Annotated in this window: 46 protein-coding genes and 1 pseudogene; 30 read left to right on the top strand and 17 right to left on the bottom strand. The window is 46.5% G+C overall.

The genetic code is table 11. The annotated features are described in order from the left end of the window. Positions 1-101 precede the first annotated feature (101 nt). The 7 genes from HUX64_RS06165 to bioB all read right to left on the bottom strand — a co-directional run bounded on the left by HUX64_RS06165 (position 102) and on the right by bioB (position 8,272). Positions 102-287: a hypothetical protein gene (locus tag HUX64_RS06165; protein WP_174625361.1), complete on the bottom strand. Its 186-nt coding sequence runs from the start codon at positions 285-287 to the stop codon at positions 102-104. A 1,469-nt stretch (positions 288-1,756) separates the two neighbouring features. Further along, positions 1,757-3,649 carry a hypothetical protein gene (locus HUX64_RS06170; protein ID WP_174625362.1) on the bottom strand — a complete coding sequence of 631 codons (1,893 nt, stop codon included), beginning with the start codon at positions 3,647-3,649 and terminating at the stop codon, positions 1,757-1,759. Between the two features lie 221 nt (positions 3,650-3,870). After that, positions 3,871-4,542: a dethiobiotin synthase gene (gene bioD / locus HUX64_RS06175; protein ID WP_174625363.1), complete on the bottom strand. Its 672-nt coding sequence runs from the start codon at positions 4,540-4,542 to the stop codon at positions 3,871-3,873. Positions 4,543-4,548: 6 nt separating this feature from the next. Beyond that, a complete protein-coding gene (gene bioC, locus HUX64_RS06180) occupies positions 4,549-5,352 on the bottom strand; it encodes a malonyl-ACP O-methyltransferase BioC (protein ID WP_174625364.1) in 804 nt (267 codons plus the stop codon). A 3-nt stretch (positions 5,353-5,355) separates the two neighbouring features. Beyond that, positions 5,356-6,120 (bottom strand): pimeloyl-ACP methyl ester esterase BioH, encoded by a 765-nt coding sequence (gene bioH / locus HUX64_RS06185; RefSeq protein WP_174625365.1) that lies wholly within the window; start codon positions 6,118-6,120, stop codon positions 5,356-5,358. Next, a complete protein-coding gene (bioF, locus tag HUX64_RS06190; protein ID WP_174625366.1) occupies positions 6,114-7,277 on the bottom strand; it encodes an 8-amino-7-oxononanoate synthase in 1,164 nt (387 codons plus the stop codon). The genes bioH and bioF overlap by 7 nt, the downstream gene beginning before the upstream one ends. Continuing rightward, positions 7,277-8,272, bottom strand: coding sequence for a biotin synthase BioB (gene bioB / locus HUX64_RS06195; RefSeq protein ID WP_174625367.1), 996 nt, complete (start codon positions 8,270-8,272; stop codon positions 7,277-7,279). The genes bioF and bioB overlap by 1 nt, the downstream gene beginning before the upstream one ends. Positions 8,273-8,344: 72 nt before the next feature. On the opposite strand from bioB, the gene HUX64_RS06200 reads away from it, so the two are divergent. Beyond that, positions 8,345-9,046 carry a ComF family protein gene (locus tag HUX64_RS06200; RefSeq protein ID WP_174625368.1) on the top strand — a complete coding sequence of 234 codons (702 nt, stop codon included), beginning with the start codon at positions 8,345-8,347 and terminating at the stop codon, positions 9,044-9,046. A gap of 258 nt (positions 9,047-9,304) precedes the next feature. Then, a complete protein-coding gene (gene rpoH, locus HUX64_RS06205) occupies positions 9,305-10,162 on the top strand; it encodes an RNA polymerase sigma factor RpoH (protein WP_174625369.1) in 858 nt (285 codons plus the stop codon). 220 nt (positions 10,163-10,382) lie between these two features. Here the strand turns inward: rpoH and HUX64_RS06210 are convergent, their stop codons facing one another. Then, the gene (locus tag HUX64_RS06210; protein WP_174625370.1) at positions 10,383-10,619 is read right to left on the bottom strand and encodes a TIGR02647 family protein; all 237 of its coding nucleotides are present in this window, start codon (positions 10,617-10,619) and stop codon (positions 10,383-10,385) included. A gap of 317 nt (positions 10,620-10,936) precedes the next feature. On the opposite strand from HUX64_RS06210, the gene HUX64_RS06215 reads away from it, so the two are divergent. Beyond that, on the top strand, positions 10,937-12,667 hold the full coding sequence (locus HUX64_RS06215; RefSeq protein ID WP_174625371.1) for a PQQ-binding-like beta-propeller repeat protein: 1,731 nt from the start codon (positions 10,937-10,939) through the stop codon (positions 12,665-12,667). A 639-nt stretch (positions 12,668-13,306) separates the two neighbouring features. Here the strand turns inward: HUX64_RS06215 and HUX64_RS06220 are convergent. The 4 genes from HUX64_RS06220 to HUX64_RS06235 form a co-directional block, all read right to left on the bottom strand. Next, on the bottom strand, positions 13,307-14,653 hold the full coding sequence (locus tag HUX64_RS06220) for a L,D-transpeptidase family protein (RefSeq protein WP_174625372.1): 1,347 nt from the start codon (positions 14,651-14,653) through the stop codon (positions 13,307-13,309). 159 nt (positions 14,654-14,812) lie between these two features. Then, positions 14,813-15,364 (bottom strand): 16S rRNA (guanine(966)-N(2))-methyltransferase RsmD, encoded by a 552-nt coding sequence (rsmD, locus tag HUX64_RS06225; protein WP_174625373.1) that lies wholly within the window; start codon positions 15,362-15,364, stop codon positions 14,813-14,815. Next, entirely contained in the window at positions 15,354-16,667 is a 1,314-nt protein-coding gene (locus tag HUX64_RS06230; RefSeq protein ID WP_174625374.1) for a M16 family metallopeptidase, read from the bottom strand. The genes rsmD and HUX64_RS06230 overlap by 11 nt, the downstream gene beginning before the upstream one ends. A 12-nt stretch (positions 16,668-16,679) precedes the next feature. Then, the gene (locus HUX64_RS06235; protein WP_174625375.1) at positions 16,680-18,026 is read right to left on the bottom strand and encodes a M16 family metallopeptidase; all 1,347 of its coding nucleotides are present in this window, start codon (positions 18,024-18,026) and stop codon (positions 16,680-16,682) included. Between the two features lie 100 nt (positions 18,027-18,126). Between HUX64_RS06235 and cyoE the strand changes: the two genes are divergently transcribed. Genes cyoE through HUX64_RS06250 form a run of 3 tightly spaced genes read left to right on the top strand, consistent with a single transcriptional unit; the run spans position 18,127 to position 20,873 of the window. Continuing rightward, the gene (cyoE, locus tag HUX64_RS06240) at positions 18,127-19,014 is read left to right on the top strand and encodes a heme o synthase (protein WP_174625376.1); all 888 of its coding nucleotides are present in this window, start codon (positions 18,127-18,129) and stop codon (positions 19,012-19,014) included. Beyond that, positions 19,011-20,039, top strand: a complete 1,029-nt coding sequence (locus HUX64_RS06245) for a glycosyl transferase family protein (protein ID WP_174625377.1) — start codon at positions 19,011-19,013, stop codon at positions 20,037-20,039. The genes cyoE and HUX64_RS06245 overlap by 4 nt, the downstream gene beginning before the upstream one ends. A 30-nt stretch (positions 20,040-20,069) precedes the next feature. Then, positions 20,070-20,873 carry an alpha/beta hydrolase gene (locus HUX64_RS06250; RefSeq protein WP_246246927.1) on the top strand — a complete coding sequence of 268 codons (804 nt, stop codon included), beginning with the start codon at positions 20,070-20,072 and terminating at the stop codon, positions 20,871-20,873. Here HUX64_RS06250 and HUX64_RS06255 read toward each other — a convergent pair. After that, positions 20,833-21,402 carry a PilZ domain-containing protein gene (locus tag HUX64_RS06255; protein WP_246246928.1) on the bottom strand — a complete coding sequence of 190 codons (570 nt, stop codon included), beginning with the start codon at positions 21,400-21,402 and terminating at the stop codon, positions 20,833-20,835. The two genes, HUX64_RS06250 and HUX64_RS06255, sit on opposite strands and share 41 nt — an antisense overlap. A gap of 514 nt (positions 21,403-21,916) precedes the next feature. On the opposite strand from HUX64_RS06255, the gene bamJ reads away from it, so the two are divergent. The 3 genes from bamJ (at position 21,917) to HUX64_RS06270 (ending at position 24,943) form a co-directional block, all read left to right on the top strand. Next, positions 21,917-22,399 (top strand): BamJ family beta-barrel-assembly machinery protein, encoded by a 483-nt coding sequence (bamJ, locus tag HUX64_RS06260; RefSeq protein ID WP_174625380.1) that lies wholly within the window; start codon positions 21,917-21,919, stop codon positions 22,397-22,399. Positions 22,400-22,469: 70 nt separating this feature from the next. Further along, positions 22,470-24,671 (top strand): bifunctional 23S rRNA (guanine(2069)-N(7))-methyltransferase RlmK/23S rRNA (guanine(2445)-N(2))-methyltransferase RlmL, encoded by a 2,202-nt coding sequence (rlmKL, locus tag HUX64_RS06265; protein WP_174625405.1) that lies wholly within the window; start codon positions 22,470-22,472, stop codon positions 24,669-24,671. Further along, a complete protein-coding gene (locus HUX64_RS06270; RefSeq protein ID WP_174625381.1) occupies positions 24,671-24,943 on the top strand; it encodes an acylphosphatase in 273 nt (90 codons plus the stop codon). Before rlmKL ends, HUX64_RS06270 begins: the two co-directional genes overlap by 1 nt. Positions 24,944-25,281: 338 nt before the next feature. On the opposite strand, the gene HUX64_RS06275 is transcribed toward HUX64_RS06270, so the two are convergent. Both HUX64_RS06275 and HUX64_RS06280 read right to left on the bottom strand, forming a co-directional pair. Then, positions 25,282-25,548: an RNA recognition motif domain-containing protein gene (locus HUX64_RS06275; protein WP_174625382.1), complete on the bottom strand. Its 267-nt coding sequence runs from the start codon at positions 25,546-25,548 to the stop codon at positions 25,282-25,284. 107 nt (positions 25,549-25,655) lie between these two features. Next, positions 25,656-25,862: a cold-shock protein gene (locus HUX64_RS06280; RefSeq protein WP_174625383.1), complete on the bottom strand. Its 207-nt coding sequence runs from the start codon at positions 25,860-25,862 to the stop codon at positions 25,656-25,658. A gap of 341 nt (positions 25,863-26,203) precedes the next feature. On the opposite strand from HUX64_RS06280, the gene HUX64_RS06285 reads away from it, so the two are divergent. From HUX64_RS06285 to HUX64_RS06300, 4 genes are read left to right on the top strand one after another with little or no spacing between them, the layout of a single operon-like run. Further along, entirely contained in the window at positions 26,204-27,082 is an 879-nt protein-coding gene (locus HUX64_RS06285; protein ID WP_174625384.1) for a phosphate ABC transporter substrate-binding protein, read from the top strand. Next, a complete protein-coding gene (pstC, locus tag HUX64_RS06290; protein WP_174625406.1) occupies positions 27,063-27,935 on the top strand; it encodes a phosphate ABC transporter permease subunit PstC in 873 nt (290 codons plus the stop codon). Before HUX64_RS06285 ends, pstC begins: the two co-directional genes overlap by 20 nt. Continuing rightward, on the top strand, positions 27,928-28,782 hold the full coding sequence (pstA, locus tag HUX64_RS06295) for a phosphate ABC transporter permease PstA (protein WP_174625385.1): 855 nt from the start codon (positions 27,928-27,930) through the stop codon (positions 28,780-28,782). The genes pstC and pstA overlap by 8 nt, the downstream gene beginning before the upstream one ends. Beyond that, a complete protein-coding gene (locus HUX64_RS06300) occupies positions 28,782-29,588 on the top strand; it encodes a phosphate ABC transporter ATP-binding protein (RefSeq protein ID WP_174625386.1) in 807 nt (268 codons plus the stop codon). Before pstA ends, HUX64_RS06300 begins: the two co-directional genes overlap by 1 nt. A 17-nt stretch (positions 29,589-29,605) precedes the next feature. Here HUX64_RS06300 and HUX64_RS06305 read toward each other — a convergent pair whose 3' ends face one another. Then, positions 29,606-29,812, bottom strand: coding sequence for a hypothetical protein (locus HUX64_RS06305; RefSeq protein WP_174625387.1), 207 nt, complete (start codon positions 29,810-29,812; stop codon positions 29,606-29,608). 634 nt (positions 29,813-30,446) lie between these two features. Between HUX64_RS06305 and HUX64_RS06310 the strand changes: the two genes are divergently transcribed. From HUX64_RS06310 to HUX64_RS06365, 12 genes are all read left to right on the top strand, one after another. Continuing rightward, positions 30,447-32,132, top strand: a complete 1,686-nt coding sequence (locus HUX64_RS06310) for a SulP family inorganic anion transporter (RefSeq protein ID WP_174625388.1) — start codon at positions 30,447-30,449, stop codon at positions 32,130-32,132. A 291-nt stretch (positions 32,133-32,423) separates the two neighbouring features. Further along, positions 32,424-34,022 (top strand): SulP family inorganic anion transporter, encoded by a 1,599-nt coding sequence (locus HUX64_RS06315; RefSeq protein WP_174625389.1) that lies wholly within the window; start codon positions 32,424-32,426, stop codon positions 34,020-34,022. A gap of 155 nt (positions 34,023-34,177) precedes the next feature. Continuing rightward, positions 34,178-36,304 carry a hydrogenase 4 subunit B gene (hyfB, locus tag HUX64_RS06320; RefSeq protein WP_174625390.1) on the top strand — a complete coding sequence of 709 codons (2,127 nt, stop codon included), beginning with the start codon at positions 34,178-34,180 and terminating at the stop codon, positions 36,302-36,304. Further along, positions 36,304-37,248: a respiratory chain complex I subunit 1 family protein gene (locus HUX64_RS06325; protein ID WP_174625391.1), complete on the top strand. Its 945-nt coding sequence runs from the start codon at positions 36,304-36,306 to the stop codon at positions 37,246-37,248. Before hyfB ends, HUX64_RS06325 begins: the two co-directional genes overlap by 1 nt. 140 nt (positions 37,249-37,388) lie before the next feature. Continuing rightward, positions 37,389-38,066 carry a formate hydrogenlyase gene (locus HUX64_RS06330; RefSeq protein ID WP_174625392.1) on the top strand — a complete coding sequence of 226 codons (678 nt, stop codon included), beginning with the start codon at positions 37,389-37,391 and terminating at the stop codon, positions 38,064-38,066. After that, positions 38,063-39,526, top strand: a complete 1,464-nt coding sequence (locus tag HUX64_RS06335; RefSeq protein ID WP_174625393.1) for a hydrogenase 4 subunit F — start codon at positions 38,063-38,065, stop codon at positions 39,524-39,526. Before HUX64_RS06330 ends, HUX64_RS06335 begins: the two co-directional genes overlap by 4 nt. Further along, complete coding sequence (locus HUX64_RS06340) at positions 39,523-41,100, top strand: hydrogenase large subunit (RefSeq protein WP_174625394.1); 1,578 nt, start codon at positions 39,523-39,525, stop codon at positions 41,098-41,100. Before HUX64_RS06335 ends, HUX64_RS06340 begins: the two co-directional genes overlap by 4 nt. Positions 41,101-41,109: 9 nt before the next feature. After that, the gene (locus HUX64_RS06345; RefSeq protein WP_174625395.1) at positions 41,110-41,616 is read left to right on the top strand and encodes an NADH-quinone oxidoreductase subunit B family protein; all 507 of its coding nucleotides are present in this window, start codon (positions 41,110-41,112) and stop codon (positions 41,614-41,616) included. 134 nt (positions 41,617-41,750) lie between these two features. Next, positions 41,751-42,443: a DUF2490 domain-containing protein gene (locus HUX64_RS06350; RefSeq protein WP_174625396.1), complete on the top strand. Its 693-nt coding sequence runs from the start codon at positions 41,751-41,753 to the stop codon at positions 42,441-42,443. Positions 42,444-42,594: 151 nt separating this feature from the next. Continuing rightward, the gene (locus tag HUX64_RS06355) at positions 42,595-44,040 is read left to right on the top strand and encodes a sensor histidine kinase (protein ID WP_174625397.1); all 1,446 of its coding nucleotides are present in this window, start codon (positions 42,595-42,597) and stop codon (positions 44,038-44,040) included. 3 nt (positions 44,041-44,043) lie between these two features. Continuing rightward, a complete protein-coding gene (locus HUX64_RS06360) occupies positions 44,044-45,432 on the top strand; it encodes a sigma-54-dependent transcriptional regulator (protein WP_174625398.1) in 1,389 nt (462 codons plus the stop codon). A 299-nt stretch (positions 45,433-45,731) separates the two neighbouring features. After that, positions 45,732-45,986 (top strand): hypothetical protein, encoded by a 255-nt coding sequence (locus tag HUX64_RS06365; RefSeq protein ID WP_174625399.1) that lies wholly within the window; start codon positions 45,732-45,734, stop codon positions 45,984-45,986. Positions 45,987-46,275: 289 nt separating this feature from the next. Here the strand turns inward: HUX64_RS06365 and HUX64_RS06370 are convergent, their stop codons facing one another. Next, positions 46,276-46,611, bottom strand: a complete 336-nt coding sequence (locus HUX64_RS06370; protein WP_174625400.1) for a phage holin family protein — start codon at positions 46,609-46,611, stop codon at positions 46,276-46,278. Positions 46,612-46,717: 106 nt separating this feature from the next. Here HUX64_RS06370 and HUX64_RS20375 point away from each other — a divergent pair. The 5 genes and pseudogenes from HUX64_RS20375 to HUX64_RS06390 form a co-directional block, all read left to right on the top strand. Next, positions 46,718-46,982 (top strand): annotated as a pseudogene (locus HUX64_RS20375) (IS982 family transposase); the annotation flags it as partial. Positions 46,983-47,428: 446 nt separating this feature from the next. Then, on the top strand, positions 47,429-47,557 hold the full coding sequence (locus HUX64_RS20095; RefSeq protein ID WP_281355256.1) for a hypothetical protein: 129 nt from the start codon (positions 47,429-47,431) through the stop codon (positions 47,555-47,557). Positions 47,558-48,174: 617 nt separating this feature from the next. Continuing rightward, a complete protein-coding gene (locus HUX64_RS06380) occupies positions 48,175-49,713 on the top strand; it encodes a class I adenylate-forming enzyme family protein (protein ID WP_174625402.1) in 1,539 nt (512 codons plus the stop codon). A 295-nt stretch (positions 49,714-50,008) separates the two neighbouring features. Further along, complete coding sequence (locus HUX64_RS06385) at positions 50,009-50,971, top strand: hypothetical protein (RefSeq protein WP_174625403.1); 963 nt, start codon at positions 50,009-50,011, stop codon at positions 50,969-50,971. Positions 50,972-51,420: 449 nt separating this feature from the next. Then, the gene (locus HUX64_RS06390) at positions 51,421-51,807 is read left to right on the top strand and encodes a winged helix-turn-helix domain-containing protein (protein WP_174625404.1); all 387 of its coding nucleotides are present in this window, start codon (positions 51,421-51,423) and stop codon (positions 51,805-51,807) included. Positions 51,808-53,785 lie beyond the last annotated feature (1,978 nt).

Raw genomic sequence — 53,785 nt, forward strand, 5'->3', positions numbered from 1 at the left:
GCTTTTTAGCGGCTCGTCTTTGATAGTCAGGTAAGATTGAAATACCTTGATCTTATCAAACCTTTAATGTGGTTTTGGCGCTTTTAAAATACGTTCTAAGATTATTGAGTCAGCGACGCCTGACCAGCTCGCTCTTCCTGAACATCTTGCCCCAGTTCTTCGGTAGCCATAGTCCCCAGATGGTTTTCTTTATTATGATGAAATCGATGTAGGCGCGGAGATTCGGTTGTTATTTGCCAGTGACCGCTGGTAATGCCGGGTTCGGTGTAAAATTTTACATTGGCCAAGCCCTTGAAAGATACAACCCATCCCCTAATTAAATAATTAAAGTTGGGACATAGTAGTGGTTCATTTTCACTATTTCTTATTAGAACTGATCTTTAAATTGCCTGTTAGCATTAGGAAAAAAAGGCAGTATGTTTTGTGAGAATACTGCTACATTAAATCTCTTAACGCTGGAGGTGGGAGAGGTTATTATTTTTAATATGAATAGGGTACTTTGAGAACCAAGCCATCCTTCTCAAAAATGGCAGTGTGAGGTCTGCCGGAAACCGGTCGCCCCGCGTTTCGGCCAATTGTCAACGGATCGCAGTGGACTGGTGAGAGCGATACCCAGTCCTCCTGTTACCTCATCTCGGATAATGGTATTGTATTGCAAGGAACCATCGTGGTTGATTTTTGCAAGGTATTTTTTCTATCCCCACCCGAACAACCGGTTCCTAACAGGCCCATATCGTTCAGATCGACGAAACAGTCTCGATAAATAGCATATTTCCCCATGTCCGAATTAGACTCACCGGCACGATCAACGCCAGTGAAGTTCACGACGTCATGTCAGGGGCGACATAATTTCCAGGAAAGTTATTGAGGAGCTGATTTACAACTAAGTGAGAATAATCCCTTCCCTAATGATGGATGAGATCGTTAGAGGAAGGAAAATCGTCATCGATGATGCCTTTACTTTTGTTCAGCAAAGTTTGAATGCCGACCGATAGAACTCTGCGCTCGTGTTTACCAATGTAGTCTCTTTCATAGAAAGAGTTGTAGGGGCTGTTCTGTCTGCAATGCCAAGATACCGGTATTTGTCGCCATCGCTGAGGATGAAGTTGGAGACGCCCATGCAAGCTGCTACGTCGCAGATCCTTTCCATTCGGGGCACTGGCCATGACTATCCGGCCCTTACTGAAACTGATGGGAGCCTCTTTTAATGCATGGGGCTGCTAGACAAGCACCGTGATGATAACGTGATGATAAAATGCCGCCGGCTGGTCGAATTGGTGGGCAAGGATTGGTAAGCGAGGTTTCGTTAAACAGATGGGCATTCTCATCTCCTGCCTTAGTACAAACAGTTGGTGTAGTCGGAAGTGACTATATAATTGTTGTCATAGGTTAGAGGAAGCCACGAGAGACCTCCGACGCCAAAGACCTTTTCGTATCGGGGCAAATTCGATAACCGTGCCGAGCCCGTAATAGCCTACTTCCTCCTCCATGTAAGTGATTGCGCTTTGACCATGGGGCAGCACGAAAAAATCGTCGGTTAGTGAGAACTTAAGTAATTCTGTGCCGCAAATTGCTATTTTCTCTCAACGAATACGGCAAAAAATCTGTAATATCGTAACGCAAGACGTTGCCGCCGAATCAGTATCCTAAGTTATCCGGTAAATTAGTAGATATGCATTTCCTTATCCAGAAACTACTCTTCATAAGAGGGTTTCTGTGTCTTTTTAAGAGAAAGATAGGATAGAAATAATCCATTTTAGTGTAATTTCGTCAAAAAAGACGGATCAATTCGACAGCCGCCGGTCTCCGGATGATCCAGTACATCCTGTTCAAAGTCTCGGTGTGAAGGAAGCTGGAAAGAAATGCGGCTGATTTTTCCACCGGAAAATTCAAACTCCATCGCGCCGCCTTTAACTCGTGATCTGTTTTCTTGCAGGGTGAATAACAAAATTCCTACATTATTTGCAGCTTTTCCCAACTGATCAGGAGCCGGACGCGCGCAGCTCAGCTCACTTACAGACAAAGCGGCAAAAACTTGCGCCAACTGCTGCGCATCCACAATAATCCCTTCCCCGGGAATCATTGCAACAGGAGAGGCAGGTGTTGAAGGACCGGTACCGGTAACAACAGCAGTAGTTGCAGCAGAGACGGCAGGCGCTGACGCAGCAATTGCCGGCTTCAACAGTGTTTCCAGGCCGAAGTCGCCCAAATGATTTTGCAGCAGCACCGTACCATCACCGCGTTTTCCTGTGATTAACAAAGGATAGAGCTGGCGTTCCATTTCGGTGATATTGGGGTTTTTCAGCACGGAAATCAGCTGCCGCTCTATGGATTTAAGGGGAGTAAAAAATTGCTCCTTTTTCTGGCCTGATTCGCTAATCTGATTCCAATCCGAAGGAGTATTAACGGCTAATCCCATCGCTTTCATTACCGCATAATCATCACTTGCAAGGCACTGACTAAAATCTTTACTGCGATAAGCGGCCATTATTTTAGGGCGAATGTCATCACTCATCGCTTTCTGCGGAGAGATATTGTAGTTTTTCCAGTCATTGTTTTTGGTCAGGAAGTAATAAATAACGGCATTGCGATCAAACTTATTAAATCCCAGGTCTTTCATAAGCACTTTCAGTTTTCGGCAATTACTCTCCATTTCTTCGTAGTTATTCCAGTCCGGTTTTAAATTTGGCTTGGCCGGATGTTTTGCTTGTTCAATCAGCTGCTGCAGATTTATTTCTCCGCTAGCGGATTTTATTGGCGAATAGCCTATTTCTTCCATTGATAAGTCACGCGCATCGGGCAGGCCATCTGCATTGGTCTTAAGCAATAAAGACGGAAGAATTTCGGGATAAATTTTTAGTTCACCCAACGGCTGGGTATTTGAACTAAACAGGTTGGCTCCGCCTTCGGCTACTTCATATACCTTAAACACGATCTGGTTAAGGGTTCCTGTTTTGCCTGAGAAAGAAGCTGCCGCAGGCAGTGAATGGGATTCCGAGCTATGTTTAACCGATGGCTGCTTGGCTGGCTCAGCAGGAGCAGCAGAAGCAGAAGCTGTCGCTGTTTGCTGGTTGTTTTTTACCCATTGCCCGGCAACCTGACCCATGATGGCAACGCCCATGCCTACTCCCGTGAGGGCCAGTAGATTGCTTGCGGCATTTATATCGCCAACCAATCCTGCTACATCAAGATCACTGTTGGCATTGGTGTAAAAATTATAATCGACCATGGTTTGTTTACCCGAGTTCAGTCGTATCCACGGAGTCAGGTAAACTTTCTTAGCATCGAATTTGAAGTTGCATTTTCCTGCGCCGGCCTGATATAAAAAACCGGGGGCTTCACTGTTAAATTTGAGGATATCGTTACGAACGCTATAAATCAGGGCCGCGGATAACTCGCTTTTCTCATAAGACGGGGTCATATTAGTGCATCCGCTCTTTAATACACTGTTCCCTTTAAAATCGAACTCAGAAATCAGTCGCAAATAATAATCATCGCCATCAATGACTTGAAAACCCGGCAGAGGCTGGAATGGGCTGGCTTGAATGGCTGGATGATCAATGGCAATTTGCCGGGAAGTGGCGCATCCTGACAATAATGCGGCAGTAAATAAAACAAATCTTGATGACAAGATATTACGAATGCGCATGTATTAACCTTGTGCCGTAAGCTAAACGGCAAATAATCCGGAAAAGGTAAAAATAATGAGTGGAGTTACCGGGAGTCATTATCATATTCTGGTTTGTCAAGCTGTTTTTATGGATAGAATGTTGAGACTCCTGAGTGAGATCTTCTGGATAGTAATAGTTGAGATTGCGGCATAATTCAATCCGGAGGATTTAATCATCAATATTTTGGCACAAGGTAGGCTTAATAAGGCTTAGGAAACTGTAACTGTTTCCCTAAAAAGTTGAAATCGGCAACTTTCATGTAGGGCAGCACGCCCACTAAAGGCACATCCAGAGAGCTTTGTAAGGTCTGAATATTTTCTTTTAGGTTCAATAGCTTAGGATCAGTGCACGCGGCCATCCAGCCTGCGTATTTTATGCCTGAATAACGGATTGCTTCATGCGTCAATATAGCATGATTGATGCAGCCTAGCCTGATAGCAACAACCATAATAACTGGCAAACCCAGTAATTTTGCCAAATCGCTGATTCTTTCCCGCTCGTTTAATGGGGTATACCAGCCGCCGGCGCCTTCGACTAAGACTATTTCCGTTAATTCTTTCAGAGCATTAAACGCTGCAACAACTTTTTTCAAATTAACCGGATTTTTTGTTCCCGCAATATGAGGCGAGGCTGCAAGCTCATAGGCATAAAAATTGATGAGATCATAGCTGATTCTTAATGAGGCATTCTCCTGTATCAGCAATGCATCTTCATTTTTCAACTTCCCTTCCTGGAACGAACAACCGGAGGCGACAGGTTTCATACCTGCGACAGATTTTCCCTGGGCCTTAAAGTAGCGCATTAAAGCAACCGTAGCCCAGGTTTTGCCTGCGTTGGTATCGGTGCCGGTTATAAAGAAGCCTTTTCCCATGACGGTTTACACCTCCGCCGTGGCTATAATGACTTCAAAGGTCGCCGGAATAAGCTCACCCGATCTGTGTTTTTCATAAGCGGTAATCATGCCTTGCATATGTGTCCGGGTGGTGATTTTTTTATTGCGTCCGATGAGGGCGTTGTGTGCCCCCAACTGTTTCAGCTCTCGCATTAATTCCCATACCGAATAGTAATTTGATATATAAGTTTTAGTTTTAATCCGTATATCCTTAAACCCTGCCAATTGCAGGAAGTGTTTCAGCTGTGCAGCACTGTAAAATTCATTAACATGACTGTAGTCATCGACTTCTGCCCAGGCTCCCTTTAATTCCTTTAGCGTTTGCGGACCAAATGTCGAAAAAACCAGCTGTTTACGGGATTTCAGGATTCGCTGAATATCGGCAAAAACAGCTTCAAGATTTCTGCACCATTGCAAGGCAAGACTGGAGAATACCAAATCTACGGATTTTTCAATGATCGGCAATAACTCTGCATCAGCACATACATAGCCAATATTGCTATGATTTATCAGCTTGTTGCGGCTTGTATGCAGCATAGGCCAGGCAATATCTAGCGCAATAATCTGCTGCAGGCTGGCGCGAGGTACAGTTCTCAACAATTCCCCCGTTAAAACGCCGGTGCCACAGCCTAAGTCGAGGATTGTACCGGCGGGATTTGCAATGTTGATAGAGTCCAGTAAGTCGCTGCCAACTCTGCGTTGTAATGCCGCAACTTTGTCATAAGTTGCCGAGGCTAGTGAAAAGGAGTGTTTAATCCTGTTTTTATCCAGGTTAAAAGCGGCGCTCACTCTTTACTCCATAAAGCGGGAGATAATGGACAGCACCTCCTGCTGATGAGATAAAAACGGCACATGCCCGGCCTTGTCAATAATATTTAATTCCATTGCAGGCAATAGTTGCTGCATTTTTTGACCTACAGCTACAGGAACCAAAATATCTTTATTGCCAAATATGCTGGCAACAGGAATGGCTATTTTGGATAAAACCGGCCTCAAGTCAGATTGCTTTAGAATTTTCAGGCCATCCTGCAAAGTTTGACTGTCAGGAATGTCACATTCATTTATTGCCGCTTCCAGCTCTTTCAACAGGACTTTATAACCGGGCAAATTATTAACCTGCAGGGTCAAAAAACGGAGAAGGGCAGTTCTGCAGTTTTTATTCAAATTATCTGCAAAGATATCCAGTAACTTGTCATCCATGCCAGGCCACTGTTGTTTTTGAGTAAAACAGGGATTGCCCGTCAGCAGGATCAGGGATCTGCAGCGGTCAGGGAACCAGTTGGCTATATCAAGCACCACAGTAGCTCCCAGCGACCAGCCTAGCCAGCAGATCGGCTCATCAGAAACCACATTAACCAGTGCTGTGCTGATTTGCTCCAAGGTAAAAGGCTCAATTTTTTCGCTTCGCCCATGCCCCGGCAAATCGATGCAGGTTACTTTATAATGCTGTGCCAGCTGGCCGATAAAACTCCGCCAGATGCCGCTGTGCATTGCCCAGCCATGAACCATGACAATAGGCTTGCCTTTGCCGAAGGTTTCCCGGTAAATTTTCAGCATGTCATTGATTTAGCCAACGCATCCAGCAACTGGTCGATTTGTTGCTCTTCATGCATGGCGGAAAAAGTCACGCGCAACCTTGCACTGCCTTGAGGCACGGTAGGCGGGCGAATTGCGCTTATCAAAAATCCGGCATTCAGCAAGCCATTACTGATCTCCACTGCTCTTTTACTGTCTCCGATGACAATAGGCTGGATTGGCGAAGATGACGCCATCACTTGCAATCCGAGTTGCTGCGCGCCGGACCTGAAGCGTGCAGTCAGTTTTTCAAGCTTGTCCCGGCGCCAGTTTTCCGCAATGACCAGTTTTAAGCTTGCCCGCGTTGCTTCTGCTATTGCTGCCGGTAAGGCGGTCGTATAAATATAAGTACGGGCTTTCTGGATCAGGGTTTCGATCAGTACTTCGGAGCCGGCCACGAACGCGCCAAACGTTCCGAAGCCTTTACCGAGAGTTCCCATCAATACTGCCACCTCATCTTGTTTAAGGCCATAATATTCCAGAAGCCCGCCGCCGTGCGCGCCGATAATGCCCAGTCCATGCGCATCGTCAACCATCAGCCAGGCATTATGGTTTTTTGCGACTAGCGATAATTCCTTCAGCGGTGCAAAATCGCCATCCATACTGAATATTCCATCAGTGACAATCAGTTTATTGCCCGCTGCTTTTTGAAGACTTGTGCCGAGATGGTCAATATCGGCATGCGCATAACGTTTGAATCTTGCTCCCGACAACAATCCGCCATCCAGTAAAGAGGCATGGTTTAAGCGATCTTCAAACACCGTATCAGCGCGGCCCAATAATGAGGAGATAACCCCCATATTAGCCATATAACCGGTGGAAAATAACAAGGCACGGTCACGTCCGGTGAATGCCGCCAGTTCCTCTTCCAAAGCATGATGGGCAAAACTATGTCCGCAGATCAAATGCGCTGAACCGCTGCCGACCCCGTATTGATTGGCGGCAGTCTTAAAAGCTTTCACCACATCCGGGTGATTGGCCATTCCCAAATAATCATTACTGCAAAAATTCAGTAGTTTTCTGCCGTCCAGTTGCAGATTGACGCCTTGAGGGGATTCGGTTACCCGTCGTGATCGATACAGATTCTGCCGGGCAATATTTTCCAGATTGTCCGCTAACTGTGCAAACGCCGGAGTCATTACCCGTAACTTGAACCGCCGGAATGCACGCCTAAACGATCAAATAAATCCAGGTCATGATTGGTCACTGGATTATCGGTGGTTAACAGCTTGTCGCCGTAAAAAATAGAATTGGCGCCTGCCAGAAAACACAACGCCTGCATTTCATCGCTCATTTTGCTGCGGCCTGCAGACAGCCGCACCCGCGACTTGGGCATCATGATTCTGGCAACCGCTATGGTTCTGATGAAGATAATGGGATCAAGCGCCGGCGTCCCCATTAAGGGTGTTCCTTCAACCTGCACCAGCATATTGACCGGCACACTTTCAGGATGCCGGGGCATATTGGCCAGCTCAATCAAAAGCCTGGAGCGATCCATATCGCTTTCACCCATGCCAATGATGCCGCCGCAGCATACATTAATCCCCGCATCCCTGACGCGCGCCAAGGTTTCCAGGCGATCCTGATAAGTACGCGTAGTGATGACCTCGGAATAATACTCTTCCGAGGTATCCAGGTTGTGATTGTAGTAATCCAGACCGCCTTCCTTTAGCCTGAGCGTTTGCTGATCAGTCAGCATTCCCAGGGTGACGCACGTTTCCAGGCCGAGTGCTTTAACACCTTGAACCATTTCTATTACCCGCTCAATATCCCGGTCTTTCGGTCTGCGCCAGGCCGCGCCCATGCAAAAGCGCGAGGCTCCCTGATCTTTGGCTTTTTGGGCGGCTTTCAAAACTGCATCAACCGGCATTAGTGCTTCAAATGTAACACCGGCATCATAGCGCGCACTTTGCGGACAATAGCCGCAATCTTCGGAACACGACCCGGTTTTGATACTCAACAAACTGCTCACCTGAATTTCATTGGGATCGAAGTTTTCTCTATGGAGGCTTTGCGCTTTATAGATCAAGTCGCTAAAAGGCAACGCAAACAGGTCTTGAACTTCGTCCAGTTGCCAGTTGTGACGAATTGACGGCGAAATTTGAATAGGGCTAATTGCAGGGTTTGCAGACATTCTGTTAATCTCCAGCTACAGTATTACTAGGAAAGACAATCAAAGCTCACATGTCAACCTGTTTGAATTAAAATGGTATCCAACTGGATCGATATTATACAGAATTACTTGCTTCCGCCTACCTGCATATTATGCGGCAGCCCCGGATTCAATTCCCGCGATATCTGTCATTCGTGTTACCGGCACTTGCCAGGAAATAATCAATGCTGTTATCAATGTGCTGAAGTTCTTGAAATACCTTCAGCCATTCCCATTCTTTGCGGTCGCTGCCTGAGTCTGCGCCCAGCTTTTGATGAAACCTTTGCTCCGTTTATTCATCAGGGAGCAATAAGGTATTTGATTACCTCATTAAAGTTTAACGCCGATTACAAGAATGCGCGCTTGCTTGGAATGTTATTGGCAGAGCGCCTGGACAAAAGAGCTAAAAGACCGGATTGTATTTTGCCGGTTCCGCTGCATAAAGCTCGCTACCGTCAACGCGGATTCAATCAGGCCATTGAAATCGCCAGAACTGTTTCCAGGGAATTACAGATTCCGTTAGACCTTGTTTCATGTCATAGACATCGCAATACCCCGCATCAAACAGCATTATCGGCAAAAAAACGCAGAAAGAACCTTAAAAATGCTTTTTCCATAATCAAACCCCTCTATGCGCAACATATTGCCATCCTTGATGATGTGATGACTACAGGTTCAACCGTCCATGAACTGGCTGCGGTGTTAAAAAATGCCGGGGTTGGCAAGGTTGATGTTTGGGTGTGCGCGAGGGCTTGAGCTATACCTGAAGCACAAGCTAAAGTTAACGCATTGCAGGCCAACTTAAATCACTGACAGCCAAACCTGATATTGAACAGGAAAGTCATGTGCAAAGAGGCTGAAGTTAATACAAGGTGGTTAAATACACGGGGCCGCTGGTTAATTAAGCTCTACGCAGTGTTGATCCGGCCCGAGCCTGAACTTGAACTTCAAAAATGATTAGCACTCTGAGATGGGGAGTGCTAGAATTTATACAGATTTTAAAGAGGTCACATTATGAGCAGCGCCTTAGCTTTACCCATTAATTTGTCAGTCGGCACATTTGATACCTATTTAAATGTGGTCCGGCAAATGCCTAAATTGACTTGGGATCAGGAGCGCGAGTTAACGTTAAGATTTAGAGATCACGGCGATTTGGACGCAGCCCGTGAACTGGTCATGACAAATCTGCGCTTCGTAGTCCATGTCGCCAGAGGCTACAGCGGTTATGGTTTGCCGATGCCGGATATTATTCAGGAAGGTAATATAGGGCTGATGAAAGCCGTAAAGCGCTTTGATCCTGATATGGGAGTACGCCTGGTTTCTTTCGCGGTGCACTGGATTAGGGCCGAAATCCATGAGTATGTGATTAAAAACTGGAGTATTGTGAAAGTGGCCACCACAAAGGCGCAACGGAAGCTGTTTTTTAATCTGCGTAAATCCAAGCAGAATTTAGGCTGGTTAACCAATGATGAAGCGGTGGCCATTGCTAAAGACCTTGATGTTGAGCTTAGTACTGTTTATGAAATGGAGAAGCGCCTGGACAGCAGGGATATGTCATTCGATATGCCTGTTGACGAATCGGCGGAAGAAAGTTATGCGGCGCCGGTTAATTACCTTCAGCAGCATGGCGCTGATCCGGCTGAATTGCTTGAAAATGCCGATTGGCGAGGCCATGAACAAAATTTATTGACCGAAGCATTGTCAGGACTGGATGAAAGGAGCCTGGATATTCTTTCAAGCCGCTGGCTGGCGGACGAAAAAGCTACTTTACATGAACTGGCGGAGCGCTATAGCGTATCTGCCGAGCGCATCAGGCAGCTCGAACAGAATGCCATGAAAAAATTAAGGGAAACGGTTGTATTTGAAGCCTGATGGCTAAAACTTTTTAATAACAGGGCTTAGCGGCTTTATCGGTAAGCCCTGTTATTAATAGAGCTAATGTCGTAGCACGTTATTTGCTGTAAATTGACACATTATGATGAGTATTACGGCAAAAATGATTCATCCGGTAGGGTTGAGTTATTATTATAGCTTATAGAGTAAGCCGGATATTTAACTATTAATGTTTTTGAAATCAGCCAAGCCGACCGATCTAACCGGGTTTGAGTATGTCCAGCACCGCTTGTGCCTGTTCGGCTGTTTTACGGCCCAGATGAGTCAGGTAGCCGCCATCTGCTTGTGATAGCAGGCCTTTATCATATAAACGATGGGTAGCTGCAATGATGCTGGGCTCAGCTGTTTTATGAACCTTGATGCCTTCCAGCGTAGTAGTCAGGTTATAACGAACCAGAATATTCAGTTCTTCTACAATTTCCTGTGTATAGGGCATAATAAATCCTCATGATTCAGGCGTTAAAGCAATAAAATGGTGTTTTGTGGCTCGTCTTTTCATTCACCTATACCCTCTTATACCCTCCCGAGGAGCGGTCAAGCTTCAAACTATCCATGCAGACCGGGATGACGGATTTTTAGAAAATATGTATATAAAAAACGAGGTTTTATAGTTACAGGGCGCGAACCTTTTCTGGAACTAGCTCCGTAAGTAGTGATCTTCTTTTTCCTACAGTATAATTGCTATTGTTATTTTTATCTAAAATTCCGCACGCATATTCCTCTTCGTCATTCCTTATCTTAAAGCAAATACCCATGAAATTCGCAGTGCGTTATATCTCTACTGCTTTCGCTATTATAGCGGGCATTACATTAATAAGTTGCAATACGCTCTACCATGCCGGATTAAACAAGCCGGAATTGTTTAAACTGGAGGGAATATTTCCTTCTCCAGTCAATCACTCCGTTACCTTTGATCAGAGTATTGTTGCCTCGCCCCTGCTTGTTGGATCACAGGGTAAACCGCTGTTGATTGTACCAGCTTCCAATGGCGTTATTGCAGCTCTGGATACTAAAACGGGTACGGTAAACTGGCAATACCAGCTGCCTTCACCCGCAGGACAGGAAGTTTATCTTGCTTCAACCCCGGCTTTGATAGGAAATAAGCTGGTTGTCGTTTATCAATGCCTCCAAAAAGGAGAACGAACCAGTCATCGTTTAGTGGTTATTGATCTGATAAAAAAGCAAATTGACAAAACTTTTCCTGCCCTGGTTTTATCAGCGGAAAAACCGGCAGCGAACGGACATTCAACAGTAAAGTTCAATCCATCCACAGCTTTTTCTCATTCGGCAGTGAAGCATGCAAGCAAGCCGGAATCGCAGTGGGGTTATGTGTATGTATCTTTTGGCAGTTCAGGGGACACTCAACCTTATCATGGCTGGATTTTTGAAATTGATATGGAAGCCTGGAAGAAAAAGGGAGCAGGAAAGGCTGTAAGGAATGTGCTGGTAACAACGCCCGAAGCTGAATGTCCGGTGACAATGTCATACGGGACGCAGGAAATGATCTGCGGAGGCGGTGTCTGGACGCCCCCAGGCTTACAGATCTATGAGGCAAAAAATGATTTTGAATTATTTGTGCCTACCGGTAATGGGCAAATTAATCCGGCCCGGCATGATTATGCCAATTCCGTCATGCGAGTTAAACCGGGTCTTGAATTTGATTCCGGTTGTGATGCCCTGAAATGCGCAAATTTTAATCCCGCCAATCCTGATGTAAAATGTCTGGAATCCTGCAAAAATCTTTTTATTCCGCGTCTGGCGGCGGGTAATGCGCCTATAAAGCCTGCTAACAGGGAATGCGATAATAAAACCTTCTGGGAGTGTCTGGCCTGGATGGATTATGATTTGGGCGGTAGCGCTCCCGTTAAAGTCAACATGAGCAATGGCCGTTCGGTTATTGTTCAAGCCGGCAAGGACGGCGGTGTTTACTTGATTGATGCAGACCATCTGGGAATTCAACATGATCGTTTGCAAATTGTCGAGGTATGCGGGGCTCCGGCTGATCCTTGCAAGCTGGGATGGGCCGGAATGATAGTTACGCAACCTGTGCTGTCTTATATTGACGGCGTGCCTGTCGTGGTAATCCCTACATTTAGCCCGGATAAGACTCATCCTGCGGGCTTGGTCGCTTTAAAGATTGTGCTTGAAAACGGTCTGCCAAAATTTAAACGCTTCTGGCAGTTTCCTGACCCCGCCAATCCCGAATCATTGCAGTCTTTCAGGACCCAGCCTTCGCTCCCGGTAATTGCAACTCCGGGTAAACAGGGCGATCTCTCGGTTTGGGTCGTGGATATCGGCAAGCAGGGCACAATTTACGGCGTGCGCATAAAAGATGGCGCTTTGATTGCCAAAGCGGCAATGCAAGGGACTGGCCGTCCACTTTCCAGGCCGGTTATTTATGATAATTATCTCTATCTGGCATCCCTTATGCCAAGCACAAATAAAGCCATGATTGAAGCCTATCGGATTGAATTAAGGGATTAGTTTTTTTATTAATTTAGCTTTTAGATTCATAAAAGCTTGATCAAATCGCCGCGTCGGTTTTGGACCTCGCCCTATCATGAGCTCCATTCCCGACGAGATATTTCCTAGTGGCTTTTTCAACTTGAGCAAGTTAATCGGGTATTTGGAGCAAGTGGCTTATCATCGCAAGTCGTGTTGAGCCGTCCGCTAATTTGGCAGAAGCGAGTCGACTATTTCATTATCCTAAAGCAAAAAAAAGCGCCTTAAACCCATAAGGAATAAAGCGCCAGGCCTTAACATCATCATCACGAGAGCTCCATAACGCTGACTTTAGCGTTTGCAATTTAACAAGCAGCTACTATGCCAATTTTTTTTGGTAAAGGCCAAATGGCCGAAATATCAAGATATTAGACCGCTGATGCTCCTGTCAGCAATTAATAAATCAAACAGAGACTGTTTTTATTAATCTGATTCTGCCCCATAGAAGAGAAGATTTAGGGTTTTAATGCTCCATACTTGTGCAAAATCATAAAAGACCGGTAATGCAGATTACTTATTGATTATTATTAAATTTAGTTCTGAGCAATAATAAGGAGTAAAAAAACACAAATATGTGAAGTTTATTTATTTAAGCCTCTAAAACTAGTCTAAGCGCAGTTATTATTCATTCTTTGAAATTAAATGAGGCTTCAGGGTCTTAACATTTATTTCAAAGTCCAGACGTATGCGTTGTGCTGCGGCTTTTGCTTCCTTTTTATTCTTATAAGGGCCTGCTATAACCTGATAGGACTCATCTTTTTGTATTTTACGGGCAGGTATGGGCGGTCCCTGATGATTGAGCATTGCAGCAAGTTGTTGTGCTTTTGTTTCATTATCGAAAGTCGCAACCAGCATACTCCAATCATTGGCTTTTAAATCTTCAATAACAGGTTGTTCATATAATTGCCGGGGATGCGCCAGCTGCAGGGCATTTTGGGATATTTCAGCTATGTCCGGACTTTGCTTGAGTATGGGAGTGGGAATTCCATCGGAGCGCTGGAGCACGCGTTTTACTTTAGACCAATCGACAGAGGCCTTCGCTTTGGCGCTGATTTGCTTTAAATGCTTCAATAATTGCTTTTGAAACCGGTGTTTGTCCCTGGCCCACTTTGGCAGCGGTTCGTGGGCTTCCAGGAAAAGCATGTTCTTGTCCCAAGCAGCAAGATAAGGTTGATGAACAATTCGCACCTGCATCCCGATCGAGGCTTTTTTGAATAATTCTTCAATGTCCTCCGGATAAAGCTGCACGCAGCCATGACTGATTTGCATGCCGATGCCATAGGGTTTATTCGTGCCGTGGATCAAGTAACCCGGAATGGACAGAGGCATGGCATAGCGTCCTAACGGATTATCAGGGCCGGCCGCTACTACTTTGGGCAATGCCGCACCTTTTTCTGCATGCTCGCGGTGTATGGAATCGGGCACATACCAATTCGGATTTGCTTTTTTATTGGCAATGCGGGTAAGTCCCATAGGTGTATTCCAGCCTTGGCGGCCTATCCCGACCGGATAAGTGAATACTTCCAGGGGCTGCTGTTGCCGGGTATAGTAAAAAAGCCGCATATTTGCCAGATTGAGGACAATTCCTTTATGGGGCGCATCCGGAAGAATAAAGTGCAAGGGCAGAAGAACCCGACTGTCCGATGCGGGTGTCCAGGGAGGAATAGCCGGGTTGGCAAGCGTGATATCGTTATAACCCAGCCCGAAGTGCCGCGCAATATCCGGCAAGGTATCCTTTGTCCGCGTATGGATGGCTGCAAGGTCACCTACTATGTTTTGACCGTCAGCCAGCTGAAATTGATGGGTTGGAACCGTTTCGATTTGCGGCTGAACCTCAGTAGCATTAATACTTTCAGGTTCGGAGGAAAAAAATACAGGCAGATTTTGACAGCCGCCGAGTAGCCCGCTTAATACTATTATTTCCGGTAGCAGGATGATCGAAAAAATGGATTTTTTTGATTTTGACATGCCAATTGATTTTAAGACTTGAGAAATAATTGTGAGAAACCTTATTAGCTATTTAGCTATCGATTATAAAATAACAAAAATTAACTCATGATTAAACCGGCTGTGTTTACTTTTGCCATGACGATGTTTTGTTTATATGAAGTAAATGTTCAGCGGCGTCTAAACATGTTTAAACAGATGATAGCCAACATCGCCTGCCGTTTTACTTTTAAGTTGGTGCCAGGTTTCAGGCAGGCCTTCAAGCTCAAGTCTGCTTTCCGCTTCAACATAACACAAACCTTCTTTACGCAGCCATCCTTTATTTTCAAGCCAGTGACAAGTTTGCACGGCCCTATTCATGGCGAAAGGCGGATCCAAAAATACGATGTTATAAGGCTCGGCATCACCAGCCAGATAGCGAAATACATCCATTTGCACAATGTTTATTTGATCGGCAGCCAATACGATTGCATTGTTTTTTAAAGCTCGACAGGCTTGGGCGTTATTTTCCACCAGCGTGACGGACTTTGCGCCTCTGGAAGCTGCTTCAAATCCCAAAGCGCCGCTGCCTGCATATAAATCCAGGCAACGGCTGCCGATAATGTCGTTTTGCAACCAGTTGAACACTGTTTCCCGAACTCTTGCGGGCGTGGGTCTTAAGCCAGGTATATCGACAAAGCTTACTTGCCGGCTGCGCCATTGACCGCCAATAATTCTGAGCCTATTTCTCACTTTTCCTTTCTGTTTTGCCCACTGTTATGGTTTGCAGTAACTGTAAATTAACTCGATGTTTAAACGCCTCGGTAATAGAAGCTGCCGTTACTTGCTCAATTTTTTTCTGGAAATTATCCAGGTAGTCCAATGGCAGATCATAAAAACCAATCATCGCAACATAGCCGGCTAATTCCTTGTTGGTATCAAAACGCATTGCAAAACCGCCGGTAATATTTTTCTTTGCGGCGTTAAGCTCTGCTTCCGTCGGCCCGTTCGTTACGAAATCGGCCAAGGTCTGATTCAATACCTGCAAGGCTTGCGGAGTTTGATCATTGCGGGTTTGTAAACTCACTATGAAAGGGCCGGGGCGCAGCATCGGTATGAATGCACTGCTTGCGCTGTAGGCCAGCCCCCGTTTTTCCCGCACTTCTTTAAAGAGTTTGGAAACCAGTCCGCTGCCGCCCAGTATATGATTACCCACATACAGGTTAAAATAATCAGGATCCTTACGATAAGTTCCAGGCAGCCCGACCAGAACATGGGTTTGGGTGGACGGAAACTCAATATGCTGCTGCCTGGCTTTTAAAGGCATGGCTACTTCCGGCAATATCTCCGCTTTTTGACTGACAGGCAATCTTGCCAGTAAACGGGTAGCCGCTTGTTCAGCCTGTTTTCTGGACAGATTTCCGACCATTACTACCACAGCATTTGCGGCAACATAATATTTCTTATAAAAATTGCGCAGGTCATCCGCCTTAAAACTTGCCACAGTTTCCTGCATGCCTGACTCGGGATGGGCATACGGATGATTGCCATAGAGTGCTTTATAAAAAGCAATGCTTGCCAGCTCGGCCGGCGATTCTTCCCTTTGTTTTATAGCCGCTAAGGTTCTGTTTTTTTCCCGTTGAAAATCTGCCTCGTTAAAGTTTGGCTTGGTCAAGATGACCTGCATGGTTTCAAGGGCTTTGTCGAACAAGGGTTTAGCCGTTAAGGTTCGCAGCGATAGAGTAGCCATATCATGGGAAACACCCGTGCTGAATCTTGCCCCTACGCTTTCAAAGCGTTGGGCAATTTCATCGGCGTTCCACTTTCCAGCGCCGGTATCCAGCAATGCCGACGTTAATGCAGAAATACCGTACTGTTGCTCATCGCGCGCACTGCCGGCATCAAAAGCAATCTGTATATCCACCATAGGCAGATCTTCGGTATGTACATAAAAAACCCCGCTTCCCTGTGGCGTTTGCCAATGTTCAATTTTTGCAGCAGACCAGACCGACTGACTAACCATCAATAAAATAAAACCCGACAGAATTTTACGCATTATTAATCTTCCTTACTGTGTTTTGCCGGCGGCATTTGTTGTTTGAGGTTCCAGATAAGCAATGCTCAGGTGATCTTTAACCAGATATTTACGCGCTACATCACGAACCTGTTCTGCTGTAACCTGGTTGACTTTGTCTACGTATTCATCAACTTTTTGCCAGCCCAACCCTACTGTTTCCAAGATACCCAACTGCATGGCCTGGTAAAAATTTGAATCCCGCTCATAAACGTCGTTGGCTAAAACCTGCGCCTTAATGCGCTGTAGCTCATCGCTGCTTATTAATTTCTGTTGCAGTTTAGCTATTTCATCTTTTAATGCGGCTTCCATATCCCATACGGTTTTTCCTTCTGCTGGTGTGGCTTCCAGCTCAAACACATTCGAGAGTCTGGATGTTAATCCATAACCTGCTCCGGCCGAAACTGCGATTTGTTTGCCGCGCACCAGATCCGAGCTTAATCTGGCGCTATTGCCGCCGTCCAGCACACCGGCCAGAACTTCTAAGGCATAGGCTTCCCATTCATGTTCTGCCGTTTTCAATACCGGAACTTTATAGCCCATGATGATGTAAGGCAGTTTGGCAGGCACTTTTACAGTCATTTTTCGGATGCCGAGCTGTTCGATCTCGGTTTGTGGTTTCAAGCCTTTTATATCGCTGGGCTTAAGCGCGGCAAAGTACTTTTCGGCCTGCGTAAAAACAGCTTTCGGCTGTACATCGCCAACCACGACTAATGTGGCGTTATTAGGAGCGTACCAGCGTTGATACCATGCTTGCAGATCTTCGACAGTATAATTTGCGATATCTGCAGGCCAGCCGATAACCGGATTTTTATAAGGACTGTTGGAGTAAGCCATTGCCATAAAATGCTCCTGCATTTTTGCCTGGGGATTGTCATCCGTGCGCATTCTACGTTCTTCCGTCACAACCTGAAGTTCTTTTTTCAGCTCTTCAGGCAACAAGTGAAGATTTCGCATTCTATCCGCTTCCAGTGCAAAGCTGACTGGCAGTCGGGATGCCTCCATGGTTTGAAAATAAGCTGTATAATCCTGGCCAGTGAAGGCGTTCTCCTCACCGCCGTTTTCTGCAATGATTCTGGAGAATTCACCTACCGGATGTTTGTCTGTACCCTTGAACATCATGTGTTCCAGCATATGGGAAATGCCGGTAATGCCGTTAGGCTCATAGCTTGAGCCGACTTTGTACCAGACTTGAGAAACCACAACCGGCGAACGATGATCTTCCTTAACCAGTACTTTAAGGCCATTCGCCAAATTATGCTCTGACACTTTAGTCGCTGCACTGCTTGTAAACACCTGCAGGCAAAGCAAAACGGCCCATACTGTTAATCGATTTTTCATAACTCCCTCTTTGATAAATGTTAAGCGCCTCGGACTATTTCAATAATCCATTGTTCACTGTATTCTATAGAATAATAAAAAAGTTGGAATTTATTAATTAATGATAAACGACTCTCTCCTGCCTTTATGGAGGAACTATCTTGAGCTGTGCAAACCAAAAGTTGTTGCGGAAATGCTTTTTACGGCGGTTGTCGGCATGTTGCTAGCCGTTCCAGGAAGGCCGCCTCTGGTGCCTTTTATCAGCAGCCTCATAGGCATCGCCCTGGCCGCATCCTCAGCCGCAGCCATTAATCATTTTATTGATCAAAAAGCTGATGCGAAAATGAGCCGCACCGAAAATCGCCCGTTGCCAAAAGGTGAATTGAATTCTGCCAATGTGATCGCTTTTGCAATCATTTTGGGGATAAGCGCGATGCTGTTGCTGGTTTTTACTGGCAATGCCTTAACGGCCATATTGACGTTTCTGTCATTATTCGGCTACGCCATCATTTATACGGTTTACCTTAAAAAAATGACTCCGCAAAACATTGTTATTGGCGGGGCCTTCGGCGCTACTCCTCCGCTGCTGGGCTGGTGCGCGATGACCGGTGAAGTGCATCCCTACGCGCTGCTTCTGGTGCTGATTATTTTCGTCTGGACGCCGCCGCATTTCTGGGCATTAGCTATTGCCAGACGTGAAGAATACGCGAAAGCCGGAATACCGATGCTGCCGGTGACACACGGACCGGAGTTTACCCGCTTGCAGATACTGCTTTACACGGTATTGTTATTCATTGTTACGCTGCTGCCTTATTTGACCGGCATGAGCGGCCTGATTTATCTGGCATCCGCGGTATTATTGAATATCGGCTTTATGTATTGCGTCATTTTGATGATGCGCAATAAAGACAATAAAACCGCGATGAAGACGTTCGGCTATTCAATATTTTATATAACCGTCCTGTTCGCGGCTTTATTAATCGATCATTATGTCAGGCTACCTTTATGAATTTCACTCATCATGAGCAAAGCCCGCGGCCGGAACATCCGTTCGCGCCTTTCATTCGCATACTTGGCAAAGGCAAAAAAGGTTCAAGGCCGCTGACTCAGGAGGAAGCCTGTCAAGCCATGAAAATGATCATGGCCGATGAAGTGCTGCCTGTTCAACTCGGCGCCTTCTTGATGCTAATGCGGGTCAAGGAAGAGACGCCGGAAGAGTTGGCGGGTTTCGTCCTGGCGGCACGGGAAGCCGGCCATCTTGCCAGTGACAAGGTGGTAACAGTTGACCTGGACTGGTCTTCATATGCAGGAAAGCGCCGTCATTTGCCGTGGTTTCTGCTTTCAGCTTTATTATTGGCGGAAAATCATATTACTGTCTTTATGCATGGCTCCAGCGGGCACTCTGCCGGAAGATTATATACGCAAGCCATGTTGAGCTATCTAGGCTTAAACGCTGCAAGCTCGATTGAACAAGCCAGGCTGCAACTGGAGCAACAGCATTTCAGCTATTTGTCTTTGGAGCAATTCTGTCCAAAACTGCATGAAATCATAGAACTGCGTCCACTAATGGGCTTGCGCTCGCCGGTGCATACGCTGGTGCGTCTGTTAAACCCTTTTAATGCCCCATACAGTATTCAAGGCATCTTTCATCCGGGCTATCGCCCCGTGCATCAGCAGGCGGCAGCTTTATTGCAGCAGCCCCATGCAGCGGTATTGAAAGGCGAGGGCGGTGAAACCGAACGTAATCCTGATATGGACTGCCTGGTACAAAGCGTGCATAACGGTGAATTAGCCGATGAAAACTGGCCGGCTTTATTTCGACGCAGGCATATGAAGCCTGATCAACTTGATCCGAAGCAACTGGCTTTAATCTGGCAGGGTAAAAGCGCGGATGAGTTTGCCGAAGCGACGGTCATCGGCACTGCCGCCATTGCGCTTAAATTGTTAGGCAAGGCGGATACTCAGGAACAGGCCCATAACCTGGCCAGTGATTACTGGCTAGCCCGGGATAAACAAAAATTTGCGAGTTCATGATCCACACATCGGTTCATGATTTTTAAGCGCATGCTTTCGATACTGCTGCCTTATTTTCTGTTCCTGCTCATCATTTTTCTGCTGCAACGAAAAATGATCTATTTTCCTGAAACCCATTCCATTGAGCAGCAGCAGGAACTTGCTAAACAATTAAACCTGACGCTATGGCCGTCTAAAGATAATTACCTGGGACTTGTTTCTCGAACAATCAAAACCGCCTGCAAAGGCACAATTATCGTTTTTCATGGCAATGCGGGATCGGCAATAAATCGGGTCTTTTATATAGAAGCCCTGGAAAGGCAGGGTTACCGCGTCATTCTGGCAGAATATCCAGGCTATGGCGCCAGAACAGGTTCGCCATCGGAGGCGGCTATGGTTTCAGAAGGTATTCAAACCGTAAAACGGGTATTGAATGATTTTGGCGAGCCTATTTTTCTTTGGGGAGAGTCATTGGGCAGCGGCGTTGTCAGCGGTATTGTGCAAACGAGGCAAATTCCCATAAAAGGCATTATCCTGGTCGCGCCTTTTGACAGTCTGGCTAATATTGCACAACATCATTACTGGTTTTTTCTCGCTAAATGGTTGACGCTTGACAGATTTGACAATATTAAAAATATGCAGAATTACCTAGGAAGTACTGCGATTCTAATCGCTGAAAAAGATGAAATTATCCCTAACAAATACAGCTTAAAGCTTTTTAACTCCCTTACCCATAAAAAGAAACTCTGGACATTCAAGGAGGCCGGGCATAATAGTTTTCCTATGGGCCCGGAACTGGACTGGTGGAAAGAGATCATGCAGTTTGTGGAGGGGCAAAACGGGGTATCCCTTTAACTAGGGTTTTTCCCATATGCATATATTGCAAACCGATTAAGGTTCCGCAATTATCGCTGTAGTCAACCCAAACGATTTTTATTTCCCCCTCCAATTCCAGCTGTGGAAACTTAAATAAAGTTATAGCGCCTTCTTCAACCGCAATAATTTCATCAAGGCGTATCATTAAACCTTCTACCGAAACATTGACTGCATTAAATTCACGATATTTTTTATTTAATAAAATTTGTCCGGGCCCGGGCATATGTTTTCTATAAGCTTTTCTTTTATACAGCAAATTGTCAATATCATAGGCAACGGTTTTAAATTCCAGAGCAAGAAAAATATGATTATTTAATAGATCAACTCTGCTTACCTCAACTTCACCAGCCAAGCGCATTTCCGGAAGATAAAAATCAATCAGGGTCGAAGCCAATAAATTATTAAAAATATCCCTGACCTCAGTGTTTTCGCCACTATTATTTAATTCGGCCAGCACCCCCGTTATGGAAAGATTTTTGATAGTAATTTCCAGTTCTTCACCGCCCATATATATCAGACCCTGGGAGGCAAGATTTTTACGATAAGGTCGATCCAAATATGTATTCATCGGGTTCCCCCATTGAGTTTCCGCTTTTATTATTACTTGGTTACTGTATAAGATATTCTTTGTAATTATAGTGTCTGATTTATATTTAGCTTTTTTCTTTAAACTGTTTCTGCTTACCAGCCATTAGTATCTCAATCTCATGCATTAATAAAGGAAAACAGCGTCCAGAGCTTGAGGAATTTGTCGGGCCACCAATTTTGCTGAATATACGAGGTTATTACAGAGCGGTAATTTCGATATGAGAGGCAAGGAATTTATATTTTGCCTGCCCTCGGGGGACATTGCGGTTATTTGCAAAAGTTATAAAAATCGGAGTTATTGAGGATAACGGGTGAGTAACTAATCCGGCGCGTATTTCAGTCATCCTGAAATCTGCCCAATGAATTGAAAGGCAAAAGCTGTTTTTTTGATAAACTATTCAGTTATATTAAATAAAAATAAAAAAGGAGAAACTGTGAAAAACATTCAAACTCAACTTATTTCAATCGTCATCGTCATTCTTATAGGATTTACAATGTTTTCAATAGCCAATGCGACTTCACCTGAAGAAAATAAGGCCGCAGGTAAAACTTTTCTTGCAGAAAATACTAAAAAACCCAATATCGTAACCACAGCAAGCGGCTTGCAATATGAGGTTTTAACGAAAGGCAAAGGAACCGCTTCGCCTTCGGCAACTGATAGCGTAACGGTTCATTACAAGGGAACCACTCTGGATGGTGAAGAGTTTGATAGTTCCTACAGCCGGGGCGAACCCGCTACCTTTCCGTTAAACAGGGTTATCGCAGGCTGGACTGAAGGCGTTCAATTAATGAAAGAAGGTGATAAATTCCGTTTTTACATTCCGTCGGAACTGGCCTATGGCGAGCAGGGAGCAGGCCGTTCAATTGGTCCGAATGAAACCCTGATCTTTGATGTTGAGCTTATCAAAATTCAATAAAAAATAAGCGCAAGGCGCAAATCCAGAGACTAAAAAACTATTTCTATCCTGCGCCTTGCACTATAGGCTAATGTCCATTTACCAGCTATTCGCCACTACGCCAAAAGCGATGGAAACCATTCTAGCCGAAGAGCTTCAGGCGCTCGGCATGACTGGCATTAAACTTTCCGTCGCTGGCGTCGCTTTTGAAGGAAATCTCGAAACTGCTTACCGGGTTTGCCTGTGGTCCAGAATAGCGAACAGGGTTTTACTGGTGTTGAGTTCGTTTCAGGTAAAAACCCAGAATGATCTATATGATGGCGTAGCCAGAATAAACTGGTTTGAACATATGGAACCCGAAGACAGTTTGGCCGTCTCGTTCAGCGCCAAAAACTCCGCCGCAATTAACAATACCCATTTCAGTGCCTTAAAAGTTAAAGATGCCATTGTCGATCAGATGCGTGCGAAATTTCACAAGCGCCCCAGCATTAATACGGATCAGCCCCATATCCGGATCAATGTTTATTTGCATGGAGAAACAGCTCAGCTGAGCCTGGATCTTTCAGGTGAAAGTCTGCATCGACGCGGTTATCGGGATATTAATATTAAAGCGCCTATCAAGGAAAATCTTGCTGCCGCCATGTTACTGCGCAGTGAATGGCCGAAAATAGCCAAACAAAATGGCTCGTTACTAGATCCCATGTGCGGCTCCGGAACCTTGTTACTGGAAGGGGCAATGATGGCGGCCGATTATGCTCCTGGCCTGCTGCGCGACTATTACGGCTTTACCGGCTGGAAAAAGCATGATGCTGACTGCTGGCAGAGATTGCGTAAAGAAGCAGAGCAACGTAAAAATGCAGGTCTTGCAAGACTGCCGGTTATCGCGGGATTTGATCAAGATCGCCAAACGATCGGGGCGGCCTTGACGCACATAGCCAATGCCGGGCTACAGAACAAAATTCATGTTGAACGCAGGGACATTGAAGATGCGGAACCTGCAGAAAGCTGGAACCCCGGTTTAGTGATCTGTAATCCGCCTTATGGAGAGCGCCTAGGTGATGAAAAGGAAACAGCAGAATTGTATAAAAAATTTGGCGAAACCCTGAAGTCTCATTATGTCGGCTGGAAAGCGGCGATAATTATCCGCAATCCGGAACTGGGCTTTCGACTTGGCATCCGTTCCCAGAAACCGGTTACCCTGTTTAACGGGGCGCTTGAATGTAAATTACTGCGAATGGATATTGTAGAAAGCGCTTTTTTTATTCCCAAAGCCAAAACCCGGGAAGAACGAATAAGCCGGCTGGCTGAAGCAAGCAAAATGCCCCAAATCGATACCGGTGCTGAAATGTTTGCCAATCGCCTCAAAAAGAATCTGAAAAAGCTGTCAAAATGGGCTAGGCAAAACCATATAAACTGCTATCGTTTGTATGATGCGGATTTACCGGAATATGCCGTCGCTGTTGATATTTATCAGAACGATCAAAGCTGGGTGATTGTGCAGGAATATGAGCCGCCTAAAAGCATTGATCGGCAAAAAGCAGAGCAAAGGCTGGCTGGGCTGTTAGCTGAAATACCCCGAGTGCTTGAGATCAAGCGTGAGCAGGTTTTCCTGAAAATACGCAGCAAGCAGAAAAGTACCGACCAGTACGAGAAACACGCCGACCTGCGGCGTTTTCATATTATTGAAGAAGGCGGCTGTAAATTGCAGGTGAATTTGGAAGATTATCTGGATACCGGACTATTTCTTGACCATCGGCCAATACGCATGATGATTCAGCAGCAGGCTAACGATAAGCGCTTTTTAAACCTGTTCGGCTATACCGGCAGCGCCACGGTACATGCGGCAATGGGCGGGGCTAAAGCAACTACAACAGTCGATATGTCTGCTACTTATCTCAATTGGGCCAAAAGCAATATGAAGCTGAATAACTTTCCGGAAGCGTCTAAGCATGAATTTATCCAGGCCGATTGCCTGGCCTGGCTGGCCCAGGAAACCAGACAACTTTATTGCAGGCAATATGACTTGATTTTTCTCGATCCCCCTACTTTCTCCAATTCAAAACGGATGACTGATGTGTTTGATGTACAAAATGATTATATACAATTAATAAATAATGCAGTTTCGCTGTTGGCGCCGGGTGGCATTTTATACTTTTCGACCAATTTCAGACAGTTTAAACTCGACAGTCTGGCATTACCCAAATTAGCTATAGAAAATATTTCAGCAGCAACTATTCCGGAAGATTTTGCCCGCAGCCCAAAAATACATCATTGCTGGAGAATACACGCATAATGCGCAAAGTTAGGATTCTGGTTTCCGGCCGGGTTCAAGGCGTTTATTTCCGCGTCTTTACCCAGAATAAAGCCAAGCATTTTGCGGTAAAAGGCAGCGTTAAAAATCTACCCGATGGCCGGGTGGAAATTATTGCTGAAGCGGCAGAAGATACAACCATTGAAAAGTTTATCAAATGGTGCCAAAAAGGGCCTGTAACTGCCCGGGTTGATGAGATTGAAGTTGCTGAACTTCAATGCGATGAAGTATTAACATCATTCGAAATAATATAACCCTGCAAAAGCCGGATATCTGAGATGATGAAATATCGATCAGTATTATTCTTATCTAAAATTTGCAATCAGGCTATGGGTGATAGCCATAGCCAGTATAAGGAGAAATGCAAGAGGCAAAAATAGATGTTTTTGGCATAATGAGGAGTTCTGTATGCAGACTGGGATTAGCGTTAGTTTATGTAAAGTGATGAATAGCTGATCGAAGCTGCCTTACTCATCCGGCTTCCCGGTAGCATTAAGCTGCCCATTCAATCTTTGCCCCGGCCCAGGGTTGTGGCTTTATGTCGGCTAAAGCAAAGTAATTAACCAAGTAAAAGAGTTATGCTGCTCTTCTTTTAATGACGTCTGCCGTTTCTGCCTGCTGCGGGATCTTCAAATTTAACTTTTAAAGGCTTTCCGCAATACAGATTGCCATCGAGTCCAGCAATAGCGGCTCTGGCTTCGTGGCCTTCCATGCCGACAAAGCCGAAACCACGGCATTTGCCGCTAAATATATCGGCAACAAGTTGAATGGAGCGAACTTTGCCATATTCGGAAAATAAAGCTTGTACAGTTTCTTCAGTGGCATCGCTAGGTAGATTTCCTACAAAAAGTCGTTTCAAAAGACATGTCCTAAATAAAGGTGAATTGATGGGCCGGCGCTGCCGGTTACACCACAACCCCGCCTGTTATGTCTGTCGGGATTGGGAATAAATAAAGTAACCCGGCTTTAAGTGGGAGTTACATTTGTTGCCTGCGGGCCTTTAGGACCTGATTCTACTTCATATTTGACGGATTGACCTTCAGCCAGTGTGCGGTAACCGCCATCGCTTGCGATGGCAGAAAAGTGCACGAAAACATCAGCACTGCCATCACTGGGCGAAATAAAACCAAAACCTTTGGACTCGTTGAACCATTTAACTTTACCTGTTGCCATGTAACACCTCAATACCCATCGGGCATAAATAAATCAATAAAATATTCGATTGCAAATCATACCTGGCACAAAGGAAAAAGCGGATGGAATTTCTGAAAAGTGCTGATTAACATGCAAAACTTTAGTAGAAGTCTCAAATAGTCTCCACCATTACATTATAGAGGTTAATTTCTTGCATAGCCATCAAAAAATTTGGAGTATAGCCAGGTCTATATAAAAATGCGTTCAGCAAGTAGCGATGATAGAAAAGCGGGTTATTTTCTTTGCATGAAAGTCGCTTATTATTTTACTAGCGTTATCTTTGCTGATATAACCTGATTGAACCGCAAAACAGGGTTTATATGCTAATTAGTGGTGGTCGTAAAAATATTATTAAAAGAGCCAAGAAACAAGCGCTCGATTGGCTTACCGGATTATTATTAATTTTAATTATTGCCGGATGTACTAAAAACGAAAGCTTAAATGCAGCAGGCTCAACTACCGTATTGCCGATTGTGGTATTAGCTGCAGAACGCTTTAAGGCCCTGCATGGCGTAAATGTTATTGTTAATGCAGGAGGTTCGGGTGTGGGAATAAATCAGCTAGGCGAGGGGAAAATAGCAATCGGTATGATTTCCAGGAATATTTCTGATGCTGAAATCAAACGCTATCCAAACGTGAACTTTGTTGTTCACTCCATAGGCAAGGATGCAGTAGTGCCGGTAGTCTCATCTGAAATTTACGATGCCGGAATAAAATCGCTGTCCCTGCGACAAATCGGTAAAATTTATTTGGGAGAAATTACTAGCTGGAAACAGCTTGGCGGACCGGATAAGGATATTCTGGTCATTGATAAAGAAAAATCCCGCGGAACTCGCCATGTTTTTATGGAGATTGTGTTGGGCGATAAAGAGGTGAGCGCGCCGGGAGCAGATTTGGTGCTGGGTGACAATAATGAAGAGCAAACTGCTGTTATGCAAAGTGATTCGGCCATCGGGATGCTTTCCAATGCCTGGCTTAATAGTGATGTAAAAGGCTTGTCCATTATTTTGCAGAATGGCTCGACTGTTGAGCCGAAGCTGGAAAATATTAGTAACGGCAGATTTCCCATTACGCGTGATCTGTTGCTGGTTACCAGTGGCGAACCGGCGGGAAATATTAAAGCCTTTATTGATTTTATCTTAAGTGATGAAGGGCAAAAAATTGTCCGTGATTCCGGTTATGTCAGCCTGGAGCAATAGAATCGGGCGAGCTTATATTCTAATAAGCACGCTTATCAGCGCCATCATTATTTTGCTGATTGCGCTGGTATTGTTTATATACAGCTGGGAGGCCATCAGTCAGCAGCGTGCCGACCTTTTCACCTCGATCTGGAATCCTGCGGCCGGTCAGTTCGGCATACTGGCAATGCTGTACGGCTCGCTGATGGTGACAGTTATCGCTTTAGCCATTGCCATTCCATTGGGCCTGGCGACAGCCTTATTTACTTCCGAGATGCTCGGGGTCAGATACCGGTTCCATGTCAAATTCCTGCTGGAATTACTTGCAGGTATTCCATCTGTTTTATATGGACTGATTGGCGTGGCTTTTTTCAGTGTCTGGCTGGGCGATCTTTTTGATTTGCAGTCCGGTCGAACCATTTTGACTGCCGGTATATTACTTGCCATCATGGTGCTGCCGACCATTATCACGCTAGGCGATGATGCGCTGCATAATGTGCCGCGGCAATATCGGGAAGCTGCCCAAGGTCTGGGTTTATATCCGCACGAAGTAATTATCCATATCGTCTTGCCGCTGGCAAAAACAGATATTGCCGGGGCGGTACTGCTGGCTTTAGGCCGGGCTTTGGGGGAAACCATGGCGGTTATGCTGGTGATTGGCGGCATTGATAAAATCCCGCCCTCCTTAGTCAATATTATGGTTCCGGGACAGACAATTACTTCCAAGCTCGGACGAGAAATAGAGGAAACGGCATTTGCCTCCATGCATTTTAGTGCGCTGATTTTTATGGGCTTGGCATTGCTGGTTATGGTGCTGGCGCTGACGGCTATTGCGCAACATTATTTCAGGCCGGGACTGCGCCTCTATGAATAGAAACAGCAGATACGCAGCAAATTATTTGTTTACCGCTGTTGTCTGGAGTGCAGTCATTATTTGCTGTGCATTACTATGTTTTTTGTTGTCAACCATTATCTGGAATGGCGTATACGCTCTTTCTTTTAAGTTTTTGCTAAGCCCCGCCTCGGGTTTTGGTGCCAATGGCGGCATTATTTATCAAATCACAGGCAGCATCTTGCTGATTGCAGTAACCGCAATTATCAGCTTGCCCATTGCGCTCGGCGTCGCCATTTATAAAAGCGAATTTCTTAAAAGCTGCCGATTACAACGCTTAAGCAATCTTTTGATCTATGGGCTAAATGGCGTTCCTTCAGTGATTTTTGGTATTTTTGGGCTGATTTTTTTTGTTAATTTATTAGGAGCGGGAATTTCCTGGTTTGCCGGGGCAATTATCCTTGCCATCATGATTTTACCCACCATTGTTTTATCAACCTATCAGGCCATCAACAGCATCCCTACCATTTACCGGGAAAGCGCGCAAGCTTTAGGTCTTGATACATGGCAGATAATTACCCGGGTTTTACTGCCGCAAGGCCTGGACGGAGCAATTACCGGACTGCTGATTGGTCTGGCGCGGGCCATTGGTGAAACAGCGCCGATTATGTTTGTCGCCACAGCTTTTTCCGGCGTGGATATTCCCGATTCATTGAATGGACCCATAACCACGCTGCCTACCCATATTCTGGCATTGGCCAAGCAGGCGACTGACGCGCAGGCTTTACAAAATGCCTGGGGCGCCGGTTTAGTATTGCTGTGTTTGGTTATGCTGTTAGGTTTTGCTGCGCTGATGGGCAGGATTCGATTAAAAACGAGGTGGCAATAATGACCGGCAAACCGGCACTTAAGCTTGTTGCGCCTGTTGTGTCTGGCGCAACCGCGCTTATTGAGGCGGAAAAATTTAACGTCTGGTTTCACGACACCCAGGTACTGAAAGACATTGCCGTTTCCTTCGACAAGGGCTTGATTAACTGCATTGTGGGCCCTTCGGGCGGCGGCAAGTCAACATTTATCCGCAGCATTAATCGCATTAATGACGGTATTGACGGCTTTGTTGTTCAAGGCGAGTTATCTTTCAAGGGGAGGAATATTTATGCAGCCGGCACTGATGTAACGCAGATAAGAAAAGCCATCGGCATAGTCTTTCAAAAGCCTTGCGTCTTTCCTAAATCCATTAGCGAAAATGTGCTGTTTGGCCTGCAGCCGTTGCGCATAACCAAGCTGGAAAAATTATGCGTAGTTGAAAAGCAGCTTAAAGCGGTGTCATTATGGAAAGAAGTCTCGCATCGCTTGAATGACCCGGCAACATCCCTATCTATCGGTCAGCAGCAACGGCTTTGTATAGCCAGAACCCTGGCGATTAATCCTGAAGTGATTTTGCTTGATGAGCCTACCTCGGCACTGGATCCGGTTTCAACCCGCGCCATAGAAGAATTGATGCTGAAACTTAAAGACCGCTACACCCTTGTTTTTGTCACCCATAACATCCAGCAAGCCAAACGTATCGCTGACAAACTGATATTCATATGCGAGGGCCAGATCATAGAACAGGGTGATAAAGACAAGCTGTTTAATCAGCCTGAGCATGAACGAACACGCATTTATCTACATGATGAATATTGTGAATGCTAAACAGATTCCAAGTAATATTAGCCGGGTTTAACGTTATCTTCTATGCCAATCGTGCCTGTGCCAATTATGCCGGTTTGGCCGCCATTGGTCCGGGCCATGGTTATAAAAGCGGGGCAGAGGGCCGTAAAAATTTCGACTCGGATAATATGGCCGGTATCTAAATCCGGGTGAATAACGGTAATCGTAATAAATGTTCCAGCCCGGCCCGGGATATCTATAGCCATAGTCATAATTGTAGTTTCTATAAACGGGAGGACCGCCGAACTCCAGGTATATGCCGCCGCCTGACTGATGGGCGCTTGCGCTATAGGAAAATAGGCTGACCAGCCCTATAAACAGGGCTGGCATAATCAAGGCAAATGATTTTTTCATAATTATCTCCGGGATATGGCAGATGAATTATTGTATGCAAACGATCTGAATGAACGCTGAATTCCTGTAATTACAGATAGGAAAAGATGAGTAATTCATGAATGAATAGTCCATCTAATGAGCTTATAGTTCCCTGATTTAATCAAATCGACTTGCCGGCTTTGGACCTCGGCTTGAAGGTCAGAGCGCTTGCCAAAAGCGCAGCATTGTCGCTCTCGCTGGCGCTGATGCAGACCTTGTCCCGATCATGGGCTTCATCCCAACGGGGATATTTCCTTATTGCTAATAAACTCCATTTCGACACCGGTGCAAAACAACCAACTAACGGTTGTTTTGCACCGGTGTTTCATTTTTTTATCTTTCCGTAGCCTAAAAAATCCTGAATAGCTTTTTATTATCATGCTGTTATGCAAATGTAACAGCTTGGCATGGTAATGGCTTGAGAGTCAGCCGATAGTATTTTTCTTTCAAAAAACGAGGATTTATATGAATAGGGATTCTTTGTCACAGATACCAAAAACCGGGCTGGCGGGCTTAAAAGAAAACTGGCGCAGCGATTTACTGTCCGGCTTTCTGGTATTCCTGATAGCCTTGCCGTTATGTCTGGGCATAGCAATGGCATCCGGTTTTCCGCCATCGGCCGGCATTATTTCTGCAATTATCGGGGGTCTGCTGGTTTCGCGTATCAGCGGTTCGTTCGTGACCATCAATGGACCCGCTGCCGGCCTGATTGTGGTGATTTTAAGCGCAGTGCAGGAATTGGGGGCAGGCGATGCAATGGCCGGCTATCGCTATACCCTGGCCGCCATTGTTTTTGCCAGCATACTACAGATTCTGATGGGCCTGTTCAAGGCCGGAAGGCTCAGTTCGTTTTTCCCTGCATCAGTAATACATGGCATGCTGGCGGCAATCGGCATTATTATTATGGCTAAACAGATTCATGTGGTGTTGGGCGTCACGCCGGAGAAAGGCAGCCTGTTTTCATCGATCGCACAGGTTCCGCACAGCTTTTTTAATCTCAACCCGGAAATTGCCATTATCGGTCTTTCCGGGCTGGTGATATTAATTATTTGGTCGCTGCTGAAGAATAGAACTTTAAAGATGATTCCCGCGCCGATCGTTGTGGTTTTGATAGGAATGGGCCTGGCCCGTTATTTTGATCTGGAACATGAACATATGTATTTGTTTCTTCCCGATGCCCATTTTTTACCGCATCACGAAGCAACTGTAGGGCCGAGATTTCTAGTCGCGATTTCCGATAACTTCATGTCCAACTTCTACTTTCCCGATTTCTCCAAATCCTTAACCGCGGAATTTTGGGTAGCTGTAGTAAGTATTTGCCTGGTAGGCAGCCTGGAAAGCCTGCTCAGTGCCGTAGCGGTGGATAAACTAGATCCCTATAAACGCCATACCAATCTGGATCGTGATTTAACGGCAATTGGTGTTGGTAATGTGGCGGCAGGTTTAATCGGCGGCTTTCCGATGATTGCCGAGATTGTGCGTAGTTCGGCCAATGTTAACAACGGTGCAAAAACCGGTTGGGCAAACTTTTTTCACGGCGCATTTTTATTGTTGTTTGTAGTATTTTTCCCCCGGCTTATTCATAGCATTCCCCTGGCTTCATTGGCAGCGTTGCTGGTATTTACGGGTTTTCGGCTGGCCTCGCCCAAGGAATTTGCTAAAGTAATGGGGGTAGGAAAAGAACAGTTATTCATGTTTGTTGTCACAATCATCGGCGTCTTGGCAACCGATTTATTGATAGGAGTAGCTATCGGTATCGTAACCAAATTTTTAGTGCACATGCTGCGCGGCGTCAGATTGAATAATCTTTTCAGGATTCATTTTGTTATTGAACGACCCGAAGCCGACACCATTCTGGTTGAAATAATCGGAGCGGCAATTTTCTCCAACTTCATGGCTCTGAAAAACGCCCTGGCCAGTTTGGAAAAAGGTAAAACCGTTATCTTTCAGTTAAACAATGCTTATATGCTTGACCATACCGTGATGGAATTTATTCATGATTTTCAGCATGACTATGAAGCAGAGGGGGGTAAGTGCAAGTTTCTTGGACTTGAATACCACGATACCTACTCAAAACATCCTTTGGCGGTACGTAGAATGAGGCGGGATAACATGAGCCGCCGAAAAAGTGACCATTATGGAATTAATTAGGCGCAGATGTTGGTTTTTATGCTATTAATCGGTCCCTAATAACGGTGGTTCGAGCAGATTTATGACGCGCAGAATATGATATCATTGGTCGTACATTATCAGCTCCCGGAATATATCGAACAGCATATAGCTCTGCTTCAATGGATTAAATTTCTTGGCGGGAATGGTGCTACGAGAGCTCTTCACGTATTGGTATTTAAAAAAAACCGCTATCCATGAAGTTATTATCCTAAGATAATAATTGCCAACTACAATAATTCGACGCCAATACTTGAATCAATCAGGAAATGTATGAATAATTCTTCGCTGTCAACTTTACCAAAAACCGGGCTGGCGGGCTTAAAAGAAAACTGGCGCAGCGATTTACAGTCCGGCTTTCTGGTGTTCCTGATAGCCTTGCCGTTATGTCTTGGCGTTTCTATGGCGTCCGGTTTTCCGCCGGCGGCCGGCATTATTTCCGCCATCATCGGCGGACTGCTGGTTTCGCGTATCAGCGGCTCATACCTGACGATCAACGGCCCGGCTGCCGGCCTGATTGTCGTGATATTAGCGGCCGTGCAAGCGCTGGGCGAAGGCGATGTTATGGCCGGCTATCATTATACTTTAGCTGCCATTGTGGCGGCTGGCCTTCTCCAGGCGTTGATGGGAGTGTTCCGGATAGGGCAGCTGAGTTCCTTTTTCCCCGCCTCAGTAGTGCATGGCATGTTGGCCGCGATTGGACTTATTATTATTGCCACTCAAAGCCATGTCATGTTGGGCGTCACGCCGGAACCCGGAAGCCTGTTTTCAACTATCGCACAGATTCCGCATAGTTTGTTTCACGTGAAGCCGGAAATTTTTCTCATCAGTTTTTTAGGCTTGCTGATACTGATTAGCTGGCCGCTCCTGGGGAGTAAAATCCCCGCGCCTGTCATGGTGGTGCTGGTGGGTATGCTGTTTGCCTGGCATTTTGATCCGGATCGAGACGCGGCAGTGAGCGGATCAAAATTCCTGGTGTCGATTCCGGATAACTTTTTGGCAAGTTTCTATTTTCCCGATTTTTCCAAGCTGTTTACCTTGGCCTTCTGGGAAGCAGTGATCAGTATCAGTTTGGTGGGTAGTCTGGAAAGCTTGTTGAGTGCGACGGCAATCGACAAGCTCGATCCCTATAAACGCACATCCAACCTTGATCGTGATTTAACAGCGGTCGGAATCGGCAATATGGCGGCAGGTTTAATCGGCGGCTTTCCGATGATTGCCGAGATTGTCCGCAGCTCGGAGAATGTCAATAACGGGGCTAAAACAGCCTGGTCTAATTTTTTCCATGGCTTGTTAATGTTACTGTTCGTAGTCTTGTTTCCAGATCTGATCCAGCGTATTCCTCTGGCTTCATTGGCAGCATTGCTGGTTTATACCGGTTATCGCCTGGCTTCGCCTAAAGCCTTCGCCAGAGTCATGGATATTGGCAAAGAACAGTTTTTAATGTTTGTCGTCACCATTATCGGCGTGTTGGCGGTAGATTTATTGGCAGGCGTCGCTCTGGGTATTGTGGTAAAGCTCGCTATTGATCTGGTGCGGGGCGTTTGGCTCCGCAATTTATTCAGGATTTATTTTACAATTCAACCTCAAGATGCCAATACGCTGGTTGTCAAGCTGTCAGGTTCAGCGTTATTCTCAAATTTTCTGCCATTAAAAAAGGCCTTGACCAGGCTGGAACCCGGCAAAACAATTATTTTTGATTTCACAGACGGCTATCTGATCGATCATACGGTGATGGAATTTATTCATGATTTCAGGCAGCATTATGAAGCTCAGGGCGGACACTGTCAGAAAACAGGCATAGCCCTGGAAACGTTTTCTGATCATGCTCTCGCTGCGCGGTTAATGACGGCCGATGACAGAGGGAATTAAATCAGGCCAGTTTCAGGGATTTCAATTTATTTTTAATAAGCGGGGGTTATTGACAGGGCCACGTATGTGTTTTGGCTTGTTGCTGACAGTTATACAGCAACGAATTTCGCCCAGAGTCAATTAAGATAACGGATTTTTTATTTTTCGGGAATTTCATGATAATTGTTTTAGCTTATTGTGCTGTGTTATTAAGCCTTGCTTCCGGATTTGTGGCGCTGCTGATGAATCAGCGCTCCATTCTGCTGAAATTCAGTCGCTCTTGGTTTAAAAAGTATCCCCCCGGCGATGCACAGTATGCACGCCTGATTAATAGCAACCTGAAAGAGAGGCGTTTTTCCCATTTGCTCAGGCTGGCTGTATTTGCTCTATTAGGCTTGTCTGGTCTTTTTGCAATCCTGGCTGGCATAAGCGTGCTGATCAGTAAAGAAATTATTACCGATCAAATCGGTTTGGGTTTGCCTTGGCTATCCTGGCATGTCCGCTTTGACAGTTTGTCCGGTTTTTTCTTTTTAATCGTCGGTATTGCTGTCGGCGCCGTCGGTTTTTATGGCCCCGGTTATGTTCATGCTTATGCCGAAAAGCAACATCCTTTTGCCGCCCTGGGTCTGTTTACCGGATTGTTTGTTTCCGGCATGTTGCTGGTATTGCTGGCCGATGATGCCTTCTTTTTCATGATCGCCTGGGAATTGATGTCGGTCGCCAGTTATTTTCTGGTGGCCTTTCAGCACGAAAATCCCGCCAATCGCCGCGCTGCATTTTTGTACTTATTGATGGCAGAGGTCGGTGCCCTGGCCATTATTCTTAGTTTTGGCGTACTGGCCAGTTTCACGGATGGGTTTACTTTTGATGCCCTGCGTGAGGCTAAATTATCAACTACCTGGGCGAGTATTGCTTTTGCACTGGCCTTGCTGGGATTCGGCATGAAGGCAGGGATTGTTCCGGTACATGTCTGGTTGCCGGAAGCCCATCCGGTGGCGCCCTCGCATATTTCCGCATTAATGAGCGGCGTGATGCTGAAAATTGCCCTGTATGGACTGATCCGTTTTTGTTTTGATTTACTGGCTGAGGTGCTGTGGCAATGGGGGGTAGTGCTATTAATTGCCGGTACCGTTTCAGCGCTGGGCGGTATTTTATATGCCCTGATGCAAACCAATCTAAAACGGCTTTTAGCTTACAGCTCCGTTGAAAATATCGGCATTATTTTTATGGTAATGGGTTTGACCATGATTTTTATGGCAAACGGTCAGCCGCAATTGGCGGCACTGGGTTTCCTGGCCGCATTATTGCATGCCTTCAATCATGCGCTATTCAAGAATTTACTGTTTCTCGGAGCCGGCATTATTCAGCATCAGACGCATGAGTTGAATATTGACATGATGGGCGGCCTCATTAAACGCATGCCGCAAACCAGCATGTTATTTTTGATAGGTTGTATGAGCATTTCCGGCTTACCGCTTTTTAACGGCTTTGTTTCAGAATGGCTGTCTTTTCAGACCGCCTTGCAGGTCGATGTGCTGGATAATGGCGTGTTGCGCAGTCTGATTCCTGTCGCCGCCGCCGCTTTAGCCCTGACAGCAGCGTTGGCGTCGGCGTGTTTTGTCAAGGTGTTCGGCATGATGTTTTTGGGAAGATCACGTTCGCGTAACAGCGATAAAGCGCATGAAGTCAAAGATAAAGGGATGCTGGCCGGACCTGGATTGCTGGCGGGTCTTTGCTTTTTATTTGGAATTTTCCCAGGCGTGATTATTAGCCTGATCAATGATGTCGCCGCCCAGCTATTAGGACAAGCCTTGCCTAATGATTCCGCTTTGGGTTGGTTGTGGCTGGCGCCGGTCTCAGCCGAGCACGCGTCTTATTCACCCCCGCTGGTGCTGATAGGGGCGCTCATTGCTGTCGGTATCAGCGTTTGGTATTTACAGCGTAATCCGGCAACCGTCATGCGCAGGGCAGAACCCTGGGATTGCGGTTTTGGCGGCTTGACACCGCGTATGCAATATAATTGTAATGCTTTTAGCATGCCTATCCGGCGTATTTTCGCCAAGGTCTGGATTATTGACGAGCAGATCGACAAGGACATGCAAGGTGCGATGAATCAGAATACCGCGGCAATTCGTTATCAATTACAGGTGCAGGATCATAGCTGGCCAAGGCTGTATCAACCGATTGAACATGGGGTAAACAAACTAGCCAAATTAGTGGGACGTATTCAAACGGGAAATATCCGGGTCTATCTGGGCTATTCGTTCGTGACGTTAATTATTATGTTATGGGTGATCAGCTAATGAACTGGTTAATAGCAGTTATTCAAACTTCACTGTTTGCGGCGCTGGCGCCTTTGCTGGCGGGCTGGATCAAATGGTGCAAATGCCGCCTGCAAAACCGCAAAGCGCCGTCACTTTTTCAGCCTTATCGAGACTTGATCAAGTTAACCAATAAACAACCCGTGGTTGCAGAACAGGCTTCGTGGCTGTTTACTATCGCGCCGTATATCGTTTTTTCGGCAACGGTGCTGGCAGCTTCCATTGTGCCGTTGATTGCGGTTGATTTACCCACCTCTGCCAGCGCTGATGTGATTGTCATGGTGGGTTTTTTTGCTTTTGCCCGCTTTTTTCTGGCCTTGGCGGGACTGGATATTGGCACTGCATTCGGCGGCATGGGCTCATCGCGGGAAATGACTATTTCCTCCTTGGCCGAACCTGCGATGTTGATGGCAATTTTTACCCTGACGATGACCGCATCAACCACTAATTTATCGGTCGCAATCAGTCATGTGCTCAATGACGGGCTGGTGCTGCGTCCTTCGTTTGTATTTGCATTGTTTGCTCTGATTATCGTGGCTATCGCTGAAACCGGGCGTGTTCCTGTCGACAATCCGGCAACGCATCTGGAGCTGACCATGATTCATGAAGCCATGATTCTTGAATACAGCGGCCGGCATCTGGCGCTGATCGAATGGGCCAGCCAGCTGAAATTGATGCTGTATGGCGTATTGATCGCGAATATTTTTTTCCCGTGGGGCATCGCTGAAACCTTTAGCGCTAAGGCCTTAGGTTATGGTTTGCTGGCGATTTTTGGCAAACTCACAGTTTTAGCCATATTACTCGCAGTTTCGGAGACGCTGCTAGCCAAGATGCGTTTGTTCAGAGTGCAGGAGTACCTCGGTTTTGCCTATTTGTTAGGCGTGCTGGGACTGTTGAGCTACATTATTCTGGAGGCATCAAGATGATTAGCTGCCATCGTTGGGTTAAGTTAACCTTATCCCAACCTGTCAATGCTGTAGGAGCGAATTCATTCCCACCACTGGGTGACTAAAGTAGCCCTGCAACGCACCCCCTTCACACAATTCATTTATAAAGCGAGCAAACAGTGACCATTGAACAACAGGATTTTTATACGCAGACCATTTTATCGTTGGCTGCATTGGTGGGTCTCACCTCTTTTCTTATGTTGGGACAAGGACGCTTGTTGCGGCTGATCTTTGTCTTTGCCGTGCAAGGCTTGTTATTAACCTTGACTACGGCATTGGCCGCTTACAGCTTGAATAATCCTCATCTGTATATTTCCGCCGTACTGAATTTGGTGCTGAAAGTCATCTTCATCCCCTGGATGCTGCGGCGTGAAGTCATACAAATGAATACTCACCGGGATATTGAAGCCTTAAACAACAATACCATGGTAATGCTGGGCGGCGCGAGTCTGATGGTATTCAGTTATTATGTCCTGCATCCTATTGTGCAGACGACATCACCGGTCATGCTCAATGCCTTGGCGCTCAGTCTTTCTGTCGTGTTGCTGGGTATGCTGTTAATGATCTCGCACAGGCAGGCTGTGGCTCATGTTGTCGGCTTTATGTCAATAGAAAACGGGCTGTTTTTTGCCGCTATCGTGGCCACTAAAGGCATGCCGATGGTGGTTGAGCTGGGAGTTGCCTTTGACGTACTGGTTGCGGCGGTGCTGTTCGGTATTTTCTTTTTTCACATACGCACCAGTATTGATTCACTGGATGTCGATCTGTTAAATAAATTGCACGAGGTGGATAAATGATTGCCGCCTATCTGGTATTACTGATTCCTTTTATCGGCATTTTGTTTTTTGCTGTTTCCGGGCACAGGACTGATACCGGGAAACTAAATGTCAGATTTAACGCAGTCTGCCTGGCGGCCACTATCTGGCTGGCGATAAATGTGCTTAATCAGGGCACTATTTTATCGCCCGGCAAAGCCTTTTTGATTGACCCGTTTAATGTTTATCTGATTGTACTGACTGCTTTTGTCGGTCTGACTACAGCGATTTTTTCCTCGCCCTATATGGCGCATGAAAAGGAGTTGGGCAAGCTGACGGATCAGCGCTTGAAGCTTTATTACTCGATGTACCAGGGCTTCATGCTAGCCATGTATCTGGTATTGACCACTAACAACATGGGCGTAATGTGGGTGGCGATGGAAGGCGCAACCTTAGCGACAGTATTGCTGGTTAGTTTATACCGTACCCCGGAATCAGTCGAAGCAGCCTGGAAATATTTTATTCTTTGTGGGGTCGGTATTGCGCAAGCGCTGTTTGGTACCATTTTATTGTACTATGCGGCGGTGCAGGTCGGCGACGTCGAGAACTCCCTGCTGTGGTCGGTACTTTACGCTAATGCGGATAAATTAAATCCGGAAGTGCTTGCGATAGCCTTTGTTTTTATGCTGATAGGCTATGGCACAAAAATCGGTCTGGTGCCTTTGCATAACTGGTTGCCCGATGCCCATTCCGAAGGGCCAACGCCGATGTCGGCCGTGTTATCCGGTTTATTATTAAACGATGCCTTATACGCCGTGGTTCGTAACAAGATGCTGGTCGATGGAGCAAGCGATTCCAATATGGCCGGATTGCTGATGATGGGCTTTGGTCTGATATCGTTTCTGGTGGCCGCATTTTTTTTGCACAGGCAGAAAGATATTAAAAGGCTGTTCAGTTATTCATCCATCGAGCACATGGGCATGATGACCTTTGCTTTTGGCATAGGCGGTCCTCTGGCGACCTTTGCGGCATTGCTGCACATGACTGTGCATTCACTGACTAAATCAGCCATTTTTGTGACCGTCGGCCATGCGGCACAAGTGGCCGGCACCCAAAGCATGGATAAAATTCGCGGTTTGATTAAAACCCAGCCCAGGGTTGGCTGGGGACTTTTGATTGGCACAATTGCCATCGCCGGCTTTCCTCCTTTTGGCGTATTTACCAGCGAGTTTCTGGTATTGCTGGCCACCATGCACAGTTATCCCTGGCTGACGCTGCCCCTGTTGATGGGTGTCGGCGTCGCCTTTGCCGGCCTGTTCAGGAATATACAACCAATGGTTTATGGCGACAAACCCGAAGGCCAGGTGCCGGTAAAAGCCAACCTTTGGCCGGTGATGATTCATCTGGGATTGGTATTGTGGCTGGGTCTGGCTATTCCCGATTTTCTGGCTAACTGGTTTTCCCAGGCTACCTTGTTAATTTCCGGGAGTACACCGTTATGAGTGCTTCAAACTGGACTACGGAGTTCTTGGACCAACTGCTTGATGCAACTATTGCCGTGGAACAGATCAGCCTGCCGTCAACAACCTTATGGCAAATCGAAAGCCAGCACTGGCAGCAATTCGCCACCCTTGCGATCCAGCAAAATATACGTTGGGCAGCGGGCTGGGCGGAACACTATCAGGAGCAGTTTTTTATCAATGCCTGTTTTGAAAAGCAGGGCCTCTATGTGTTGGTGCGGACTATTCTTAATGCTGTCAAACCTGAACTGCCGTCACAGGCCGCCGTTTATCCCGCCGCCAACCGCAGTGAGCGCCATACCCAGGATATGTTCGGCATTAATTTTGTAGGGCATCCCGACAATCGCCGCTGGACGCGGCACAAGGCCTGGACTAAGCACCATAATCCGCTGCGCAAGGATTTTCCTGTTCAGGGCGAGCCGGAAGCCGTTACCCCCCCTGATATCGGTTATCCCTTTGTTAAAGCGTATGGGGCGGGGGTATATGAAATTCCGGTCGGCCCGGTCCATGCCGGGATTATCGAGCCGGGGCATTTTCGTTTTCAGGCTGTCGGCGAGATGATCCTGAATCTGGAAGAACGTCTCGGTTATGTGCATAAAGGTATCGAGAAAATCGCCGAAGGCAGAACGCCCGAGTCATTGGCGCGTCTGGCCGGACGCGTCTCCGGCGATACCACGGTCGGGCATTGCTGGGCCGCCTGCAGGGCTATGGAGCAAGCCGCAGGCATTGAAATTCCGCCGCGCGCGGCCTTGATACGCGGCATTCTGGCCGAGCGCGAACGCATTGCCAACCATCTGGGCGATATCGGCGCTATCTGCAATGATGTCGGCTTCGTCTTTGCGCAAATGCAGCTCATGCGCTTGCGGGAACTGTGGCTGCGCAGCCAGGCAAAAACTTTCGGCCACCGCCTGTTAATGGATTGCATTATTCCGGGAGGGGTAAATTGCGACCTGCCGGAAGATGCTTGCCTGGTGATGGAACAGGAAATGATCCGCCTAAAAATTGAACTGGACGAGATACTGCTGGCAGTAGATATGGCTTCGTCATTGGAAGACCGGCTTTACACGGCTGGTTATCTGGCGCCGGAAATCGCTGCCGCCTTTGGCGCGTTGGGCTATGTCGGACGCGCGAGCGGCCAGAAAGTTGATGTGCGGCGCGATGCCCCTTATGCACCCTATGATCAAGTAACGTTTAAAGTGCCGCTGGAAAAACAGGGCGATATCGCTTCCAGATTCTGGATGAGAAGCAAGGAAATCGATGCCGCTTTAAAACTGATCAAACAATTTATAGGCTTACTGTCTCCGGGAGACCTGCTCGCCGATTGGAAAACACCGCTGCCGGGTAGTGAGGGATTGGGGATTATCGAGGGCTGGCGCGGTGAAATCATCGCCTATATTCGCTTCGATAGCGACAGTAAAATCGCCCGTTTTTATCCGCGCGATCCCAGCGCGGTCAACTGGCCAGTGCTGGAAAAACTGGTGCTGAATAATATCGTGCCCGATTTCCCTGTCTGTAACAAATCCGTGAACGGCTCGTATTCAGGTAACGATTTATAGGAAAGATAAATGCTGAGACTTTTTAATAAAATCCGGAAAACCGGCGTCGTAACGGAAACCTTTAAAGCTCCCACAGATGACGAACTGGAGCAATTGGGCATTGAGATTAAAAAACACATAGACAGGAAATTTTCCGGCAGTATTGCGCTGCGCGCAGTCGATGCCGGTTCATGCAATGGCTGCGAACTGGAAATACATGCCCTGAATAATCCTTTTTATGACATAGAACGCTTCGGCATCCATTTTGTCGCCTCGCCGCGTCATGCCGATGTGCTGCTCGTGACCGGACCTGTGTCGCGGCATATGCAAACCGCATTGCTGCGTACTTACGAAGCAACGCCGAACCCGAAATGGGTCGTTGCGGTGGGCGATTGCGCCGCCTGCGGCGGTGAATTCGGCATCTCATATGCGAGCTGCGGCGCCGTATCGAATGTCATCCCCGTGGATGTAGTCATTCAGGGATGTCCGCCTACGCCGCTGGCGTTAATGAAAGGATTGCTGGGTTTGATTAAATAAGGCTGGTTAAATAACTCAAAACTAACCGCTGCCAATCTAACAGGCGTTAAATAATTGATAAGGTTTTGACTCCCCAATACTTTAATCCGGAAAAGGCAAAATATATGGCGACGAAAAAAATAAGAAGGGCGCTCATGGCATCACTTATGAGCTTTGTCAGTCTGCTATCTACCGCGGTAATAGCGGATGATTTGTTTCAGGACGCCGGCAGTTGGCTGCAAGTGGTCGGCGAAGGCAGTTTGAAAATGATTGACCCCGGCCTTGAAAAAGGCCGACTCTGGCTGGAAGGTCAATCCCGCTTTGATGATGACTGGGGCCACTGGTATCAAGGCATGGTGCGCGCTGCGGTGGGTTATTCGCTCAGCGACCGGGCCACAATCTGGGCGGGTTATACTTGGCTGCCTACCCAAAATGTGGGCCATCCGTATGTAGCTCAGCAGGATGCATGGCCGGCGTTCCGCTATATCTTACCTACCAGCGTCGGTACGGTTACCTTTAGAACCATGATTGAAACTAATTTCTTGCCAGGCAATGGGAATGATGTCCGGGTGCGTCCGCGCCAGATGCTTCGATTCATGCACCCTCTTGAGTCCGAACCGCGTTTGAGCCTGATCACCTGGGATGAAGTTTTCGTGCGCGCCAACACGACACCTGCCGGCGGCCAAGCCGGCTTCGATCAAAACCGCGCCTTTGCGGGTCTTGGCTGGACTTTCAATAAAAGCTTCCGAGCCGAAGCAGGATACCTCAATCAATATCTTGATGACGCCACCCATGCCAATAATACTATGCATCATCTGATTATGGGCTCGCTATATATTAATTTTTAATCCATCTGTATCTCGATGATATATATGTCCAACTATAGCATAAGCGTTAATATAGACCTTGAAAGCAAAAACTATCTTTTATGAATCCGGCAATTATCGAAAAAATTTTCTACTCTACAAAAGCTTATATTCAACTTTTCTCAAGAAGCGAATGAAGCCTGGTTTTTACCGGCCTATACAACAGCGCGGACTTGCATTCCTGGTTCTTTTGCTGTTGGCTTTGGCCATTTTGGGCGGCATGATCTGGCGCAATCTGGATCGTTTCGAAGCGGTTTTATCCTATGTCAACTATTCCCATCGCATCCAGAATGTATCGGTGGGTTTGCAGCAATCGCTGATTGAATACCTTACTCAAGCAGTCCCGTATTCCCATCCCGAGGCGTTAACTAAAACCCTGGGCAAGATGGATGAGTTAATGGCAGATACCCGCTATTTATCGACAGCGACGAGAACAAGCCTGGAAACAGTCATCACTCTGTTATCGGGTGTTGGAGAACTGGACAAGATAGAAAAAAATACCCGTTTGATAACAGCGCTTAAGGTCATGAGCCAAACGCTTGATAAGGAAGCATTGAAGCGGGAAAAATTACTGGCGGACATCAGCAACGATACCAAAACCGAAATGTACATGGCCCTGATTACCTTAGCGGTGATATTGGTCGTGGCGGTTTTGTTTGTCCTTCGCAAGATACTGCATCCTCTCAATGACTTGAAGCGGCTCTTGCAGCGCTTGACAGAAGAGAACTTTACGCCTATTACTACTGATCATCTTGATCCGCTGTTGCTGCCGGTGTTTAACAGTTATAACGACATGGTCAGACACCTTGCTGAACTGGAAGAAGCAAAACGCTTGCATGCCCAATCACTGCAGCATGAAGTTCGCGTGGCTACCCAGGCCTTACTGGAACAGCAATACAGTCTGGCAAGAGCTGAACGTCTGGCGGCGATAGGGGAAGTGGCTGCAGAACTGGCGCATGAAATACGCAACCCTTTGGCCGGCATTCAACTCGCATTCAGCAATTTACGCAGGGAAATTGATGATGAAAAGCAGTGTGAAAGAATGGAACTGATCAGTTCCGAACTGAAACGGCTGACGAGATTACTTAATAATATGCTCGGACAAAGCCGGCATTCGCCCGAGGCCGCAACAAATTTTGACCTAACGACACTGATCGGCGATTTAGTGACCTTGACCCGTTATCAGATAGCGGAATCCATCAGCCTGAACATAGAGACTTCCTCGCCATTGCCAGTACATTTGCCTGAAAGCGGGATACGTCAGGCGCTGTTAAATTTGATTCTGAATGCGGCCGACGCCCTGGATGGAAGCACAGGCTCAATAAGCATTAAGGCGCAGCGGGAAGAACAGGGCTTAAGCATCGATGTGCTGGATGACGGCCCCGGCTTTTCCAGAGATATACTGGAGCAGGGTATCCGTCCGTTCCGGACCAGCCGTCCACGCGGCAATGGCCTGGGGCTGGCTATGGTACAGCGGTTTGTCAAAGATATCGGCGGCACGCTCAGCCTTGCCAATAAACGCTCTCATGGTGCATGTGTGTCAATTTGGCTGCCAGAAGACTGCACGGTCGAGCGGTAAATTATGATGGAAACTCTGCTTATCATTGAAGATGAAAAGCTGTTAGGGTCCGAGCTATCCCGCCATTATCGGCAATCCGGCTGGGATGTGGTGCTGGCCGCCACTTTGGCGGAAGCCACGGAGTTGCTGCTTAAAAAACGGCTGGAGCCGCTGCTTATTCTTTCCGATATGAATTTAACGGATGGCAATGCACTGGATTTTATGGAAGCCATGAAAAAAAATGCCAGCTATGCCGAATGGCTGTTTCTGACCGGTTACGGCAGCGTGCCTGATTCAGTGCGGGCGTTAAGACTGGGCGCCTATGATTTCCTGGAAAAGCCCTGCGATCTGGAGCGCCTCGATCTGGTCGTTACCAGTGCAGCCCGCAGCGCGGCAATACAACGCCGCGTTGTCGATCAAACCACGCAAGGCCATCGGCGCTATTCGCCGGACGCCTATGTCGGCCATAGTCAACAGGCGCAGGAAATTCGGCGTCTGCTGGCGCGGTTGACGCAAGTGCCGTTCAGCGCCTTGATTATCGGCGGAGAAAGCGGCACCGGCAAGGGTTTGGCTGCGCGAATACTGCATTACGGCGGCCCCCGCGCTCAACAACCCATGATTGAAGTGAACTGCGCGGCGCTGCCTCGGGAACTGCTGGAATCAGAATTATTCGGCCACGAACCCGGAGCATTTACCGGCGCTGCGGGACGCCATAGGGGCTTGCTGGAACAGGCTGATGGCGGCACCTTATTCATGGACGAAATCGGTGAGATGCCGCTGGATTTGCAGGCCAAGCTGCTTAAAGCGATTGAAGATCACAAAGTCCGGCGTTTGGGCGCGGAAAAGGAGATTAATGTTGATGTCCAGATTGTTGCCGCCAGTAACCGCGATCTGGAAAAAATGACCCAAGCCGGCAGTTTTCGTGCCGACTTATATCATCGACTAAGTGTGTTCCGGGTGATCCTGCCGCCTTTGCGCGCGGCTGTGGAAGATCTGGATGATCTGGTGCCGCTGTTTGTTGCTGAATATAATGCCAAGGCCGGACGCCGGGTTAAAGTGATACCAGAAACAGTATGGAGCAAGCTTAAGGCGCATTACTGGCCCGGCAATGTGAGGGAGTTACGCAATGTGATTGAGCGCTGCGTATTGTTCTCTGACAGTCCTGTATTTCCCGAGCAATGGCTGCAATTACCGGGCCAGCCAAATAGTCCGGTAGCGACCGGTCATGCTGATAACAGTATTTTTCTGCCTTTGGATGGCAGTATGGCGCTGGATGACATGGACAGATTTATTATCAAAACCGCTCTGGAACGCGCCGATAACAATCTGGCGGCCGCCGCCAGAGCTTTGGGCGCAACCCGCGAAACGCTACGCTATCGAGTGCGCAAATATAATCTGAAAACATTCGATTGAAGAGCTATTCGGCCTGGCTTTGCCGGCACTGTTTGCCTTGACCCCGGTGCGGGACTTGTGCCGCCTGTCCGCTTCCCGACAGGATAGGAAAAGGCGAGCGCGGAGAGCCGCTTTGGCCTGCGCCAGGCGCAAGATACGCGCGCTTTTCTGGAGCAATTGGCGGCAATCGGATTGATGCTGCTTTGGGCTAAAGATTTAAAAGCAGCTTCCCAGTGACGGTGATTCCGCAAATATTCGTCGTTTCTCTGCTTTTTTCAGGATTGGGGAGCGGAACATTCCCATACCGAAATAGATCTAAAATGATCCGGCGGGCAAATCTGCTAAGTTTGAATAGCTCTTATTGGTGGGTAGTCGGGATTGACGCAATTTTTATGCTGGGGCTTTTAGTGCCGCGTTTCTGGTGCGGGGAAAGTGTCGGCAAGCTTCCCTATCGCACTGTCGCTGTTAGTGACGATAGCGATGAACCTGGTATATACGGCTTCAGCGTCTCCATTCGGCAAGATTTACGACAAAAAAGTAAGCCATTTCAACATATTCAACATCTAGTAATATAGACTTATTTCCCTCCGATTAACCTTGGGAGTTCTGCTTGTTGGAGTTACCGGCACAAAAAACAGGTTCATAAAACTCTGGTTCAACGTTCAGCTATCCCAAACGTCATGCGCTGTGCTCTGATAGCTATCCATCAGACGAACGTGCCGATGAGATGTAAGCCTTGATAAGGTGCGCCGACTTAAGGCAACGGCTTACCTATTGCTGACCTGGTATGAGTAAAGGCGTAACCAAGCCCCCATGTTAATCGATCGGCTAAATGACCAGTTTGGCGTTGCTGCTTCTCCCTTGCTATATGAAAAGGTCAACGGCAAGATTGAGCAACGTGAGCACCAGGCTTCCCAGCAATGCGGGCCCAAACCCCTGAACACGGATGCCCGGCACCAGTGCCGCTACCAACCAAAGCATGAGCGCATTGACGACCAGGAGAAAGAACCCAAAGGTGAGAATGGTGAGAGGCAACGTAAGCAGAACCATAAGCGGTCGAACAACGGCATTCACGAAACCGAGCACAATAGCGCCAATCAAGGCCGATCCCCAGCCCTGCACCTGAACGCCGCTAACGAGGTTGGCTACGAGCAGCAACAAGCCTGCTGTCAAAATCAAATGTGCAAAGAAAGCGAGCATAAATACCTCATAACCTGAGTTCGGGATAAAAAAGGAAGCAGGTTTTTGTTATAACAAGGAGAAAATAAGTTTTCGAGGCTCACTTTCTCAAACAAAACACCTGCTAGTGGTGAAATTAACACACTTATTCTGCGATGCGGACAATTTTTGCCGAACCTTTAAGAGTTGAATGGCAAAAGAATCAACTCATTCAAGGCGGCAAGAAAGGTCATCCCCCGCATCGCATGAGCTATAGCGAAATGATCATGATTTTAATGGCTTGCCATCAGTCAGGCTTTCGAACCTCTGCATAGGGTTTTACCTGAAGCCTGTACACTGCTATGGGTCATCCGGCTTGCCTAACGGGGGTGAGCTATAATCGCTTTATTCAAAGACAACAGGCTCTTAAATTATTTGGAACCTTCTGTATTGCTCCTGTTAAGGGAATTATTTCCATTTAGACAGGAAGACTTGCGGCTGACGGGAAGCTGCCCGATCTCAGGCATCGTCCGCATTTATCTTTCTGTTATAGCTATCTTGCTGAAAGGTATATGGAAAACTTACATTAACATCCATTGTAGTTTATTTTATTATCGCCCTTGACAGGATTTTCGATGGACAAACACTACTCGACCAGGGATTTTTTTCGGCAAATGCCGAATATCTGGCCTGTTCGATATTTCCAAAGTAAAACACTTTTTGAAAAGATGGACTTTGTCCGTGAAGGAAACAAAACCGGATGCCTTGTTAGAGCCTGGCTTAATTTGCCTGATGGTCAGCGCAACTTGCTAAAGCCCGTGAAGCGGGAAATTTTTGATCTTGCAACAAGAAGGGATTTTTGGCAATTCTGGACGAAGCGCACTGGCAGTTACGCGACAACCCGGAAGCCATTCCGCCCTTCCCGGGCACACTTTCTTTCTGCATGCCGTGTCATTTCAAACGGCCGGTGATTACTTTTCTCGATTAATGCTTATTGGAACGGAGCGATCCTCTTTCACTATGCCGATAGTCTGCCCTATTGGCGCAAGCGCAGAAAACTGCCGCCTGTGACGCCGCCGCGGATAAGGGCAAGCTCCTGCCTGCTATTTTTTTATTACTTCGAAGGCCGGCGAATAACGGGATTGTCGAACTCTTTCGCAGACTGAAATCGCGACTATTTCTTCGCCTGTCCGGAAGATCATTCCCAACTCAGCATTAAATGGTTTGGGGTGCAGTTTATCCGCGATTCCACAACTGCGCCATTGAAGAGGTTTTTGTGTATTCGATGATAAGCGGTTATAGGCCTTTGAAGTGAAGGCTCAATCCTGACAGTAAGGCTTAAAAAAATAAGTTGTAGATCGAAGCAATAAAGAAACATCCCTTTCAGGATGAAGTCCATGTTTCAGGACGAGGTCTGCATCCTTCCCATTCCCTCCAGGGAAAGCAGGTAGGCTGCGCTTTTTGCAGGCGCTCAGTGGCCTTTAAACCCAGGTCTGGAGCGGGCAAGGCGATTTGACTAAAAATAACAGCTGGCAAAACCTGCTATCTTCCTTATTTTTAGAACATAATCTTGTATCCGCATTTTTTAGCCAATGAGGTTTTCATATGTCATTGCAATGTCTAACCATCCAATACTGGCTCAGGAAGCATGCCGCTTATCGGCCTCGGCATACGGCCATTGTATTTGAAGACAAACGATTAACTTATAAGGAACTGTATGAAGAAGTCAATCGTCTGGCAAATGCTTTCATTGCCGCAGGAATTGGTAAGGGCGATAAAGTAGCAACGCTTCTGCCCAATTCGGTGGAGTTGTGGGAAATCTACTGGGCTTGTGCGAGCATAGGTGCGGTAGCTGTACCTTTAAGTCCCTTGTTGCGCGGACATGGATTGTTTAATTTACTCGATAACTCCGATACAAAACTCGTTATCACTGACCAGGATTTAACAGAACACATTGATGCGGTAAGAGCTGATTTGAAGATGATCCCGGACAACAATTTTTGGGTGACTGATAACAATAAAAACGGTTATCAAAATTACCATCTGCAAAAACAGCAACAAACCATTATTGCTCCTTCTGTAGAAGAGGTAACAGGCAATGATCCTTACAATATTATTTACAGCAGCGGCACAACAGGCCTGCCCAAAGGAATTGTCCTCAGTCATGAGGTAAGGGCATTGTATGGTTGTTTGTTTGCGAATGCCTTTCGCATGACGCCGGAAAGCGTGGTGATGCATTCAGGATCCATTATTTTCAATGGCTCTTTCTTAACATTGATGCCTGCCATGTTATTGGGTTGCACCTATGTACTGATGAGTCATTACGACGCCCAGGAAGTGGTTGATATTATTCATAAGGAAAAAGTCACCCATACCATTCTTGTGCCTTCACAAATCCTTGGCTGTTTGCAAAAACCGGATTTCCATAAAGACTATCTTGCATCGCTGGAATATATTCTTTCAGTGGGCGCTCCGCTGCTGCAGGAACACAAACAGGAGTTGAATAAGCGGATTCCGAATGTCTTTTATGAACTCTATGGCTTAACAGAAGGCTTCATGACCATTCTCGACCGTAATTGTGCCCTGCTAAAAACCGGAAGTGTGGGTACAGCTCCGCAGTTTATGGAACTGAAAATTGTAGATGATAAAGGAAAGGAATTACCGCAAGGACAACAGGGAGAGATCACCGGCAGGGGACCGTTGCTGATGACCGAGTATTATAAAAGTCCTGATCAAACCAGAGAGGCTATCAAAAACGGATGGTTGTTTACCGGTGATGTGGGCTATCTGGATAAAGATGGATTTTTATTTCTTACCGGACGAAAAAAAGACCTGATTATTTCAGGGGGCGTCAATGTATATCCAGGAGATATTGAAGAGATTGTGATCAAACACAAAGCAGTAAAAGACGTTGCCGTGTTTGGTATAGCGCATAAAGAATGGGGTGAAACACCGGTTGCCGCGGTTGTATTACACGAAGCTGCCGTGGTTACCGCCCCTGAAATACAAGATTGGGTCAATCAAAACCTCGAAGCCCGTTACCAGAAAATATACAAGGTGATCATTATCGATGAACTGCCGAGGAATGTTGCAGGCAAGGTATTGAAAAGACAGTTAAAAGAAACTTATGCCCTAATTTCCTGAAAGTAAGTCGGCAGTATAAAGAGGGGCTAAGGAAATTTTGTTGAAGTAAAAGACAGTGACGCAATCCGAATTGAGAATAGCAGCCAGGCGGGTTCCAAAAAAATAAAAATGAAAAATCATTTTATAAATACCAGCAATATTCAGCTTAACTATACTTGTCAACGCTTTGGGAAACAGTTTAAGCCGGATACAATTTTCACCCGCAAGGAAACGCCGTTGATTACCTCCAATCTAAAAACCGAGGTTATTATTAAGAACGACGTTTCCGCACACCCTGGGCCTAAAACCGTTATGAATGGCCGAGTTGTTAGGCGTGAGCGGACGCTTTTCAGTTATTTTTAGATGGCTGGCTCGCCCTAATATGTTCGTGCAAACTATAGAAGAACACCGGCAAAATCTAAACGACATAGTGGAGTCGCACTTTAACGAGGCGAAAAACCGAGTTACTCCCGTATATCTGAAGCATTTTGCTTCGCCGCAGGCAGTCTTTAATCGCCATTGGCGGCACCGGGGAGATATTCCCGGGGAATTGGCTGTGCTGCCCCGTTCTGCCTGGAGGTTAATCAAGTCAGCCGTCATCCGCCAGAAAAATCATCCGGCTGGACAACTTCATTCTATTGCTTTATCGGGTAAGCAGCTTGAGCTGTATAATGTGATTGAAGTCGAGTTGCTTGATATGGCCGGGTTGGACAAAAAGCTTCAGGATTATGTAGCTCAGTATCAATCCGCTTTCGCTTGCCAATTGAGTGATTTACTCAACAGACTGCCCGGCAATCAGCGTAAGGAAGTTGAAAGCCGACTTGCTCATCATATTGAACGCCTGTCCGTTCCTGTTGAAGGGTCCCGAGAAGCCGTGATGTTTTTATTGACGGGCTTGATGGGTAAAAGCCTTGGAGCTAGTGGCTTCGGCAGCAGTCTGGCCACAGGTCAAGCCGCTGCCACAGCGATTTATACGAGCAACCTGTCCTGGTGGGGCGGTCTATGGGTGAGTCTGACCGGCGTTCCGGGTTGGGTAAGTGTGGCCGGGGCGACCAGCGGACTACTGGCAACTCTACTCATTGCGCCATTTTTCGCGCCCTTGCTTGAGGTTGGTATAAATCGATTCCGCGGCAAAAAAATGTTATCAGAAATCATTGAGCAGGTGCGAAAGCGAGTTATCAAACCGCCCAGCAATACGGTTGATATTCTGGGAAAGCTGGCTGTTTATCTGCAACTGCTTCCCGATATCCTGAATGTTGCGGCTAAAATCAAGCTCTGATTTATGATCTGTCAAAGCCTTCCCGAATACAAAATTTAGCGAGTTGATGCTGCTTATCTTATAATTCATTTACCGGCACAAAATTCAGCACAGGCGAGTAAATTCAAACGTAAATTATTCTTAAGTATGATGGCCGGATTGGGTCAAGGTTTACAATCCACCATGAGCTAAAAACGCCTGGAGCTAATGTCTGGTATTGAGGAGACATAAATTGCCAGTTCAAGGAATATTGATACCGTAATCAGAATTTCATCGCCCGTGACCTTGAAAATACTGATTATAGCTCGATGCTTTTTATTGATACCGCTAAGGATAGGTCTTTGCCAAGGTCTACTTCTTATCGGCTTTTACGTGTTTTCGAAACTTGAGTAAAATTGCTTAAAAGAAGCGGTCTTTTTGCCTGAAAGGTTACTATCCATTTTTATTTTCTATTTACCTTTATATCATTTATGAAAAAATCAAAAACCCCTGCTGAAAAACCAGTATCTAAATCTAAATCTAAAGCTAAAACTGAACAGCCTACGGCAACCGTGGTTACGGGAGCAACGCCTGAAAAATCCAGCTCAGCTCAGAAAACTCCTAAAAAAACGCCAGTCGTGGCTCCGCAAGCTATTGCGGAGAGGCCGGAAATGGCTACGCCTGAACGCGTAGGTTTAACGGCCGGCAGTATTTGGCGCTATCTGAATAAAAATGGCGCAACTGCCGTTGCAAAATTAGTGCGAGAGCTTCAGGAAGAAGAAAAAATCATTCAACGCAGCATTGGCTGGCTAGCTCAGGAAGGTAAAGTATCTCTCGACATCATCGACAAAATCGAGACCATCGGCTTGAAAAACTAGCAGTCAGGATCAGTAATTTATAAGTTACTGTTATCATGAGAAATTAATGTTTTAATTTCTCATGATAACAGTGCGGCTTTTCATAACAGATCTTCTCTATTGAGCGGATAGCATCACTGTAATGAATTGTAGTCGGCAGAATATAAACACCAGAGTTTTGTTGATCATGGGAACTTGACGGCAATAGGCAAGGCCATTCCCGGCAACTTGCTGAACATGAAGTTTTCGAAGTGGTAGGGTAGGCCGTTATAAATACAAACCCGAACATGCGGTAAAGGCAATCTTCGAGGTAATCAAAGTCCCAATGGCGTTATAAGCGCCGCCTTGAACACGTATGAAGCCGAGAAACCATTGGCGAGATTGCAATGCGGTTTGCTACGAACGACCTGACAACTATATGCGGATTGTGTTCTTAAGGTGCCGTGCATTCCGGTAAATGTGGGCACCTGCACCTATCCGGGCATGGCAAACCAGTAGGGTATGGCCATTGTCTCTACGCGGGTCTTTAAACCTAAGGACGAAGCTAAAGCGCAAATGGGGTTCAATCCTGAGCGCTGGCTTTATCGCCGCTACGCAATTACAGGTTCTATTCTCTGGCTGAATTGACCCAGGGGCTTCAATAACTGCTCGTCAAGCTCAATCAGCGGCCTTTAAAGAAACGGCCCGGACTGCTTCTCGAACACTTCCAATATCGGGAAAGTCGTCCGGGTGCCTAGCAATTATTCTCGCAGGGTAAATGCTCTTGCCCCTTGATAAACTCAAAACCTTAAAATTTTATGTCAACTATTCATTCAAATATATCGGGAAAGGCAACGGCATCAGCGTGCTGATCTTCACCGAAGGGGACAGATGGTGTAGCATTCTACGGGTAGCAATTGCGCTAAACGTAAAGCTGTCTATGTCATAGATGACCTGATGCACAACAATGTTAGAAAGCGATATTCATTCAACGGATACGCATGGTTATTAATAAGTGATATTTGTTGCCACTTTTTTCCTGAACTTCACGTTTGCAACTCGCCCCAAAGGACTGGGCCGCCAGAAGCTGTATGCGTTCAGGAACGGAAAAACAAAAACTACGGGGCGAGGCACCAAGGCTTACAACCTGCTCGCTATATCAATCAGGAAATTACTCGCAGCGGGGAAGGACGCAGGCAATCGATTCAGAAATAATTCGATAAAGTGGAGGAGCGAATAAGTTATCCAAGGCGATTTAAGTCAGGAGTGACATGCGGTCTTAAGGCAAAAAAGGACCAGGACATTACGTAAGGCTGCCTTCGGCAAATCAAAAATACTCCGTTTTGTGCTAACCAGCATTATCTGGACTAAGAACTTTACCTGGCAAGCACAATTAGATCCGCACGCCTGCCAATGCTGTCAAGCCGACAATTCAGTCCAGGCATTGCATGTAAATAGAATCTACCTTGTGCCATTTATCAATTAATTCTATGAATATAGAACAGCGAATGAAGAAGCTGGAAGCCAGGGCATTTACTTCCGTAATACCCCGCAGAATCAGCATATTCTTGTAATGCCAGGCAGCTTAACTTACCCGGCTACGTTTGCAATAACGTTACCTGCTCAGTAGGGCAGGGGAAGCCACCAAGAATCTAAAGCAGCGTTGCACTGATGCTGCGGATTGGGTAAGCAGTTCTCGATTGAGATTTAATCCACTAACCTGAATCAGTATACAGGGGCTAAGGCTCAAAATGAGCACAGGAAACCACCGTCGAAATTACCCACAAGGGGTCAAATTGATGCTTTTAGAAATTAGGTCGAAACGATAGCTACAAAACTTGGTGTATCAGTTGCCTAGATAATCCTTACCTGTAGTTTCTTGGTTGATTCGCCCGCTGCGAGACAGGAGTCGAGTAGTCCCCAGAAGCGATAGGGCATGTGTTTTCACGGAGCGTTTTTTGCGTAGTGAAAATGCAGGCTTTACGAAATCGCGTCGAGTCATATATGGACTCCTCCCCAA

It is taken from the genome of Candidatus Methylobacter favarea (assembly GCF_902806695.1).
In the GTDB taxonomy this organism is placed as follows: domain Bacteria; phylum Pseudomonadota; class Gammaproteobacteria; order Methylococcales; family Methylomonadaceae; genus Methylobacter_B; species Methylobacter_B favarea.

Bases quoted from the DNA above. Each gene is read 5' to 3' on its own strand.
- HUX64_RS06245 (WP_174625377.1), top strand. From the start codon at position 19,011: ATGAATTTCACTCATCATGAGCAAAGCCCGCGGCCGGAACATCCGTTC.
- HUX64_RS06310 (WP_174625388.1), top strand. From the start codon at position 30,447: ATGAATAGGGATTCTTTGTCACAGATACCAAAAACCGGGCTGGCGGGC.
- HUX64_RS06215 (WP_174625371.1), top strand. From the start codon at position 10,937: ATGAAATTCGCAGTGCGTTATATCTCTACTGCTTTCGCTATTATAGCG.
- HUX64_RS06300 (WP_174625386.1), top strand. From the start codon at position 28,782: ATGACCGGCAAACCGGCACTTAAGCTTGTTGCGCCTGTTGTGTCTGGC.
- HUX64_RS06220 (WP_174625372.1), bottom strand. From the start codon at position 14,653: ATGTCAAAATCAAAAAAATCCATTTTTTCGATCATCCTGCTACCGGAA.
- HUX64_RS06285 (WP_174625384.1), top strand. From the start codon at position 26,204: ATGCTAATTAGTGGTGGTCGTAAAAATATTATTAAAAGAGCCAAGAAA.
- HUX64_RS06365 (WP_174625399.1), top strand. From the start codon at position 45,732: ATGATCCGGCGGGCAAATCTGCTAAGTTTGAATAGCTCTTATTGGTGG.
- pstC (WP_174625406.1), top strand. From the start codon at position 27,063: ATGTCAGCCTGGAGCAATAGAATCGGGCGAGCTTATATTCTAATAAGC.
- bioB (WP_174625367.1), bottom strand. From the start codon at position 8,272: ATGTCTGCAAACCCTGCAATTAGCCCTATTCAAATTTCGCCGTCAATT.
- HUX64_RS06200 (WP_174625368.1), top strand. From the start codon at position 8,345: ATGGTATCCAACTGGATCGATATTATACAGAATTACTTGCTTCCGCCT.
- HUX64_RS06230 (WP_174625374.1), bottom strand. From the start codon at position 16,667: ATGCGTAAAATTCTGTCGGGTTTTATTTTATTGATGGTTAGTCAGTCG.
- HUX64_RS06390 (WP_174625404.1), top strand. From the start codon at position 51,421: ATGAAAAAATCAAAAACCCCTGCTGAAAAACCAGTATCTAAATCTAAA.
- bioF (WP_174625366.1), bottom strand. From the start codon at position 7,277: ATGACTCCGGCGTTTGCACAGTTAGCGGACAATCTGGAAAATATTGCC.
- HUX64_RS06385 (WP_174625403.1), top strand. From the start codon at position 50,009: ATGGCCGAGTTGTTAGGCGTGAGCGGACGCTTTTCAGTTATTTTTAGA.
- HUX64_RS06315 (WP_174625389.1), top strand. From the start codon at position 32,424: ATGAATAATTCTTCGCTGTCAACTTTACCAAAAACCGGGCTGGCGGGC.
- HUX64_RS06350 (WP_174625396.1), top strand. From the start codon at position 41,751: ATGGCATCACTTATGAGCTTTGTCAGTCTGCTATCTACCGCGGTAATA.
- HUX64_RS06360 (WP_174625398.1), top strand. From the start codon at position 44,044: ATGATGGAAACTCTGCTTATCATTGAAGATGAAAAGCTGTTAGGGTCC.
- HUX64_RS06325 (WP_174625391.1), top strand. From the start codon at position 36,304: ATGAACTGGTTAATAGCAGTTATTCAAACTTCACTGTTTGCGGCGCTG.
- hyfB (WP_174625390.1), top strand. From the start codon at position 34,178: ATGATAATTGTTTTAGCTTATTGTGCTGTGTTATTAAGCCTTGCTTCC.
- HUX64_RS06255 (WP_246246928.1), bottom strand. From the start codon at position 21,402: ATGGGCGGTGAAGAACTGGAAATTACTATCAAAAATCTTTCCATAACG.
- HUX64_RS06270 (WP_174625381.1), top strand. From the start codon at position 24,671: ATGCGCAAAGTTAGGATTCTGGTTTCCGGCCGGGTTCAAGGCGTTTAT.
- HUX64_RS06280 (WP_174625383.1), bottom strand. From the start codon at position 25,862: ATGGCAACAGGTAAAGTTAAATGGTTCAACGAGTCCAAAGGTTTTGGT.
- rlmKL (WP_174625405.1), top strand. From the start codon at position 22,470: ATGTCCATTTACCAGCTATTCGCCACTACGCCAAAAGCGATGGAAACC.
- HUX64_RS06380 (WP_174625402.1), top strand. From the start codon at position 48,175: ATGTCATTGCAATGTCTAACCATCCAATACTGGCTCAGGAAGCATGCC.
- bioD (WP_174625363.1), bottom strand. From the start codon at position 4,542: ATGGGAAAAGGCTTCTTTATAACCGGCACCGATACCAACGCAGGCAAA.
- HUX64_RS06340 (WP_174625394.1), top strand. From the start codon at position 39,523: ATGAGTGCTTCAAACTGGACTACGGAGTTCTTGGACCAACTGCTTGAT.
- HUX64_RS06370 (WP_174625400.1), bottom strand. From the start codon at position 46,611: ATGCTCGCTTTCTTTGCACATTTGATTTTGACAGCAGGCTTGTTGCTG.
- rpoH (WP_174625369.1), top strand. From the start codon at position 9,305: ATGAGCAGCGCCTTAGCTTTACCCATTAATTTGTCAGTCGGCACATTT.
- HUX64_RS06345 (WP_174625395.1), top strand. From the start codon at position 41,110: ATGCTGAGACTTTTTAATAAAATCCGGAAAACCGGCGTCGTAACGGAA.
- cyoE (WP_174625376.1), top strand. From the start codon at position 18,127: ATGATAAACGACTCTCTCCTGCCTTTATGGAGGAACTATCTTGAGCTG.
- pstA (WP_174625385.1), top strand. From the start codon at position 27,928: ATGAATAGAAACAGCAGATACGCAGCAAATTATTTGTTTACCGCTGTT.
- HUX64_RS06355 (WP_174625397.1), top strand. From the start codon at position 42,595: ATGAAGCCTGGTTTTTACCGGCCTATACAACAGCGCGGACTTGCATTC.
- HUX64_RS06305 (WP_174625387.1), bottom strand. From the start codon at position 29,812: ATGGCTATAGATATCCCGGGCCGGGCTGGAACATTTATTACGATTACC.
- HUX64_RS06210 (WP_174625370.1), bottom strand. From the start codon at position 10,619: ATGCCCTATACACAGGAAATTGTAGAAGAACTGAATATTCTGGTTCGT.
- HUX64_RS06235 (WP_174625375.1), bottom strand. From the start codon at position 18,026: ATGAAAAATCGATTAACAGTATGGGCCGTTTTGCTTTGCCTGCAGGTG.
- HUX64_RS06250 (WP_246246927.1), top strand. From the start codon at position 20,070: ATGCTTTCGATACTGCTGCCTTATTTTCTGTTCCTGCTCATCATTTTT.
- bioH (WP_174625365.1), bottom strand. From the start codon at position 6,120: ATGCTGAAAATTTACCGGGAAACCTTCGGCAAAGGCAAGCCTATTGTC.
- HUX64_RS06335 (WP_174625393.1), top strand. From the start codon at position 38,063: ATGATTGCCGCCTATCTGGTATTACTGATTCCTTTTATCGGCATTTTG.
- HUX64_RS06170 (WP_174625362.1), bottom strand. From the start codon at position 3,649: ATGCGCATTCGTAATATCTTGTCATCAAGATTTGTTTTATTTACTGCC.